At 57.1% G+C, this 55,941-nt stretch carries 59 protein-coding genes and 1 riboswitch (2 of these 60 running past the window's edge); of the genes, 34 read left to right on the plus strand and 25 right to left on the minus strand.

Annotated features, from left to right (window positions below; all coding sequences use genetic code 11):
- On the plus strand, positions 1-875 hold the end of the coding sequence (locus ACFIO0_RS11290) for a trypsin-like peptidase domain-containing protein (protein ID WP_390910498.1). The gene continues 907 nt to the left of window position 1, outside the view; only the last 875 of its 1,782 coding nucleotides appear in the window; its start codon lies off the left edge, out of view; the stop codon is at positions 873-875.
- 31 nt (positions 876-906) lie between these two features.
- On the opposite strand, the gene ACFIO0_RS11295 is transcribed toward ACFIO0_RS11290, so the two are convergent.
- From ACFIO0_RS11295 to ACFIO0_RS11315, 5 genes are all read right to left on the minus strand, one after another.
- Positions 907-2,520: a thiamine pyrophosphate-binding protein gene (locus ACFIO0_RS11295; RefSeq protein ID WP_390910499.1), complete on the minus strand. Its 1,614-nt coding sequence runs from the start codon at positions 2,518-2,520 to the stop codon at positions 907-909.
- The gene (locus ACFIO0_RS11300; protein ID WP_390915325.1) at positions 2,521-3,969 is read right to left on the minus strand and encodes a potassium transporter TrkG; all 1,449 of its coding nucleotides are present in this window, start codon (positions 3,967-3,969) and stop codon (positions 2,521-2,523) included.
- A gap of 73 nt (positions 3,970-4,042) precedes the next feature.
- On the minus strand, positions 4,043-4,288 hold the full coding sequence (locus tag ACFIO0_RS11305) for a hypothetical protein (RefSeq protein WP_390910500.1): 246 nt from the start codon (positions 4,286-4,288) through the stop codon (positions 4,043-4,045).
- Between the two features lie 128 nt (positions 4,289-4,416).
- The gene (locus ACFIO0_RS11310) at positions 4,417-4,749 is read right to left on the minus strand and encodes a hypothetical protein (protein ID WP_390910501.1); all 333 of its coding nucleotides are present in this window, start codon (positions 4,747-4,749) and stop codon (positions 4,417-4,419) included.
- Positions 4,750-4,753: 4 nt separating this feature from the next.
- Positions 4,754-5,944 (minus strand): fatty acid desaturase, encoded by a 1,191-nt coding sequence (locus ACFIO0_RS11315; RefSeq protein ID WP_390910502.1) that lies wholly within the window; start codon positions 5,942-5,944, stop codon positions 4,754-4,756.
- A gap of 222 nt (positions 5,945-6,166) precedes the next feature.
- Between ACFIO0_RS11315 and ACFIO0_RS11320 the strand changes: the two genes are divergently transcribed.
- A complete protein-coding gene (locus ACFIO0_RS11320; RefSeq protein WP_390910503.1) occupies positions 6,167-7,864 on the plus strand; it encodes an NAD(P)H-dependent oxidoreductase subunit E in 1,698 nt (565 codons plus the stop codon).
- A 31-nt stretch (positions 7,865-7,895) separates the two neighbouring features.
- Here the strand turns inward: ACFIO0_RS11320 and ACFIO0_RS11325 are convergent, their stop codons facing one another.
- Positions 7,896-8,714: a transglycosylase SLT domain-containing protein gene (locus ACFIO0_RS11325; RefSeq protein WP_390910504.1), complete on the minus strand. Its 819-nt coding sequence runs from the start codon at positions 8,712-8,714 to the stop codon at positions 7,896-7,898.
- 147 nt (positions 8,715-8,861) lie between these two features.
- Here ACFIO0_RS11325 and ftsY point away from each other — a divergent pair, with 147 nt between their 5' ends.
- From ftsY to folE2, 5 genes are all read left to right on the plus strand, one after another.
- Positions 8,862-10,406 carry a signal recognition particle-docking protein FtsY gene (ftsY, locus tag ACFIO0_RS11330; protein ID WP_390910505.1) on the plus strand — a complete coding sequence of 515 codons (1,545 nt, stop codon included), beginning with the start codon at positions 8,862-8,864 and terminating at the stop codon, positions 10,404-10,406.
- A gap of 6 nt (positions 10,407-10,412) precedes the next feature.
- Positions 10,413-11,318, plus strand: coding sequence for an EamA family transporter (locus ACFIO0_RS11335; RefSeq protein WP_390910506.1), 906 nt, complete (start codon positions 10,413-10,415; stop codon positions 11,316-11,318).
- A gap of 29 nt (positions 11,319-11,347) precedes the next feature.
- A complete protein-coding gene (locus ACFIO0_RS11340; RefSeq protein WP_390910507.1) occupies positions 11,348-11,974 on the plus strand; it encodes a septation protein IspZ in 627 nt (208 codons plus the stop codon).
- A riboswitch (SAM riboswitch) is annotated at positions 11,974-12,051 on the plus strand. Its footprint overlaps the gene before it by 1 nt.
- Before the next feature lie 70 nt (positions 12,052-12,121).
- Positions 12,122-13,306 carry an O-succinylhomoserine sulfhydrylase gene (gene metZ / locus ACFIO0_RS11345; protein ID WP_390910508.1) on the plus strand — a complete coding sequence of 395 codons (1,185 nt, stop codon included), beginning with the start codon at positions 12,122-12,124 and terminating at the stop codon, positions 13,304-13,306.
- Between the two features lie 141 nt (positions 13,307-13,447).
- A complete protein-coding gene (folE2, locus tag ACFIO0_RS11350) occupies positions 13,448-14,551 on the plus strand; it encodes a GTP cyclohydrolase FolE2 (RefSeq protein WP_390910509.1) in 1,104 nt (367 codons plus the stop codon).
- A 46-nt stretch (positions 14,552-14,597) separates the two neighbouring features.
- Here the strand turns inward: folE2 and xseA are convergent, their stop codons facing one another.
- Positions 14,598-16,073: an exodeoxyribonuclease VII large subunit gene (gene xseA / locus ACFIO0_RS11355; RefSeq protein ID WP_390915326.1), complete on the minus strand. Its 1,476-nt coding sequence runs from the start codon at positions 16,071-16,073 to the stop codon at positions 14,598-14,600.
- A 78-nt stretch (positions 16,074-16,151) separates the two neighbouring features.
- On the opposite strand from xseA, the gene purD reads away from it, so the two are divergent.
- Positions 16,152-17,417, plus strand: a complete 1,266-nt coding sequence (gene purD, locus ACFIO0_RS11360) for a phosphoribosylamine--glycine ligase (RefSeq protein WP_390910510.1) — start codon at positions 16,152-16,154, stop codon at positions 17,415-17,417.
- A 25-nt stretch (positions 17,418-17,442) separates the two neighbouring features.
- Here purD and ACFIO0_RS11365 read toward each other — a convergent pair whose 3' ends face one another.
- Genes ACFIO0_RS11365 through ACFIO0_RS11375 form a run of 3 tightly spaced genes read right to left on the minus strand, consistent with a single transcriptional unit; the run spans position 17,443 to position 18,904 of the window.
- Positions 17,443-17,841 (minus strand): hypothetical protein, encoded by a 399-nt coding sequence (locus tag ACFIO0_RS11365; RefSeq protein WP_390910511.1) that lies wholly within the window; start codon positions 17,839-17,841, stop codon positions 17,443-17,445.
- Complete coding sequence (locus ACFIO0_RS11370; protein WP_390910512.1) at positions 17,838-18,581, minus strand: FG-GAP-like repeat-containing protein; 744 nt, start codon at positions 18,579-18,581, stop codon at positions 17,838-17,840. The genes ACFIO0_RS11365 and ACFIO0_RS11370 overlap by 4 nt, the downstream gene beginning before the upstream one ends.
- Positions 18,581-18,904 carry a 2Fe-2S iron-sulfur cluster-binding protein gene (locus tag ACFIO0_RS11375; protein ID WP_390910513.1) on the minus strand — a complete coding sequence of 108 codons (324 nt, stop codon included), beginning with the start codon at positions 18,902-18,904 and terminating at the stop codon, positions 18,581-18,583. The genes ACFIO0_RS11370 and ACFIO0_RS11375 overlap by 1 nt, the downstream gene beginning before the upstream one ends.
- Before the next feature lie 123 nt (positions 18,905-19,027).
- Here ACFIO0_RS11375 and ACFIO0_RS11380 point away from each other — a divergent pair, with 123 nt between their 5' ends.
- Positions 19,028-19,432 (plus strand): OB-fold nucleic acid binding domain-containing protein, encoded by a 405-nt coding sequence (locus tag ACFIO0_RS11380; RefSeq protein WP_390910514.1) that lies wholly within the window; start codon positions 19,028-19,030, stop codon positions 19,430-19,432.
- Positions 19,433-19,477: 45 nt separating this feature from the next.
- Positions 19,478-20,008: a peptidoglycan-binding protein gene (locus ACFIO0_RS11385; RefSeq protein WP_390910515.1), complete on the plus strand. Its 531-nt coding sequence runs from the start codon at positions 19,478-19,480 to the stop codon at positions 20,006-20,008.
- Positions 20,009-20,062: 54 nt separating this feature from the next.
- On the opposite strand, the gene ACFIO0_RS11390 is transcribed toward ACFIO0_RS11385, so the two are convergent.
- From ACFIO0_RS11390 to rpiA, 7 genes are all read right to left on the minus strand, one after another.
- Positions 20,063-21,553 (minus strand): Do family serine endopeptidase, encoded by a 1,491-nt coding sequence (locus ACFIO0_RS11390; RefSeq protein WP_390910516.1) that lies wholly within the window; start codon positions 21,551-21,553, stop codon positions 20,063-20,065.
- 241 nt (positions 21,554-21,794) lie between these two features.
- Positions 21,795-21,995, minus strand: coding sequence for a DUF2065 family protein (locus ACFIO0_RS11395; protein WP_390915327.1), 201 nt, complete (start codon positions 21,993-21,995; stop codon positions 21,795-21,797).
- The gene (gene hflC / locus ACFIO0_RS11400; RefSeq protein ID WP_390910517.1) at positions 21,995-22,876 is read right to left on the minus strand and encodes a protease modulator HflC; all 882 of its coding nucleotides are present in this window, start codon (positions 22,874-22,876) and stop codon (positions 21,995-21,997) included. The genes ACFIO0_RS11395 and hflC overlap by 1 nt, the downstream gene beginning before the upstream one ends.
- Positions 22,876-24,078 (minus strand): FtsH protease activity modulator HflK, encoded by a 1,203-nt coding sequence (gene hflK, locus ACFIO0_RS11405; protein WP_390910518.1) that lies wholly within the window; start codon positions 24,076-24,078, stop codon positions 22,876-22,878. The genes hflC and hflK overlap by 1 nt, the downstream gene beginning before the upstream one ends.
- Positions 24,079-24,196: 118 nt before the next feature.
- Positions 24,197-25,555 (minus strand): glutathione-disulfide reductase, encoded by a 1,359-nt coding sequence (gene gor, locus ACFIO0_RS11410; protein WP_390910519.1) that lies wholly within the window; start codon positions 25,553-25,555, stop codon positions 24,197-24,199.
- Between the two features lie 12 nt (positions 25,556-25,567).
- Positions 25,568-26,026 (minus strand): hypothetical protein, encoded by a 459-nt coding sequence (locus ACFIO0_RS11415; RefSeq protein ID WP_390910520.1) that lies wholly within the window; start codon positions 26,024-26,026, stop codon positions 25,568-25,570.
- 2 nt (positions 26,027-26,028) lie between these two features.
- Complete coding sequence (rpiA, locus tag ACFIO0_RS11420) at positions 26,029-26,817, minus strand: ribose-5-phosphate isomerase RpiA (protein ID WP_390910521.1); 789 nt, start codon at positions 26,815-26,817, stop codon at positions 26,029-26,031.
- A gap of 217 nt (positions 26,818-27,034) precedes the next feature.
- Between rpiA and ACFIO0_RS11425 the strand changes: the two genes are divergently transcribed.
- The 4 genes from ACFIO0_RS11425 (at position 27,035) to ACFIO0_RS11440 (ending at position 31,056) form a co-directional block, all read left to right on the plus strand.
- Positions 27,035-27,736: a glutathione S-transferase N-terminal domain-containing protein gene (locus ACFIO0_RS11425; protein ID WP_390910522.1), complete on the plus strand. Its 702-nt coding sequence runs from the start codon at positions 27,035-27,037 to the stop codon at positions 27,734-27,736.
- On the plus strand, positions 27,737-29,110 hold the full coding sequence (locus tag ACFIO0_RS11430; RefSeq protein ID WP_390910523.1) for an L-serine ammonia-lyase: 1,374 nt from the start codon (positions 27,737-27,739) through the stop codon (positions 29,108-29,110).
- A 15-nt stretch (positions 29,111-29,125) separates the two neighbouring features.
- Positions 29,126-30,034: an EamA family transporter gene (locus ACFIO0_RS11435; protein WP_390910524.1), complete on the plus strand. Its 909-nt coding sequence runs from the start codon at positions 29,126-29,128 to the stop codon at positions 30,032-30,034.
- Between the two features lie 95 nt (positions 30,035-30,129).
- Positions 30,130-31,056: an EamA family transporter gene (locus ACFIO0_RS11440; RefSeq protein ID WP_390910525.1), complete on the plus strand. Its 927-nt coding sequence runs from the start codon at positions 30,130-30,132 to the stop codon at positions 31,054-31,056.
- On the opposite strand, the gene ACFIO0_RS11445 is transcribed toward ACFIO0_RS11440, so the two are convergent.
- A complete protein-coding gene (locus ACFIO0_RS11445; RefSeq protein ID WP_390910526.1) occupies positions 31,028-31,684 on the minus strand; it encodes a thiamine diphosphokinase in 657 nt (218 codons plus the stop codon). The two genes, ACFIO0_RS11440 and ACFIO0_RS11445, sit on opposite strands and share 29 nt — an antisense overlap.
- 147 nt (positions 31,685-31,831) lie before the next feature.
- Between ACFIO0_RS11445 and ACFIO0_RS11450 the strand changes: the two genes are divergently transcribed.
- Together ACFIO0_RS11450 and ACFIO0_RS11455 are read left to right on the plus strand one after the other, a co-directional pair.
- Positions 31,832-33,871, plus strand: a complete 2,040-nt coding sequence (locus tag ACFIO0_RS11450) for a hypothetical protein (RefSeq protein ID WP_390910527.1) — start codon at positions 31,832-31,834, stop codon at positions 33,869-33,871.
- A 247-nt stretch (positions 33,872-34,118) separates the two neighbouring features.
- On the plus strand, positions 34,119-35,381 hold the full coding sequence (locus tag ACFIO0_RS11455; RefSeq protein ID WP_390910528.1) for an MFS transporter: 1,263 nt from the start codon (positions 34,119-34,121) through the stop codon (positions 35,379-35,381).
- Between the two features lie 5 nt (positions 35,382-35,386).
- Here the strand turns inward: ACFIO0_RS11455 and ACFIO0_RS11460 are convergent, their stop codons facing one another.
- Together ACFIO0_RS11460 and ACFIO0_RS11465 are read right to left on the minus strand one after the other, a co-directional pair.
- Positions 35,387-35,608: a DUF2842 domain-containing protein gene (locus ACFIO0_RS11460; protein ID WP_390910529.1), complete on the minus strand. Its 222-nt coding sequence runs from the start codon at positions 35,606-35,608 to the stop codon at positions 35,387-35,389.
- Entirely contained in the window at positions 35,608-36,903 is a 1,296-nt protein-coding gene (locus ACFIO0_RS11465; protein WP_390910530.1) for an adenylosuccinate synthase, read from the minus strand. Before ACFIO0_RS11465 ends, ACFIO0_RS11460 begins: the two co-directional genes overlap by 1 nt.
- Positions 36,904-37,120: 217 nt before the next feature.
- On the opposite strand from ACFIO0_RS11465, the gene ACFIO0_RS11470 reads away from it, so the two are divergent.
- Positions 37,121-37,516, plus strand: a complete 396-nt coding sequence (locus ACFIO0_RS11470; RefSeq protein ID WP_390910531.1) for a DUF6524 family protein — start codon at positions 37,121-37,123, stop codon at positions 37,514-37,516.
- Position 37,517: 1 nt separating this feature from the next.
- Here ACFIO0_RS11470 and ACFIO0_RS11475 read toward each other — a convergent pair whose 3' ends face one another.
- Genes ACFIO0_RS11475 through nthA form a run of 3 tightly spaced genes read right to left on the minus strand, consistent with a single transcriptional unit; the run spans position 37,518 to position 39,108 of the window.
- The gene (locus ACFIO0_RS11475; protein WP_390910532.1) at positions 37,518-37,826 is read right to left on the minus strand and encodes a nitrile hydratase accessory protein; all 309 of its coding nucleotides are present in this window, start codon (positions 37,824-37,826) and stop codon (positions 37,518-37,520) included.
- Entirely contained in the window at positions 37,823-38,503 is a 681-nt protein-coding gene (gene nthB / locus ACFIO0_RS11480; protein ID WP_390910533.1) for a nitrile hydratase subunit beta, read from the minus strand. The genes ACFIO0_RS11475 and nthB overlap by 4 nt, the downstream gene beginning before the upstream one ends.
- Positions 38,500-39,108 (minus strand): nitrile hydratase subunit alpha, encoded by a 609-nt coding sequence (gene nthA / locus ACFIO0_RS11485; protein WP_390910534.1) that lies wholly within the window; start codon positions 39,106-39,108, stop codon positions 38,500-38,502. The genes nthB and nthA overlap by 4 nt, the downstream gene beginning before the upstream one ends.
- Positions 39,109-39,237: 129 nt before the next feature.
- Here nthA and secG point away from each other — a divergent pair, with 129 nt between their 5' ends.
- The 17 genes from secG (at position 39,238) to ACFIO0_RS11570 (ending at position 54,890) form a co-directional block, all read left to right on the plus strand.
- Positions 39,238-39,606 (plus strand): preprotein translocase subunit SecG, encoded by a 369-nt coding sequence (secG, locus tag ACFIO0_RS11490; RefSeq protein WP_390915328.1) that lies wholly within the window; start codon positions 39,238-39,240, stop codon positions 39,604-39,606.
- A gap of 188 nt (positions 39,607-39,794) precedes the next feature.
- A complete protein-coding gene (locus tag ACFIO0_RS11495) occupies positions 39,795-41,441 on the plus strand; it encodes a CTP synthase (protein ID WP_390910535.1) in 1,647 nt (548 codons plus the stop codon).
- An 82-nt stretch (positions 41,442-41,523) separates the two neighbouring features.
- Positions 41,524-42,603, plus strand: a complete 1,080-nt coding sequence (locus tag ACFIO0_RS11500; RefSeq protein WP_390910536.1) for an SMP-30/gluconolactonase/LRE family protein — start codon at positions 41,524-41,526, stop codon at positions 42,601-42,603.
- 42 nt (positions 42,604-42,645) lie between these two features.
- Positions 42,646-43,419 carry a 23S rRNA (adenine(2030)-N(6))-methyltransferase RlmJ gene (gene rlmJ / locus ACFIO0_RS11505; RefSeq protein ID WP_390910537.1) on the plus strand — a complete coding sequence of 258 codons (774 nt, stop codon included), beginning with the start codon at positions 42,646-42,648 and terminating at the stop codon, positions 43,417-43,419.
- An 11-nt stretch (positions 43,420-43,430) separates the two neighbouring features.
- On the plus strand, positions 43,431-43,727 hold the full coding sequence (locus ACFIO0_RS11510) for a DUF1330 domain-containing protein (RefSeq protein WP_390910538.1): 297 nt from the start codon (positions 43,431-43,433) through the stop codon (positions 43,725-43,727).
- Between the two features lie 94 nt (positions 43,728-43,821).
- A complete protein-coding gene (locus ACFIO0_RS11515) occupies positions 43,822-44,397 on the plus strand; it encodes a hypothetical protein (RefSeq protein ID WP_390910539.1) in 576 nt (191 codons plus the stop codon).
- A 58-nt stretch (positions 44,398-44,455) separates the two neighbouring features.
- On the plus strand, positions 44,456-44,890 hold the full coding sequence (locus ACFIO0_RS11520) for a TerB family tellurite resistance protein (protein ID WP_390910540.1): 435 nt from the start codon (positions 44,456-44,458) through the stop codon (positions 44,888-44,890).
- A 40-nt stretch (positions 44,891-44,930) separates the two neighbouring features.
- A complete protein-coding gene (locus ACFIO0_RS11525) occupies positions 44,931-45,365 on the plus strand; it encodes a TerB family tellurite resistance protein (RefSeq protein ID WP_390910541.1) in 435 nt (144 codons plus the stop codon).
- A 122-nt stretch (positions 45,366-45,487) separates the two neighbouring features.
- Positions 45,488-46,279, plus strand: a complete 792-nt coding sequence (locus ACFIO0_RS11530) for an ATP-binding cassette domain-containing protein (protein ID WP_390910542.1) — start codon at positions 45,488-45,490, stop codon at positions 46,277-46,279.
- Between the two features lie 49 nt (positions 46,280-46,328).
- Complete coding sequence (locus ACFIO0_RS11535) at positions 46,329-47,051, plus strand: transporter substrate-binding domain-containing protein (RefSeq protein WP_390910543.1); 723 nt, start codon at positions 46,329-46,331, stop codon at positions 47,049-47,051.
- A 98-nt stretch (positions 47,052-47,149) separates the two neighbouring features.
- Entirely contained in the window at positions 47,150-48,031 is an 882-nt protein-coding gene (locus ACFIO0_RS11540; RefSeq protein ID WP_390915329.1) for an ABC transporter permease subunit, read from the plus strand.
- Entirely contained in the window at positions 48,031-48,837 is an 807-nt protein-coding gene (locus tag ACFIO0_RS11545) for an ABC transporter permease subunit (RefSeq protein WP_390910544.1), read from the plus strand. The genes ACFIO0_RS11540 and ACFIO0_RS11545 overlap by 1 nt, the downstream gene beginning before the upstream one ends.
- A gap of 25 nt (positions 48,838-48,862) precedes the next feature.
- On the plus strand, positions 48,863-50,182 hold the full coding sequence (locus ACFIO0_RS11550; RefSeq protein ID WP_390910545.1) for a glutamine synthetase family protein: 1,320 nt from the start codon (positions 48,863-48,865) through the stop codon (positions 50,180-50,182).
- Positions 50,183-50,231: 49 nt separating this feature from the next.
- Positions 50,232-50,915 carry a type 1 glutamine amidotransferase gene (locus tag ACFIO0_RS11555; RefSeq protein WP_390910546.1) on the plus strand — a complete coding sequence of 228 codons (684 nt, stop codon included), beginning with the start codon at positions 50,232-50,234 and terminating at the stop codon, positions 50,913-50,915.
- Positions 50,912-52,270, plus strand: coding sequence for a glutamine synthetase family protein (locus ACFIO0_RS11560; RefSeq protein ID WP_390910547.1), 1,359 nt, complete (start codon positions 50,912-50,914; stop codon positions 52,268-52,270). The genes ACFIO0_RS11555 and ACFIO0_RS11560 overlap by 4 nt, the downstream gene beginning before the upstream one ends.
- A 10-nt stretch (positions 52,271-52,280) precedes the next feature.
- Positions 52,281-53,582 carry an FAD-dependent oxidoreductase gene (locus ACFIO0_RS11565; protein ID WP_390910548.1) on the plus strand — a complete coding sequence of 434 codons (1,302 nt, stop codon included), beginning with the start codon at positions 52,281-52,283 and terminating at the stop codon, positions 53,580-53,582.
- 123 nt (positions 53,583-53,705) lie between these two features.
- Positions 53,706-54,890 carry a DegT/DnrJ/EryC1/StrS family aminotransferase gene (locus tag ACFIO0_RS11570; RefSeq protein WP_390910549.1) on the plus strand — a complete coding sequence of 395 codons (1,185 nt, stop codon included), beginning with the start codon at positions 53,706-53,708 and terminating at the stop codon, positions 54,888-54,890.
- A gap of 17 nt (positions 54,891-54,907) precedes the next feature.
- Here the strand turns inward: ACFIO0_RS11570 and phaR are convergent, their stop codons facing one another.
- Together phaR and ACFIO0_RS11580 are read right to left on the minus strand one after the other, a co-directional pair.
- On the minus strand, positions 54,908-55,471 hold the full coding sequence (gene phaR, locus ACFIO0_RS11575; RefSeq protein WP_390910550.1) for a polyhydroxyalkanoate synthesis repressor PhaR: 564 nt from the start codon (positions 55,469-55,471) through the stop codon (positions 54,908-54,910).
- A gap of 216 nt (positions 55,472-55,687) precedes the next feature.
- Positions 55,688-55,941: the 3' portion of a phasin, PhaP gene (locus tag ACFIO0_RS11580; protein WP_390910551.1), read on the minus strand. The gene runs 190 nt beyond the window's last position; only the last 254 of its 444 coding nucleotides appear in the window; the start codon falls outside the window, past its right edge; its stop codon occupies positions 55,688-55,690.

Below are 55,941 nucleotides of genomic sequence, written 5' to 3' on the forward strand. Positions count from 1 at the left end.
TCGTGCCGCTGGACGGCCCCCGCGAGCGTAAAAACAACAGCTTTGTGCTAATCGGGGAAAGTGCCGGAATGATCTCTGAAACCCGCGCCAGTCTGCAAAGCGGCGAAATCAAAGGCTTTACGTTGATCTGGCCGTCAGGTGACGAAGAACGCCGCCGCCGCATGCTGGGCGTGATGCAAAACAGCTTTGTCCGCCTTGACGGCACGCTGGATCCGGCAGCAGGGTATAACGACGAGCAAGCGATTGATCTGGTTGCCGGTCTGGAAATTCGCAAGCCTCGCATTTCGCGGTCAGGCTTTTATGTGGATGCGCGCGGCACGGTTGTGACCACGTCGGACGCAGTTCAAAGCTGTGCGCGCATCACGCTGGACGAAGTCTACGAAGCCGAATTGCTGAGCGATGACAGCGAAATCGGCATTGCGGTTCTGAGCCCGAAAGACGCGTTGGCCCCGTTGAATATCGCCGCCTTCAGCGCCCAAAAACCGCGCTTGCAAAGCGAAATCGCTGTGGCTGGTTACAGCTATGAGGGCGTGTTGGGATCGCCGTCAATGACCTTCGGATCCCTGTCAGATGTGCGTGGATTGCGCGGCGAAGACCACCTGAGCCGTCTGAAACTGGCCGCATTAAACGGTGATGCCGGTGGCCCGGTTCTGGATGCCAGCGGCGGCGTGATGGGGATGTTGCTGCCCAAATCTGCGGGTGGACAACAACTGCCCTCGGACGTCAGCTTTGCCCTTGATCGCAAAAGCGTTCAGTCAGCCCTCAGCAACGCAGGCCGCAACGGGTCGATCTCGCGTGCAAAAACGGCGCTGCCTGCAGAAGACATCGCCGTTGCGGCGCGTGGCATGACCGTCTTGGTCAGCTGCTGGGAATAAGCGGGTAAGGTGCGCGTGTCGCGCACCATTCCTAGCCTGTGATGTCGGGCGTGACGTAGATCAACGTAGGTCCATCTGTCTCAAACGCTTGCTTAACCGCATCTTGCATTTGCGATAAGGTTTTAGGGGCCGCACTGTTGGCCCCGAACGCCTCGGCGAGCTTGCAGAAATCAGGATTGTAGGCGATCACGGCGTTGGGTGCGATTTGCGCGCCGATCATGCTGTCTTCGATTTCGCCCAGCTTGCCGTTGTCCCACAAGATGATCGGCAGGCTCAGGCCCAGTTCGACCGCGACGCCCAACTCGGCCATCGTGTAGTGGAACCCATAGTCCCCGATGATCGCCATCGTCGGTTTGCCTTTGCGTGCCACCGCCCCGCCTATCGCCGCAGGCGTTGCGTAGCCCAGCGTGCCGAACCCAGTCGGGTGGTGCCAGTGGCCGGGGCGGTCCATGTCCCAGACTTCTTTTGCTGCATAAGCGATTTGGGTCATGTCGGAATAGATCATCGTGTCTTTTGGCAGGCACGCCTTGAGCGCGTCAGTGACCGGTAAAATGCCCGGGCGTTCAGCCTCAATCTCGGCCCGCCACTGCGCGCGCGTCGCGGCAATGTCTTTGGGGCTCCACAAAGTGTCCGGCGTGTGATCCGCCAACGCGTCGCACACTTCATCCATCACATCGGATGCATGCGCCACAATCTGCATGTCACCCTCCTGACGTTCTCCGGTCATCACGGACGGATCAATGTCGATGCGGATCGTCGGGCTACTGTGACCTAATTCTGGGCGCCACAGATCGACTTCGGCCAGCTCCGAACCGATCACAACAACGAGGTCCGCCTGCTTCAGGATGCGCGTTGAATCCGGACGGGCAAGAGTCGACCCGAAATACAGCGGATGATCACCCGCAATCACGCCGCGTCCCGCATAGGTGCAAAATGTTGCCACCCCTGCCCGTGTCGCGATTTCTTGGTAAACGCTGCTGCCGTGTTTCGCGCCACCACCCAGTATCATGATCGGCCGCTTGGCTGATTTCAGAGCATCAGCAATCCGTTTGACCACATGACCAGAATGCATGGTGCGGCCCAGAACTGGGCTGTCCAACCGTGCCGGAGGTTGCGGCGCGTTCGCCTGCAACTGGGCAATCGGCACTTGGATGTGTTTGGTGCGCGAACGATTGGTCGTAAATTCGGTCAATGCACGGTCGATAAGCGTATAAGCAGCCGCAGCCGTGCGCGCCTCTTCGGACCAATCGCTGACAGTTGCGGCGGCCCCCCGTTGGTCTTTCATCTGGTGCAGCTGGCCCTTGCGGGCTGCTGTTTCGTCCAAGCACGACGACAGCACCAGCATCGGCACACTGTCCGAATAGGCCTGCCCCATTGGCGTCATGATGTTGCACAATCCCGGCCCCGTGATCACATAGGCGACCCCCGGTTTGCCCGTCGCGCGCGCATAGCCGTCGGCCATAAATCCGGCCCCCTGTTCGTGGCGGGCTAGGACGTGTGTGATGCCTGCCTCTTCGATCCCACGGTACATTTCCTGATTGTGAACACCGGGAATGCCGAAAATCGTATCGACCCCGCGCGCCTTAAGCATGTGGGAAATTTGTGCACCCAAAGGACGCATGTGATCAGGGGTGTTTTGCGCCATTTACGCTCTCCAAAATCCGACGGTTAGAATTGCATAGACGGCCATTAATTCAAGCCGACCGATCAACATCGCAGTGGCCAGCAGCCATTTCGCCGTGTCATTGAGCGATGCGAAATTGCCGGCAGGGCCAATTTCTTCGCCCAAACCCGGGCCAATATTCGCGAGTGCTGCGGCCGCCCCCGACACAGAGGTGATAAAATCGAGGCCAGTCATGCCCAACGCCACGGCCAGCAATCCCAAGGTCACGATAAAGAAAACAAAGAACGACATGACAGAATTCAACACGTCCTCGCCCACCGGACGGCCTGCGTAGCGTGGTGTAAAAATCCCGTGCGGGCTGCGGGTTTTGCGCAGTTGCGATTTGATCGAGGCAAAGAGCAACTGGTAGCGGAACACTTTGATCGAACAAGCAGTCGAGCCCGCGCACCCCCCGATCAGGCCGGTGAAAAACAACACCGCGATCGCGAAACTGCCCCACTGCATGTAATCGGCGCTGGCGTAACCCGTACCCGTTAGCAGCGACACTGTGTTGAACAGCGCCTTGCGGATTGCCACCTCGCTCAGTTCTTCGGCCTGCACCACATTCCACAAGGCGATCAGCCCGACGATCACAACGGCAGTGCCAAAAAATGCATGGATTTGCGTGTCTTGCATAAAGGGTTTCGCAGAGCCCGCACTGAGCTGCACAAAGCGCACAAACGGCAAGGCCGCGAGCAACATGAACACCGTGGCGACGTATTCTGTGCCGCCCGTGAACACGCCAAAGGACGCATCATAATTGGCAAAACCGCCCGTCGCGATCGTGGTCATCGCGTGCACAGTGGCATCAAACGGATCCATCCCTGATAAGACATAAGAGAACGCACAGACCAGCGTGAGCGTCAGGTATATCACCGATATCCGCGAGGCAATCTCGGTTGCGCGGGGCAAAATCTTGCCAAAGGTGTCAAAGCCTTCGGATCGGAAAATCTGCATGCCGCCGACCCGCAATTCGGGCAGGAAAACCATCGCCACAACGATAATACCGATGCCCCCCAGCCATTGTAGGATGCCGCGCCACAACAACAAGCCTTTGGGCAGGGTTTCAAGGCCGGAAAACACGGTGGAACCGGTGGTGGTCAGCCCCGACATCGCCTCGAAAAACGCATCGACAAAACGCGCCTCGGTGGCCCCAAACACAAATGGCAGCGCGCCGAACAACGGCAACGCCACCCAAACACTGGTGGTTAACAAAAAGGTCTGCTGGATCGTCAGCCCTTCGCGCACGCCGTTCGCACAGGCCAGCGCCATCAAAACGCCGGACAAAACCGTGATCAGCATCGACTTGGCAAACACCGGCCAATGACCATCGCCCTGGCTGATATCCACCAGCATGGGCAGCAGCATAGCCACGCCCAACACGGTGACCAAAAGGCCAATGACATATCCAACGGGACGCAAATCGAACATGATCGCAGCGTTGGCGCGGGTGGTGCGCACTGTCAAGACGAATAGGCCTTTGGTCGGTTATCGCCCGGTGGATTTAGACATACATGATGTCGCGAAACACATAGGCGGCGATGTCGTCGCGGCGCAGGTGCATTGCGGCCAATTCGGCGTCAGATTTTGCGTTCAATGCGTCGATTTGCAAGCCGCGTGCTTCTGCTGAGCGGGCCATCGCGCTTGATTCAGCAATACGCCCCAAAACGTTGAGGATGGCGGTGCCGACACCGCTAAGGACGGTGAAAAACGAAGAGGAGTGAGTTGCGTTGGTAGAAGTTAGTGCCATTTTTGGAACCCTTTTAAGTGGTGAGGTTCCTCCCTGTCTTTAGGGTATCAAACGGCGCGGCGGACCACCAATGCTGATATTGCATAGCGGCTTTTCCATTGGGGAATGAGTGACTTGGCGTCAGGTGTTTAGACGCCGATTTTAGGGCCGAGGCAGATCATCTCTTGGTCGATGTTTTGCGCCTCGTAGAGATCGACTGCTGCGGGGTCGCTTTCAAAACTCGCAATAAGGCCATCGTTGCCAGTTTCAAATGACCAGCATTGTGGATCGGTGCGATCCTCGTAGACAAAACAGATTTCGCCGGCGTCTTCGTACCAATGCCCGTCTTTGCATTGCCCGTCTAGAAACGACCAGCGCACGCGGCGGTTTGGCAAATAGATCTCGGCCCCGTAGGCGCGCCCATTGCGGCCATAAAACAGGGTTTTTCCGAGGGTGTAGGCGTCAAACTCAGCCGCGCTCATTGACTCAGCTGAGGTTTGCGCGCTTGTCGCTGTCCACAGTGTCGCGCACAAGATCAGTGTCGTCAGTTGCTTTATCATGCGCCCAGATTGGCACGTCGCGCCCACCAAGGCCACCCTGCCGTGCCGCCGCCAAAACAGCGGGCGAAATGTCGCGCGCACCGATCGGTTTGTCTGGTGACATCCATTCGGCAACCCGAGGGTTCATGACCCGTTTCCACAGCGGCGGCACCAAGGCCACGCAGGCCATTACCGGCACAGAATGCGGCAGCATCGGCATCGTATCTGCGCGCAATTCCAGTTCGGAAAATCCACGTGTAGGGTGCATGTGATGGTCCGAATGGCGCGGGGCGTTCAGCATCATTGCGCTGGAAAACCAGTGTGGTGCGTTCCATGAATGGCGCGCCCCGATGGGTTCCGCGCGCCCGTCGGCAAGGATAGCGCGGCGCAGGCCGTAGTGCTGCACGTAGTCGGACAAGAACAGCTGGATCTGGGCGTAGGCGGCAATTGCGATCAGCGCCAGAACACCGCCCGTTTGCGCAAGGGCAAAGGCCGCCAACAGGGTCGCAAAAGCCCCTAAAGTGTACCCAGCATACGGGTGCGTCAGGGCAGATCGTTGCGTTGTTGCCCGTGCCCGAGTCATGTTTTCAGCCCGCAAACCGGCGACAAACCCGCCATGCCAAGCCCGCAATCCGTAGCGATAGAACCCTTCGCCAAGGCGCGCTGAATTGGGGTCTTTGTCGGTTGCAGCATGCACATGATGCACTTTGGGGTGCGCGCTGGCGTGATGCCCGAACAACAGCGACGCGTAAATCGCGACCCCAATGCGGCGCGGCGTGTGTGCTGCGCGGTGGATCAATTCATGGGCGTTGGAATTGGACACCTGCCCCATCCAAAGCCCCGCCGCGGTAAAGATCAGAATTTTGTCGACGCCCGATAGATGATCCCCACCCCCAAGCGCCCAAACACAGACGCCCAGCACGCCAAAATGCGCCAAACCGATCAGCATCGACAACGCGTGGCCGTTAAAATCGCTGGGCGCGGCCCAATCATCGCCTGTCAATTTATCCAGTGCAAAAACCATTACAGTGATGCTGAAAACGGCCAGAATCGGCCATGCACCACCCGAAAGGCAGGCCACAACCAGACACACCGCAGGCGTCAGGCTGGCAATCGCAAAAGTAAACAAACTGCGCATCGTTACAAAGAATCGCTCCAAAGTCGGCTGAGCCTATCAGCATCTTAATTCAGAGTCCCTTAACGGGGAAATTTGCCCATTTCGCGGCGCCTATCGGAAATCTCTGAGGCGTAGTTTGACGTCAGTGATCCGAAAATCGCCCTAACCTGTCGCTTTTGGCGTCAGCAGCCAAAGCTGGCTTTGGTAGTTTGTGCAAAATTGCGACTATAGCGGAGACGACAGATGGCCCTTGATAACGATAAAAAGCACGGTGACGGTGTCTGGAAATCCGGCAAAGGCAAAGGGCGTCGCCACACCAAAGGTCGTCAGCTGACGGATCAAGCCTGGGATGACGTGCGTGATTTGCTGGGGGATGCGCCGCGTCGTTCTGATCTGCTGATCGAATATTTGCATAAAATTCAGGATACATTTGGGCATCTGTCTGCGGCCCACCTTCGGGCTCTCTCCGAAGAAATGCGCATGTCGATGGCCGAGGTTTACGAGGTCGCAACCTTTTACGCCCACTTTGATGTGGTCAAAGAAGACGACGCGCCGCCCCCTGCCCTGACGATCCGCGTGTGCGATTCATTGTCGTGCGAACTGGCCGGTGCGCAGGCGTTGAAATCCGCCCTTGAGGACGGTTTGGACCCCGAAGAGGTCCGCGTTTTGCGCGCGCCGTGCATGGGCCGTTGCGACACTGCACCGGTTCTGGAAATCGGGCACAACCACATCGACAACGCGACCGTCGCCAAAGTCGAGGCCGCGATTGCAGCCGACGACACACACGTGCATGTGCCGGCCTATGAAACCTACGCCGATTACGTCGCAACAGGCGGCTATGACGCGCTGGCAAAACTGCGCGACAGCGGCAATTGGGAAGACGTCCAAGCGACAATCAAGGAGAGCGGATTGCGCGGCCTTGGTGGCGCGGGCTTTCCGTCTGGCACCAAATGGGGCTTTGTGCGCGCCAACGCTGGCCCACGCTACATCGCCGTAAACGGTGACGAAGGTGAACCCGGCACATTCAAAGACCGCTACTATCTGGAACGCACGCCACACCTGTTCCTAGAGGGCATGTTGATCGCCGCATGGGCCGTCGAGGCCGACCGCGCCTACATCTACATGCGCGACGAATACCCAGCGGTTCTGGAAATCTTAGCGCGTGAAATCAAAGCCCTAGAAGACGCAGGGATCGTCGAGGCAGGCTACATCGATCTGCGTCGCGGTGCCGGTGCCTACATCTGCGGCGAAGAATCCGCGATGATCGAAAGCATTGAGGGCAAGCGCGGCATGCCGCGGCACCGCCCGCCATTCGTGGCCCAAGTCGGCATTTTCGGGCAGCCAACGCTGGTGCACAACGTTGAAACTTTGCACTGGATCGCGCGCATTTGCCGCGAAGGGTCGACCTGTTTGAATTCAACCGAATTGAATGGTCGCAAAGGTTTGCGCAGCTATTCCGTGTCGGGTCGCGTCGCCAATCCCGGTGTCTATTTGCTGGCCGCGGGATCGACGATCACCGACATCATCGCCGCTTGCGGTGGCATGGCGGATGGCCATGAATTCAAGGCCTATCAACCCGGTGGTCCGTCCTCTGGCCTGCTGCCTGCAACCATGAACGACATCCCGCTGGATTTTGACACGTTGCAACCGCATGGCACGTTCATCGGCTCTGCTGCCGTGGTGGTTTTGTCGCAAAATGACCGTGCGCGGGATGCCGCCCTGAACATGCTGCGGTTCTTTGAGGACGAAAGCTGTGGGCAATGCACGCCGTGTCGTGTGGGCTGTGGCAAAGCCGTGCAACTGATGCAGGAAGACACCTGGGATCAGGGTCTGCTGACTGAGCTTTGCACCGCAATGTCGGATGCCAGCATTTGCGGTCTGGGCCAAGCGGCCCCGAACCCGATCAAGCTGACGATGCAGCATTTTGCGGACGAAATCTAAGATCAGCAGGCGCTCCGGTTACTCGGAGCGCCTAGTCCTTGTTGGCATAAACCCGGCAAATACAGCCGCTGTTTTTCAGCGAACGGCACAGTTTGTCGGCCCCGTCCCGCGTATTTCGCCCGATCCGGCCCATAAAATAGTTCGGCTGCGTGCGGACACGTGATTTCACGGAAATATAGTCGATCTTTTCTTTCTTTACCAAGCCTGAACACCGCTGCGTCAGCCGCGCAACATTGGCCCGTGCGACTTTTTTAGTGCGCCCAAATCCGATCTGCACACCCCACGGTTTAAAGCGCGATGGTGGCGGCCCCAGCTTGGTCAATTTGCGTTTCTGGGCCATGCGCAGGCAGGCCGCGACAAACGGTTGGTTCCCGTTCAGGCGAAAATCATGGGTCTTTGGCGGATCATCACGCCAGCGTTCCGCCGTTAGTCCTGTGATGATTTGCACGTAGTTGACGGTTTCGCGCGCAAGGCCCTTGCCCTCTTTGGTGAACCCGTCTGCGCGTCTCTCGCCGCCGTTATACGCAATCGCCGCCAGCCCTGCATTGCCATAGGTGCGCTGCATGACGCCTAAATATTGCGCTGACCTTTCAATGGCTTGTGCGGGGTTGTAGCTGTCGGGTAGGTTTCGCAGCTTGGCAGTTGCGGGCATAAATTGCGCGATCCCTTGCGCCCCTGCGGGTGACAGCGCGTTGGGGTCAAACCTGCTTTCTTGCCACAACAACCGTGCGAAAAACCCTGCATCCAGCCCATAGCGGCGCGATGTGTTTTCGATCTGCTGGCAGGTGTCGAACGCAAAGTGTTCAGGCCGGATGCAATCAACGGCCCCTGCTGCACGCAGCGAACACATTGTGCCCGGCGAATGCGGGTTTGATTGTGCAAATGCGGGTTGCGCAAACCCACTCAGTAGCGCCAATAGCACTGCTGATATCAACTGCTCTCTTTTCATAGCCGCGCGCCCGTATTAGGTGATGGGTATCGTAAGTATTGAGGCATCATGGCATTTTTCAAGAAACTCAAGGACCGTTTGTTCAAATCTTCGTCGAAAATCGATGAGGGGCTGGAGGCGATCGTTGATGATGGCGGTGTTGAAGAGATCGCGGTCGAGCAAGACCCTGCGCAATCCGAAGCTGAAGACAACGCACGACTGCAAGCCGAACAAGCCCGTGCTGAAGCAGACGCGGCACAAATAGCTGAAGAGGCCCAAGCGCAAGCCGATCTTGCGCAGGCTCAGGCAGATGCGCGCGCAGCTGCTGAAGCCGCGCAACTGGCGATAAAAGCGCAAGAAGAAAAAGACATTGAGCTAAAGGCGGAACAGGCCCGTGTCGCGGCAAAAATGCGCCTTGATGCCGAACGCGCCCGCGCTGAGCAGGAGGCGGATGCCGAGCGTAAGGCGGCGCAATTGGCGGTGGCAGAGGCTGAAGCGGCCAGAGCAGCGCAAGAAACCGCACGACAGCAAGCCGAAGCCAAAGCAGACCTTGAAAAAAGGGAGGCCGCGCACCGATCCGAGATCGCAGCACAAGAAGCCGCAGAACGCGCTGCAGCGGAGCGTGCCGCCAATGAAAAGGTCCAAGCTGAACACGCCGCCGCGCAGGCTGCACAAGACGCCGCTGAACGCGTAGCGGCAGAGGCTGCACAAGCCGCCGAGGCCGCAACCAAACCCGGCCTTATCGGTCGAATTCTGGGGCGAAAGCCTGCAAAAACTGTTGTCCGTCGCATCCTTGACGACGACATGCTGGAACAGCTTGAAGAGTTGCTGATTTCGACCGACATGGGCGTCGATACTGCCCTGCGTGTCACTGCGAACATGGCCGAAGGGCGCATGGGCAAAAAGCTGTCTGTGGATGAGATCAAGACGCTGCTTTCAAACGAAATTGCACGGATTATGGAACCTGTGGCGCGGCCTTTGCCGCTGTATCCGAACACCCCGCAAGTGGTTCTGGTGGTCGGCGTCAACGGGTCCGGCAAAACGACAACCATCGGCAAGCTCGCCAGCCAGTTTCGCGCGGCGGGCAAGCAGGTGGTGATTGCAGCGGGTGACACATTCCGCGCGGCCGCGGTCGAGCAATTGCAGGTCTGGGGCGAGCGCGCCGGTGTGCCGGTATTGACCGCGCCCGAAGGGTCCGATCCAGCCAGCCTTGCCTATGACGCGATGACCAAAGCCCAAGAAGACGGCGCAGACTTGCTGCTAATCGACACCGCTGGCCGTTTGCAAAACCGGTCCGATTTGATGGAAGAGCTCGCTAAAATCGTTCGAGTCATCCGCAAAAAAGACGAAACTGCGCCGCACAACACGTTGTTGGTTCTGGACGCCACTACAGGGCAAAACGCGATCAATCAGGTCAAGATTTTCCAAGAGGTGTCGGACGTGTCCGGCCTGGTCATGACCAAACTGGACGGCACTGCAAAGGGCGGTGTTTTGGTCGCACTTGCGGATAAATTCGGGCTTCCGATCCATGCGATTGGTGTGGGCGAGCAGATTGATGATCTGGACGCGTTTGATCCCGAAGACTTTGCCAAAGCGCTGACCGGTGCCGAATAAATTAACATGACCGAATGGTTAATCAGCATCGAGGGCACCGAGACCGGGCACCAAGTTGCGCTGGTTTTGGCGATCATGGCGGCGATCCTGCACGCGGTGTTCGGGGCCTTGCAAAAAGGGCGCCACGATCCGTGGTTAACGCGCGGTGCAATCGATGTCAGCTACGGCGTGATGGCCGCGCCATTTGCGCTGTTTGTTGTGCCTTGGCCGGAACCGCACATGTGGCCGATCTTTGCAGGGGCGTGGGCAATTCACTTTGTTTACAAGCTGTTGCAGGCGTGGGCCTACACCAAAGGGGCCTATACGGTTGTCTATCCGGTTGTGCGCGGCACCGGCCCGCTGTTCGCCGTGATCGGTGCCTACTGGCTGTTTTCAGAGACGTTCACCCCGATGCAATGGTTCGGCGTTGCGGTGTTATTGTCCGGTATTTTTGGGCTCGCGCTGTACAATCTGATGTACCTTGAGGCCGAACGTGACACGCTGACCCTTGCGCTTTTCCTTGCCGTTTGCACCGGATTGTTTGTGGCACTTTACACGACCTACGATGCTTATGGCATCCGCGCGACGGCCAATCCGTTTACCTTTTTGGCGTGGTTTTTCTTGATCGACGGCATTTCGATGCCACCTATCGCCTATTGGAAATGGCGCAACATGGCCGACCGCCCCGCAATTGCCCCGCTGATGAAGCGCGGCGTGATTGGCGGGTTGGTTGCATTCGCCAGTTTCGGTGCCATCATGATGGCCACGCGGCTGGACAAGGTCGGCGAAGCGGCGGTGTTGCGTGAAACCTCGACCGTATTTGCCGCATTGATTGGCTGGTTGGTGCTGAAAGAAACCGTGGGCCCACGGCGCATTGCGCTGATGGCCTTGATCGCGATAGGTGCGGTCATCGTCGAGATGGCTGGACAATAACCAAGGGGCGCCCCCACGGGGTACAAAACATGGCACAAAAAGAAGTAAATCCGTTTCTGAAAATGGGACTCGAGCTGGGGCCTATCCTGATCTTTTTCGTCGCTTATCTGCGTCTTAAGGATCGCCTGTTCACGATTGGCGGCAATGAATACGAAGGTTTCATTGTGGTCACGGCGGCGTTCATTCCACTGCTGATTGCCAGCACTGGCGCGCTGTGGTGGCTGACGGGGAAACTGTCGAAAATGCAAATCGCGACGCTGGTTTTGGTGGTCGTTTTTGGTGGGCTGTCGGTCTGGCTGAATGATGACCGGTTTTTCAAAATGAAGCCGACGATGATCTATGTGCTGTTCGGCGGGATCCTCGGGTTTGGCCTGCTGCGCGGCACCTCGTATTTGCAAAGCCTGATGGAAGAAATGATGCCGCTGAAAGACGCCGGTTGGATCATTCTGACTCGTCGCGCGATGATGTTTTTCTTTGGTCTTGCGATTTTGAACGAGATCGTATGGCGCTCGACTTCGACTGAAACCTGGGTCTATTTCAAAACCTTTGGTCTAAGTGCCGCGCTGTTCGGGTTCTTCATGACTCAAGGAAAGTTGTTCCAAGAGTACGCAATTGAAGAAGATGATCCTGTTGACGCAGACACGCCAGAGGCGTAAATCAACTTTGTGGCGATTTGTTACCGGATTGCGGGCCACGTTAAATAATTCCGCTAAAAGGTCAGGATGAAGCCCCCCTTCGCTTGACCCAGCGTTCGGGGGTTTTTTCGTGGCTGGCCCCATTTACAGCCCGTGGAGAGAGACGGCATGAGCGACATTTGGAACCCACGCACCAAAGCGGTGCATTCTGGCACACGACGCAGTCAATACGGCGAAGTCTCAGAGGCGATTTTCCTGACCCAGGGATTTGTCTACGACACCGCCGAAGACGCCGCCGCACGGTTTGAGAACTCAGGCCCCGATGAATTCATCTATGCCCGCTACGGCAACCCGACGGTCAAGATGTTCGAGGACCGGATCGCCGCCCTAGAAGGCGCCGAAGACGGGTTCGCCACCGCGTCAGGCATGGCCGCCGTTTCAGGCGCATTAACCTCGATGCTGCGTGCCGGCGATCACGTGGTGTCGTCCAAGGCGCTGTTTGGATCGTGCCTGTATGTGCTTGAGGAAATCCTAAGCCGCTACGGGGTCGAGGTGACGTTCGTGGATGGCACCGATCTGGATCAATGGCGCGCGGCCGTGCGCGCGGACACCAAGGTTGTGTTCTTTGAATCCATGTCCAACCCGACACTCGAAGTCATTGATATCAAATCCGTTTGCGAGATCGCGCATGTGCACGGGGCCAAGGTCGTGATCGACAATGTGTTCGCCACGCCGGTCTATTCCAACGCTTTTGAACAGGGCGCTGACGTCATCGTTTATTCCACGACCAAGCACATCGACGGCCAAGGGCGTGCCTTGGGTGGGATCATTTTGGGCAGCACCGACTACATCCGCAAAACCGTTGAACCCTACATGAAACACACCGGTGGTTCCATGTCACCGTTCACCGCATGGACGCATCTGAAGGGGCTCGAAACCCTTGATCTGCGGGTGCGTGCGCAGACGGCAACGGCCCACGCATTGGCGCAAAGCTTGCAGGGCCATGCTGGTTTGAAACGGGTGATTTATCCTGGTCTTTCCGATCATCCGCAACACGCGTTGGTGCAGGCGCAAATGGGCAAAGGTGGCACGATGTTGGCGATCGACGTCAAAGGCGGGCGCGCGGCTGCGTTCCAGTTTTTGAACGCGATCAAGATCGGCATCATTTCCAACAATCTGGGTGACGCAAAAACCATTATGACCCATCCTGCGACGACCACCCATCAACGGCTCAGCCAGGATCAGAAGGATTATTTGGGAATCACCGATGGATTGGTGCGCATTTCGGTCGGAATCGAGGATACCGATGACGTGATCGCCGACATTTTGCAGGCTTTGGATGCGGTAGGTTAGGCCAGAGATGGGAAATATTTCCATTTTTGCACATCTGCGTGATCTGACAGGCCGTTTACCGCGTAATTATTGTCGAGATTGGCAAAACGGCGTCACGCGCCCTATGTAGAATGCAGGAAAGCCGAAAAGGGGGGCCACTATATGAATATTCATTCGCCCGATTTACGACCAATACCCGAACGTGACGATGCTCAGGAAGCGCTCAATGTGCTGCGCCAGTGGGCAAAATCTGCAAGCCAAGCCGAGATTCTCGAGCTTGATCCGTCCATCGCCAAACTGATCCCCGGGTCAGATGGCGTGGACTATCCTGCCCTGTCACGCGAATTCCCTGCGGAATTTGCTGTGGACGGTGCCTACAAGGCGTCCCTGCCCGACTTGCAAAACGGGCCATCCAGCCTGATCCGCGGGTCAAAGCAGCAGATCCAGCACGTCGGCATTTCGAATTTCCGCCTGCCTGTGCGGTTTCAATCGCGCGATGGCGGCGAAATGATGCTTGAGACTTCTGTCACCGGTTCTGTCAGCCTTGAGGCCGACAAAAAAGGCATCAACATGTCGCGCATCATGCGCTCGTTTTACAAACACGCCGAGGCGACTTTCAGCTTTGAAGTGATCGAGGCCGCGCTGGATGACTACATCACCGACCTCGAAAGTTTTGATGCCCGTATCCAGATGCGGTTCAGCTTTCCGATGAAGGTGCAAAGCCTGCGTTCTGGCCTGTCGGGCTATCAATATTACGACATCGCGCTAGAGCTGGTGGAAAAAGACGGTCTGCGCAAAAAGATGATGCATCTGGATTACGTTTACTCGTCCACATGCCCGTGTTCATTGGAGCTGTCAGAGCATGCGCGTGTGACCCGTGGGCAGCTGGCGACGCCGCATTCGCAACGATCTGTGGCGCGGATTTCAGTCGAGATTGATACAGACACGGACGTGCTGTGGTTCGAAGATTTGGTCGAAACCTGTCGCCGCGCAGTGCCAACGGAAACGCAGGTCATGGTCAAACGCGAGGACGAACAAGCCTTCGCAGAGCTGAACGCGGCCAACCCGATCTTTGTCGAGGATGCGGCGCGTTTGTTCTGTGAACAACTGCTGGCAGATGTGCGGATCGGTGATTTCCGGGTGGTGGCAAGCCATCAGGAAAGCCTGCACAGCCACGATGCGGTTTCGATCCTGACCGAAGGCGACACGTTTGCTGCCGACAGCATCGATCCACGGATGTTCGACACGCTGTTTCACGTCGGTTAATCAAAGCGAGGTGCGCGACACGCGCACCTTACCCCACCACAGATTGCTAGAATAACGACCCTTGGTCTGACGGCTTTACAGCCGCCTTACGGGCTGATGGTTTGCCATTCAAGGACAAGCGGCCATCGCTGAATTCGATCTCAAGTGTGCCTGCCTTGCCTGCCGCACCTTTGGTCGTCACCACGTTGCCATCGCCGCGCACAATCGCGAATCCGCGCTTCAAAACGGATTCTGGACCGAGGGTTTCGTACAATCGTTCTACCGCGTCCAAGTCTTGGCGCGTCCTGGTCACGCACCGCGTGAATGCGGCGTCAACCCGGTGCATCAGTTTGCTAACCGCCTCTCGACGCTTGGAAATATCGGCTTGAAGATACTCAGGACCCAGCCGCACTGAACGCTCGTTTAGCCGGCGTCGTTCGTTTGCGATCATCCTGGACAGAGATGCTGGGCGCAGGCCACCTGCCGCCTCGGACAGTCGAATTTTGCGACGCTGCACGCCGACCATTAAGGCGGGGCCAAGCCGTGCGGCGCTGGTATCAAGACGTTGACGCGGTCCGTCCAGCAAGGTTTCGGGACGCGGCAAAGCGCGCGACAAATCACGCAGCCGCTGATCGCGCCGTTGCAATCCGCCGCTCAGCGCTGTGGTCATCCGCGCGCCTTGTTGATCGATCCACGCGAGCAATTCGTGGCGCACTGGCACGGCCAATTCCGCAGCTGCGGTGGGCGTCGGTGCGCGTTTGTCGGACACAAAGTCGATCAATGTCGTGTCGGTTTCATGCCCCACCGCTGAAATCAGCGGGATGTTCGAGGCCGCAGCGGCGCGTGCGACGATTTCTTCGTTAAAACCCCAGAGGTCCTCGACCGAGCCACCACCACGGGCCACGATCAACAGATCAGGGCGTGGCATCGCGCCACCGGGCAGCATTTTGTTGAAACCTTCGATGGCGCCGGCCACTTCGGGGGCGCATTTAGCCCCTTGCACAGCGACGGGCCAGATCAAAACCTTGCGCGGGAAACGGTCGCGCAGGCGGTGCAGAATATCGCGGATCACAGCCCCCGAGGGCGAGGTCACAACACCAATCACGTCGGGCAAATACGGTAGCGCGCGTTTGCGCGAGGCATCAAACAGCCCCTCGCCGCTGAGCATCGTTTTGCGTTTTTCCAGCAGCGCCATCAACGCGCCCATGCCCGCCGGTTTGATGTCTTCGATCACGATCTGATATTTGGATTGCCCGCCAAACGTGGTGATGCGACCTGTGGCGACGACCTCCATCCCTTCTTCGGGCTGGGTTTGCAGACGGGCTGCCACGCCTTTCCAAATCACGCCATTGATCACAGATTTGTCGTCTTTGAGGTCCAGATAAATATGGCCCGAACGGGGCTTTGACACGCGCCCGACCTCGCCTTTGATCCGCACATTGCCGAATTCGCCCTCGATCACGCGTTTGATCGCACCAGACAATTCGGTGACGCTGAATTCCGGCGCATTTTGGCCCTCGGAGGGGTCGTCAATCAAGTCCATCATCTGTGATCTTTACCTCGTGTTGCGCACAGCTTAGAACGCGCTAACGGCGAGGCCAAGCAAATCAGGAGTACTTCGATGAACATTCTTATCCTTGGCAGCGGCGGGCGTGAACATTCCCTGGCTTGGGCGACGCTGCAAAACCCGAAATGTGACCGGCTGATCGTCGCACCGGGCAACGCCGGCATCGCGGCCATCGCGGAATGCGCCGATTTCGACATCATGGACGGCGCAGTTGTCGCTGGGTTTGCCGAAGAAAACGCCATCGATTTTGTGATCATCGGACCAGAAGCACCGCTGGCCGCCGGTGTCGCAGATCATTTGCGCGCCTCTGGTTTTTTGGTGTTTGGCCCCTCGCAAGCGGCAGCAGCCCTTGAAGCGTCAAAAGCGTTCACCAAAGAAATTTGCGTGGCCTGTGATGCCCCAACCGCCGCCTACGGGCACTTTACCGATGCAGTTGCGGCCAAAGAATACGTGCGCGCCCAAGGTGCCCCGATCGTGGTTAAAGCGGACGGTTTGGCGGCGGGCAAAGGCGTGATTATCGCCGAAACCGTGACTGAGGCTGAGGCCGCAATTGACGACATGTTTGACGGGTCATTCGGCGAGGCCGGGGCCGAAGTGGTGATCGAAGAATTCATGACCGGCGAAGAGGCATCGTTCTTTGTGTTGTGCGACGGCGACAACGTTTTACCCATCGGAACAGCCCAAGATCACAAGCGCGTCGGCGACGGCGACACCGGCCCGAACACCGGCGGCATGGGTGCGTATTCCCCTGCCCCTGTTCTGTCAGACGAAATCGCAGAGCTGGCTTTGGCGCAAATTGTGCGTCCCACAATGGCGGAAATGACCAAGCGCGGAATGCCGTACCAAGGCGTGCTGTACGTCGGTTTGATGATCGAAAACGGGCAGCCGCGTCTGGTGGAATACAACGCCCGTTTTGGCGATCCCGAGTGTCAGGTTTTGATGATGCGCCTGGGTGGGCAGGCGTTTGATCTGCTGCATGCCGCAGCCGAGGGGCGTCTGGCTGACACAGCGGTCAATTGGGCTGATGACCATGCAATCACGGTTGTTCTGGCCGCAAACGGATACCCTGGACCTTACGAAAAGGGTTCGAAAATCAATGGCTTGGGCGCAATGCCCGAGGACAGCATGAATATGGTCTTTCATGCCGGCACAGCGGAAAAAGATGGCGCAATTGTCGCCATTGGTGGACGTGTTTTGAACGTTACAGCGCGCGGCAGCAGTCTCGCACAAGCGCGCGCGCGGGCCTATGACATGGTGGATCGTATCGATTGGCCCGAAGGGTTTTGCCGCCGTGATATCGGTTGGCGGGCCTTGGACTGATCCTGTAAAAATCTGGCGGATTTGATCAGGACAGCGGAACATCTTGGCAGGACAGCGGCGTATCATTGATGTCGCTGATCCGCTGAATTTCTAGCCCGGGGTGCGACATCACCAACAGCGTTCCGTTTTCATTATAGGTCGTCCAGCAGTTTTCGGGGTCAAATTCATCCTCATAGATGAAACACAGATAGGGGCCGCGCACCTCGATCCTCCCGTAAGTGCAGCGCCCGGTTTTATCCGCCCAAACCGAACGATCACGGCGCAGGAAATGCTCTTCGCCAATCACGCGCCCGCTGATGTATCCGCTGAACGTCAATGTGCGACCTTCGGCAATGTCCAAAAACGCATCCGGCGGTATCTGATCTTGGGCCACCGCTAACGTACCGCTTGTCATCAAACACAACATCGCGATCAGTGCCTTCATTTGCAGACCATGGCCGCCGCAAAAGCCGCGCGTGATGTGTCTGCCCCAAGGCGTTTGACTGCGAAATCCGTGCCGTCAAAACGGATTGCAACAAGATCGCGCCAATCAGCCGTCGCAACAATCATTTCGGGCATGCCATTACAGGTGCGTATGCCCCCTGCAATGTCGCGTTCGCCAATCCGGTGATTGGTGTAGCCGTTCAGGTCCGCTGTGTGGATCAGCGCCCCCGCCTCAAACCGCCAAATGCGCAAGATTTTAGCCAAATGCGGGCGGTCAATATAGGCGATGTCCACGGTGCCGTTTTGGTCCAAATCCGCCGCCCCAAGTGGCGCAAGCCAGCGATTGGATCGCCCGATGTTCGGCGTCTGCGCAACCAAGCCCGCAGCATCGTACACCGCCAGTTTTGCCCCAAGCCGCTCGTTGCTTTGCACCACGATGACTTCGTTTTCGCCGTCACCGTCCAGATCAGCTAACCTGGGTTCTGTGTCTTCAAAGACGTCCGTTTGCGGTAATGTGATGTTCAGCACCCGCCCGTCACCGGTTTGCAAGCGCAGCGTTTCATGCTCGATTGCGTCACCAAGCACACCGTGCGCATAGCGTGTCGTGGGGTCCGTGTAACGCGCAGCGGTGATGTCTTGGGCAGCCGCCAATGACGGTTGCAGCACACACACGGCCAGAGCTGCGCGGCGCGTGACACGCCCCAGCGCGCGCGACAGCAAACGCCGCGCTATTGGGATCATCAGATTTGTTTCTCTGGCATTTGAACGATCAAACCGTCCAGCGCATCCGTCACCTTAAGCTGGCAGGTCAGGCGCGAGCGTGTCTCGTCAGGCTCATATGCGAAATCCAGCATGTCGGTTTCCATGTCGTCCTTGGCCGGTACTTTTTCGACCCAAGCTGCGTCCACATAGACGTGGCAGGTCGAGCAGGCACAGGCTCCGCCGCAGTCTGCTTCGATCCCTGGAATGTTGTTGTCACGCGCGCCTTCCATGACGGTCATGCCGTTTGCAACATCCACAACATGCTCTTTGCCGCCGTGCTCGATATATGTGATTTTGGCCATCTGAAACCCTCTGAGAATAACTGTTAATCCTGTCTAGCGAGGCCATTTAGGCAACGCCACCCCCTTTTGCGACACATCAATTTTCTGTTTGCTGCGCCCACGTAATGTTCTACCTATGTTCTCATGAAAGTATTTACACCCCCACCCAAATCAAAACATATCACATGGCCGCGCCCACCATCCTGCCTGATGGCAAGCCAACTGCATGTTCCGCCCATCAATGCGCGGGTTGCTGTGGCGGGTTTGGTGATTTTGCGTCAACGTCCCGGCACCGCCAAAGGCGTGATTTTTATTACGCTTGAGGACGAAACCGGCGTTGTGAACGTCATCGTTTGGCGCAACATGTACGAACGTTTTCGTCGTGCCGTGATTTCGGGGCGAATGCTGCGGGTCACGGGGCAATTGCAGCGCGCCCATGATGTCACCCATGTGTTGGCCCAGCAGATCGAAGACATCTCGTATCTTTTGGATCAATTGGTTAATTCCGATGCGGCGCAACCTGTCCAGCCCCTGTTGGCAGACGGCTAAAAACGGCGTAGTTTGCCACAAAACCGAGCGAACAGGCCGACCTTCATGCGTAAAAATTCCTTTGCCCTTTTGGGTCTTATCAGTTTTGCTTTGACGGCATGCGACATGCCGCCTTTGGGTACAGGCGGAACGACGAAACAGGGTAAATTCCAGATCGCACAGGACGCCCCCGAGGGGGCTGCAACTGGCACCTGCTGGGGCAAAACTGAAACCGCTGCGATCATCGAAACCGTCACCCGCGAAGTGTTGGTGCAGCCGGCCCAAGTGTCATCGGACGGGCGCATCCAACAGCCTGCGATCTACAAAAAGCAAGCCCGCCAGGAAATTGTGCAAGAGCGCGAGGTCAACTGGACGCAAATCGTTTGCATCACGCAGCTGACCGAAGATTTCACCGCCAGCCTGCAGCGTGCGCTGGACGCGCGCGGGTTCTACCGTGGCCCCGTGACCGGGTTGATGGACAACCGCACACGAAATGGCATTCGCAAATTTCAAGCGGTGGATGGGTTTGACAACGGGATCCTGACCGTGACGGCCGCACGCAAACTGGGTTTGGTCGCAGTGCCGCGCACCCCCTAAAAACGCAAAAGACGCACCCGAAGGCACGCCTTTTGATCGTTGATTTAGCTCGTTTTATTTTAGGCTCAGCGCCACAAAACGTGGATCACCGGCACGGCGCACCAGCAGCAAGAACGACTTGCGCCCTGCGTCTTTGCGCTCTTGCAGGCGTGTTTCCAGCTCTGCGATGTTGGTGATTTTTTGCTGGCCTGCTTCGGTGATCACATCCCCTGCCCGCAGTCCTTTTTCGAACGCTTCCGAGGTCTCATCGACTTCAGTGATTGCCAGCCCTTCGAGATCATCCGCCACGCCCAACTGCTCGCGCAGCTCTTCGTTCAGCGCGCTCAGGGTCAGGCCCAGAACCGATTTGGTTTCTGGTGCAGCCTCGTCTTCGCTCGGGGCTTGGGCCGCGGTTTGAACCGCACCTTCCGCATCTTCGCGCCGGCCCAGTTTGACCTTAAGCGTGACAGTTTTGCCTTCGCGCATGACCAGTACACGGACGGTTTCACCCACGGGGCTGTTGGCCACACGACGCACCAAAGACCGGGTGTCGGTCACCGGTTTGCCTGCAAAAGACACGATCACATCGCCGTCCAGCATACCGCCCTCTTTGGCGGGGCCCTCTTGGACAGAATTCACCAACGCGCCTTTTGTGTCATTGAGACCAATGGCTTCGGCGATGTCAGGCGTGACGTCCTGGATTTTCACACCCAACCAGCCGCGGCGGGTTTCGCCGAATTCGCGCAATTGGCCCACGACCCGTGTCACCACGTTGGACGCCATGGAAAATCCGATACCGATTGAGCCGCCATTGGGTGACAAAATCGCTGTGTTCACGCCGATGACCTCGCCATCCATGTTGAACAACGGACCACCAGAGTTGCCGCGGTTGATCGCTGCATCGGTCTGGATGTAGTCGTCATAACTGCCGGACAGCGCGCGGTTGCGGGCGGACACGATGCCCGCTGAAACCGAAAATCCCTGGCCCAGCGGGTTGCCCATTGCGATGACCCAATCGCCAACGCGGCTTTGATCAGAGTTGCCGAAGGGAACAAATTTCAGCGGACGGTCGACTTCGACCTTGAGCAAAGCAATGTCGGTTTTCGGATCTGTGCCGATGACTTTGGCTGGCAATTCCGTTGACGGTTGCCCTTCGCCCGGGAAAAACTCGATCAGAATTTCGTCCGCACCCTCGATGACGTGGTTGTTGGTGACGACGTAACCGTCCTCTGAAATCACAAAACCGGAGCCCAATGCCGAAGACCGGCGCGGGCGTTGTCCGTTTTCGCCATCCTCATTGCGACGCTCGCTAAAGAAATCCTCGAACGGGGATCCTTCGGGCACAATGCCTTGGGGGCTGGTCGGGCGTTCAACCACTGTTGATGTGGTGATGTTAACCACGGCCGGGCTGATTTTTTCGGCCAGCGGTGCAAGGCTTTCGGGGCGCGCAAATGCGGCCATCGTCTGCGCCAGCACCAGCGCGGTTGCAAGCAGCGTTAACCATAAGGCACGGCTTTGCGTTAAGGGTTGGATTTGTTTCGAGAGGGCTACCGCTTGGGGCTGCATTCATCGTCTCCAGTCGTTTATTATGGGGCCAAAAGGACCATTTCGCACATAGTATTAAAGTAGGCATGCGCGTTACCGCACAGCCTGCATGTAGGTATGCAAGACTGCAACATCAAAGATGGAATGCCCGCACAGGCTTTCAATTGGATGTTACTAAACCGTGAACGCAGCGTGCAAATTAACCAATTTCTGTAACATTTAATGCGATTTCCGCCGATTTTGGCCAGCGGGCCCGCCGATGTTACAGCGCCAGGCCAAGCTGAAACGCGCCCCAGATGCAGATCAAACCAGTCACCGCGACCAGTGCGCCCATTTGACGACGTGAGGCGATTGGCAGCGCGCGCAGCGCCTCTAGCACCCGCTCAATAAGCAGAGGGGCCAGCACATAGGCCAGCCCCTCGATGATCATGACCAGCCCGAGGGCCAGAAGGATCAGTGCGATCAATTGTTAGCACCTGTGTCGCTTTTCAGGTAGTTAAAGAACTCGCTGTCCGGTGACATCACCATCGTTGAATTCTTGCCCTGAAGTGCTTTTTCGTAGGCTGTCAAAGAACGGTAGAATTCAAAGAATTCAGCGTCTTGGCCATAAGCTTGAGCAAAGATGCCGTTTCGTGCGGCGTCTGCTTCACCTTCAATGATACGTGCATCACGACGGGCTTCGGACAGGATTTCTTCGTAGGTACGATCCGCTTGGGCCGTCACACGTTGCGCCGCTTCGCGACCACGCGCACGTTCATCTGTTGCCTCACGATCCCGTTCCGCGATCATCCGCTGCAAGGTTGCATCGAAGTTTTGCGTTGGCAGGTTCGTTTGACGCAAACGTACATCAACAATCGACAGACCCAAGGCCGAGGCACGGGAGTCGGCTTGCGCACGAATGCGCTGCATCAAGGCGGCACGTTCAGGTGACAAAATCGTGTTCGATGTCACGCCACGTTCACCCAAAACAGCACGGATTTGGCTGTTCATGATGCCCTTAAGCTGCGACGTCGCCTCGGCTTCGCCGCCCACACCTGTGGCTTGGCGGAACTGCTTGATGTCCGCGATGCGGTACAAAACGAACGCATCCACGTCCAAACGACGTTGGTCATCCGGGGTAACCTGGATCAAGTCGGTTTCCAGCGTCAGGATACGGTCCTCGTAGCGGACAACTTCGTCCAGCAACGGCAGTTTAAAGGCCAGTCCAGGATCCGTAACTTCTTGTTTGATTTGCCCAAAACGCAGAACCAGCGCTTTTTCACGCTCGTCCACAATAAAGATCGAGGACAACAGGCCAGCAATGATGATGACAACGACGGGGATCAGATAATTAATGGATCGCATTAGTTTGACCCTCCGTTTTTACGTAGCTCGTTGAGCGGCAGATAAGGCACGACGCCTTGACCGCCTTCGCCGCCGTTTTCAAGAATGATCTTGTCGACATCGCTCAGCACGTTTTCCATCGTTTCCAGATACAAACGTTTGCGCGTCACTTCTGGTGCGGCTTTGTATTCGGTCAAAACGGCGAGGAAACGGCTGGCTTCACCAACAGCATCGTTGACCACACGGGCGCGATAACCTTCGGCAGCTTCTAGCAATTGCGCGGATTCACCACGTGCTTCGGCGGCTTTTCGGTTGGCGTAAGCGTCCGCTTGACGTTCAAGGCGGTCACGCTCTTGTTCGGCGGCTTGCACGTCAAGGAATGCGTCCACAACGGACACACGACGGGCCGTACCGTTGGTTGTCAAAACGTCGACTTCCTGGCTGGGTGGCTCAACCTTTTTGACGTTCACACGCAAGATGTTGATACCGGTTTCGCGGTTGTCCAACGTCAGCTGGATCAGTTCCTGAACTGTTTGTTCAACAACACCACGGTCACGCGACAGGATCGGCGCAAGTTCGGATTGCGAGATAATTTCGCGCATCGCCGCCTCGGAAATCGCAACAACAGCCGCTTGTGGTTCCTTCAGGCTGAATTTGTAGTCTTTGGCGTTCTTGATGTTCCAAACAACCTCAAAGTCGATGTCGACGATGTTTTCGTCTGTTGTCAGCATCAGGCCTTCGTTGCCGGATGCGCCACGACCTTCGCCAATCGTTTCGGTTTGGTTGGTTGTCACGGCGAACACTTCGGCTTTGACAAATGGCCAAGGCGCAAAGTTCAGGCCCTCGGTGCCGATGCCCGAGAATTCGCCAAGGAACAGCTCGACCGATTGTTCTTCGGGTTTGACGGTGTAAAAGCTGGCGAGCCCCCACAAAACGACTGCTGCAACAAGACCAAGGCCCACGGTGCCACGGGTGAATGCCGGTCCGGCACTGCCGCCTGGGCCACCAGACCCGCCTTTGCTACCACGACCGCCCATCAGGACGCGCAGTTGCTCTTGGCCTTTTTTGACCAGCTCGTCGATCTCTGGAATTTGCGAACCTTCGTCGTCGGGACGTCGCCCGCCGCCGTTGTTGCCGCGATTACCGCCAGAGCCATTGGAGCCGCCGTCGTTGCCTCCGGAATTGCCACCGCCCCCCCAGGGGCCGCCTGTATTGCCAGCCATATGTGTGTTCTTCCCTTAAATTATCGCCCGAATCCACGTCGAATTGGAGTCACGGAATCTCCGTTACCGTGTTGCTATCATACCTGTGCCCTAAGCCACAAATATCAAGCCGTAAGTCTTACGAAGTTCGGACGGGTGTTTTCATTGTTACCATTTCTTCGGACATGGTCGGGTGTACCGCCACGGTCCGGTCGAAATCCTCTTTTGTTGCGCCCATTTTGACGGCGATGCCTGCCAATTGGATCATCTCGCCGGCCGCCGGTGCGACGATATGGCACCCGAGAACCTTGCGCGTTGCTTGGGACACAACCAGTTTCATCATCACCCGATCCGGTTGTCCGGCAAAGGACGATTGCATCGGTTTGAAGGTGGTTGAATAGACCTCGATCGCCTCGATTTCGCGCGCCGCCTCTTCTGACAGACCAACAGTTCCCATTTCCGGCTGCGTAAAGATCGCGGACGGGATCAGGTCGTGATCCACAGGCGTCGGGTTGGCCTTGAACACGGTTTCCACAAACGCCATGCCTTCGCGGATCGCCACGGGGGTCAGGTTCACGCGGTTGGTCACATCGCCGATGGCGTAGATCGAGGGCACGGCTGTGTGGCTGTATTCGTTCACCTGAACGGCCCCTGCGCGGTCCAGTTTCACGCCTGTCGCCTCTAGCCCCAAATCATCGGTGTTCGGTTTGCGCCCCGTTGCGAACAGCACCTGATCAAACAGGGCCTCGTCGCCAGAGGTCGATTTCACCCAAACACCACCGTCACGTTTTTCCATTTCCGCGATGTTGGTGCCAAGCTGTAGATCGATGCCTTTTTCGACCATCTGTTCTGCGACCAGCGTGCGCGCCTCGTTGTCAAAGCCGCGCAGGATTTGTTCGCCGCGATAGAATTGCGTGACCTTGACGCCAAGGCCGTTCATGACCCCGGCAAATTCCGACGCGATGTAGCCACCGCCGACGATCAGCATGGATTTTGGCAATTCCGGCAGATCGAACAAATCGTCTGACACGATGCCTGCATCCGCATTCGCGATGTCGGGGCGCGTCGGGCGACCGCCTGTGGCCACCAAAATGTGTTTCGCGGTCTTTTCTACGCCTGTGGACAGGACAACCGTGTGCGCGTCTTTGACTGTGGCGCGGGCGTCGAATGTCTCGACCCCTGCGTTGGCCAGCAAGCGACGATAGATCGCCTCTAGTCGGTCAAGTTCCGCGTGCAGCGTGCCTTTGAAACGGTTCCAGTCGAAATCGCCAAGCGTGACGTCCCACCCGTATGCGCCCGCCTCGGCCTCGATATTTGCATAGCCGGATGCAAAAACCATCAGCTTTTTCGGCACGCAGCCACGGATGACGCAGGTGCCGCCATAGCGGCTTTCTTCGGCAAGGCCGACTTTGGCACCGTTTTCACCTGCGGCCACACGTGCCGCCCGAACGCCGCCAGAGCCGCCGCCAATTACGAAAAGATCATAGTCAAATGCCATGGTGAGGCTCCGTTATTCAGGTGTCGCCGTATCGTGGGGCGAACGTGTGGGAAGATCAGGGCGGGCGTTTTGAATGGCCGCCAATAATGCGGCTTTGCCGTCCTCGCCGGTCAGGCGACTGGACATGCCGGTGTAGGATTCTTTGCTAGCGCCGTTGCGGCGATACGCAATCAGGCTGATGCGGCTGTCAGGCACAATGTTGGCCCACTGCATTTGCGCCCACGGCACATAGACCGAGGTCAAAACACGGTGGACTGTGATGCCGCCCTCTTCGATTTCGGCATAAACCGAGCGGCGCAGCAGGTTCAACATGATGAACGTGGCCCAAATCGACAGCAAAATCGCCGCGGCCCAGTTGAACAAGCCGCCCGCATCCAAGGCGTCCGTGACGTACAACGCAGCCACAGCACTGACCAACACCAGGTTGACAACCACAAGCAGGGTCTGTTTGCCGGATCGTTTAAGCTTCATTTTTATTCCGCTAGATCGGTGAACAGATTGTCCGTCTCTACAAAATCGAGACGGTCCTGTTCTACCGTGCCTTCATTGATGTCGCGCACTTCGACACGGCCATCGCCGTAACCGATGACCACGGCGTCACAGATATCAATGAACAATCCGTTTTCAACCACCCCAGGCATTTGATTGATGATCAACGCCAACTGACGGGGGTTGCCGATCCGCTTGAGATGCAGGTCCAGAATGTGGTTGCCTTCGTCGGTGATAAACGGGCGGTCACCGTTCATGCGCAGGGTCGCTTGGCGCCCTAGAACGTCCATGGAAATAAGGGTTTCCTCAACCAGCGCTTGGGTGGTTTGCCAGCCAAAGGGAATGACCTCGATCGGCAACGGGAATGCCCCCAGCGTTTCGACCTCTTTGCCGATGTCCGCGATCACCACCATTTGATCAGAGGCCGTCGCCACGATCTTTTCTTGCAGCAGCGCGCCGCCGCCGCCTTTGATCAGGTTCAAATCACCGTCAAATTCGTCAGCGCCGTCGATTGTAACGTCCAGCCACTTGGCCTCGTCCAGAGAAATCACTTCGATCCCGACTTCGCGCGCCAATTGTGCGGTGCGGGTCGACGTCGGAACGCCTTTGATGCGCAGCCCGTCATTGCGAACCTGTTCACCCAAGCATCGCACCAACCACGCAGCCGTCGATCCGGTCCCCAGCCCGACGCGCATGCCGTCCTCGACAAAGTCAGCCGCACGCTTTGCAGCTACAAATTTTGCCTTGTCGATAGGTGACAATTCTCCGGTCATGGCAGCGACTCCCCAAGTGTCTTTGCAGTAAGATTGCGCCCTTATAGGAAAGAGTGCGCACGGGTGCGAGAGTAAAGGTCGTTTTGGGCCCCAAACCTTGTTCACATTGCGTCTGGTCCCGAAACCATCCGCATTGTCAGTACCGACGTCTGAAAAACCGCGCAGGCTGTCGTTTTAAGATGCCTGAACGGGGCGCAATCGCCCTATCAAAGCCGCTATGAGTTATGTGCTGCACTACGCCCCTGACAATGCCTCGTTGATCATTCGATTGGCGCTGGAACAGTTGGGCGTGCCTTATGAAACGGTGCTGGTGGACCGCAGTGCGCAGGAGCAATCCGGCGCTGCATATCGGGCGCTGAACCCCAACGGATTGATCCCGACGCTGGAAACGCCGCAAGGGCCGATTTTTGAAACCGGCGCGATCCTGTTGTGGTTGGCGGACAGGCACGGGGGAATGGGGCCGTCTGTTGATAACCCCGAGCGGGCCGATTTCCTGAAATGGTTGTTCTTTTTGGCCAACACCGTGCATCCGGCCCTGCGCATGATTTTCTACCCTGACAAATACATCGGGGCGGATGCGGCACACCAAGCCGCTTTGCGCCTTGGGCTGCAAAAGGCGCTGCATGGCCATTTTGGCGTGTTGAATGATCTGGTCAGCCAGCGTCCGACGTGGGCTGCCAACCAGCGCCCTTCTGTGTTTGATTTCTACCTGTGTGGCGTGCTGCGGTGGCCTGCGATTTATCCGGCAGATCAGGATCGCAGCTGGTTCAAGCTGGCGACCTACCCTGCCCTGCATGATCTTTGCGCCCACATCCAAACTCTGCCCGCCTGCGCCTGCTTGCAAAGTGAGGACGGCTTGGGCACACATCCCTTTACCGATCCTGTCCCCGCCAATCCTAAAATCGGAAGTGCCACATAAATGTTCCTGTCAGTTTTTGAAATGTTCAAGGTCGGTATTGGTCCGTCGTCGTCCCACACGATGGGGCCAATGGTGGCGGCCGCGCGGTTCCTGGACATGATGCGCGCCTCGCCGTTTGAATTTGCCGGCGTGCGGGCGTCATTGCACGGATCATTGGCGTTTACAGGTGTCGGGCATGCGACGGATCGCGCTACGATTTTAGGCTTGGCCGGGTTTTCGCCCGACACGTATGATGCGGACAAGGCTGAGGTGGCATTGGCGGCGCTGGCGCAAACGCAGACCCTGACGCCCCCCGGTTTGGGCCGCTTGAAATTTGACCCAAAGGCCGATCTGATCTTTGACTACGACACCAAACTGGACGGCCACGCCAACGGCATGATCCTGATGGCGACAGACGCCCAAGGCGACGTCACCCTGCGCGAGGTGTTCTATTCTATCGGCGGTGGATTCGTGATGACCGAAGCGGAACTGGCGGCAGGCAAAGCCACAGATGAAGGCGCGCCAATCCCGTTTCCATTCAAATCCGCGGCTGAAATGTTGGAAATGTCCGTCGCATCGGGCAAAAACATCGCCCAGATGAAACGCGCCAACGAAGTGTCACGCGGCTGCGACGAGAGCCTGAAAAAGGGCACCGCGCGTCTGTGGCAAGTGATGAACGATTGCATCGATCGCGGCTTGGAAACCGACGGGATTTTGCCCGGCGGCTTGTCCGTGCGCCGCCGTGCCAAGGGTATCCACGATGCCTTGCAGGCCGAACGCGGGATGAACCTGAACGCGCCGCACACCATCAACGACTGGATGAGCATGTACGCGATGGCCGTGAACGAGGAAAACGCGGCTGGTGGGCAGGTCGTGACGGCCCCGACAAATGGCGCTGCGGGCGTGTTGCCTGCGACCCTGCGTTATTATCTGGACCACGTTCCCGGGGCGTCCGAGGCACACATCGAAGATTTTCTGCTAACTGCCGCCGCGATTGGCGGGCTGGTGAAATACAACGCGTCGATTTCGGGGGCCGAAGCGGGCTGTCAGGCCGAAGTCGGATCAGCCGCGGCAATGTCTGCCGCAGGCTTGTGCGCCGTGATGGGTGGTACGCCGCAGCAGGTCGAAAACGCGGCCGAAATCGCGCTGGAACATCACCTCGGTATGACCTGCGATCCGGTCAAAGGGCTGGTCCAAGTCCCTTGCATCGAACGCAACGGGCTGGGCGCGATCAAGGCGGTGTCTGCCGCATCCCTCGCCCTGCGCGGTGACGGCACGCATCTGGTGCCTCTGGATGCCTGCATCGAAACCATGCGCCAGACCGGCGTCGACATGTCGGAAAAATACAAAGAAACCAGCCTTGGTGGATTGGCCGTAAATGTCCCGAACTGCTGATGGCATGAGCACAAAATGAACAAACCGCCCTCAGTGATCAGTGGCGTGCTGTTGATGGCATTGGGCGCGACCCTTGCCCCGGGCATCGATGTGTTCGCGAAATTGGTGCCAAACAACATTCCCGTTGGCCAAGTCACAGCCGCACGGTTCATCCTGCAATCCACACTTTTGTTACCCATCGCGGTGCTGTTGGGCGTCTTGCACCGGCCTGACATGCGCGAAATCGGCCTGCATCTGGCGCGCGCCGCCTTGATCATGATTGCGACCGGTCTGTTTTTCACCGCCCTGCGCGCCATGCCCATCGCCGACGCCATCGCGATCTTTTTTGTTGAACCGTTCTTTTTGACGCTGTTGGGCGCGTGGATCCTGAAGGAACAGATCGGAATTCGACGGATCATTGCCTGCTTTGTCGGCTTTGGCGGGGCGCTGCTGGTGATCCAGCCCAGCTTTTCCCAAATCGGGCCGGTCGCGTTTTTGCCGTTGGGCACGGCTGCGTGTTTTGCGATCTACATGGTGCTGACCCGTCAAATGGCCCAGCGCATGCATCCGGTGACCATGCAGGCCTACACGGCGATTGCCGCCGTGGTGATCGCACTGCCGATTCTTGCACTGGCGAATGGCACCAGCATCCCCAGCCTTGATCCGGTCTGGCCCTCGCAATTCGGTGTTTTGATGATGTTGGGCGTCGGGGTCATGGCAACCATTGCGCATTTGCTGATCAGTTTCGCCTTGGCCCAAGCGCCCGCCAGTACCCTTGCCCCCTTGCAATATCTCGAGATCGTCGCAGCCACGATCCTGGGTTATTTGATCTTTGCGGACATTCCCGGTCAGCTGACGTTGCTGGGCGTGGCGATCATTGTGGGGGCGGGACTATACGTGCTTGCCCGCGAACGGCAGGCACATTTGGGTATGACCAACAACTGACGCCAATGCGCATCACTCCTGTCGCCAACCAGCATAGCACGTGCCCGTAAACCACGGATTGCAATTGCGAAATCTCCGAAATAGTTTCTTGGTTAATGACACAAGACAAGCCCCTGCTCGGCGTCTTTTTGATGCTCGGATTTTGCGTTGTCGCCCCTATGGGTGACGCGATTGCAAAGATTCTCGGGCAGTCTGTGCCGTTGGGTGAATTGTTGTTGGTGCGTTTCGCCGTCCAAGCAATCATTTTGATACCTGTCGTGTGGTTTACCAAACGGGCGTGGCGGTCATCAGGACGAATCTTGCATCTGGTCATTGCGCGCACGGTTTTGCACATCATTGGCATCGGCATGATGTTCACCGCCTTGCAGTACCTGCCGTTGGCGGATGCGGTTGCCATCGCCTTTGTCATGCCGTTCTTGATGTTGCTGCTGGGCAAATACGTGTTGAACGAAGTCATTGGACCGCGTCGTCTGATCGCCTGTCTGGTGGGGTTCGCCGGGACATTGCTGGTGGTTCAACCCAGCTTTGCCGAAGTCGGCTGGCCTGCCCTGTTGCCGCTGGGTGTTGCGGTGAATTTCTCGGTCTTTATGTTGATCACCCGCCAGATTGCCAAAGAAACCGACCCCATCGGCCTACAAGCCGTCAGCGGCGTCATCGCTGTGGCGATTATGATTCCATTGTTCATGTTTGCGCATGGTCGCGATTTGCCGATGCTGCACCTGATCGCCCCCACCGCGTTTGAATGGCAGTTGTTGCTGAGCATTGGTGTGTTGGGCAGCCTGTCTCATCTGTTGATGACATGGTCGCTGCGCTATGCGCCCTCGGCGACGCTGGCGCCCATGCAATATCTGGAAATCCCGATTGCCACGATCATCGGGTTTCTGGTGTTCCAAGATTTACCAAACGGCTTGGCCGCCGTCGGCATTGTCATCACCATCGCCGCAGGTCTTTACGTGATTTTGCGCGAACGCAACGTGGCGCGGGCTGAACGTCTTAACCCTGCGACACCAGAGCACGCGTAACCGCGCGCAGATACTGGCGTGGTAAAATGCACAGCATGCCCGGCCCGTCCATCCACAATTCAATCGGACCCGTGCTGTGATTTGACGTGCCAACAAAGGTGTCGGGCGCAAAGTCCAACCCGTCGATCGGCCATTGCAAACCCGTTGAACGCCCGGTCACTGGCGTCATCGGAAACAAGGACACGATCTGATCCGGATCAATCGGCAAGGCGATGTGGGACGGGCAGTGAAACACGATCTCTTGCGCGCCGACTATGATACAGGGGCGATCCGGGTAGCGCAGCAAAGTGTGAAACGCGGCCAGCTGATGATCCACGCGCCCGCCAGCAAAACCGACTGCAATCACCACAGGCGCTGTGATGTAGCGCATGGCTTTGTCAAAGTCGGTGCTGTTTTGCTCTGATATTTTATGCAAGCGCGCAGGCGGGATTTGTGCCAGTATATCTGGTGTGATGGAATCAAAATCGCCGATCACTGCGTCTGGCACAATCCCGTACTTGAGCGCCGCTTTTGCGCCCCCATCGGCAGCCACGCATGTTTGTGCTATGGTTAATGCCTCTGCCAAATCCGCCGTCGGCAAAGGTCCGCCGCCAATCAGCGTTATTGGTTCCAAACTGTCAACAATCACTTTCAACACCGCCTTTTAATGCCAAATTAGGGAACTGGCCACATTCTCGCCCCAAAATGATACCGTTATTGGCACAGATTCGGGCCGCTTTTGCCCGTCCTAACAAGGTAAACGAATGACTGCACCACCGCAGAGGACGAGCATCCTATGAAGAGTAACAGTAAAATTTTGACAGTATCCTACGGCACGTTCTCGTGCACGTTGGAAGGATTCGATAATTCATTCGGCGCGATGAAGGCAATTGCAGAGTATTTCCGCAACCTGTCCGCCGAAGATCGCTATTTCGGGGCAGAACCCCCGCAACCAGATACAGAAATGCTGCAACGCATTGCAGAGCGCGAGATTTCGCGCCGCGTAGAAGCACGCCATCACGAAGGTCAGATATTTCTGAGCGCAACCGACACCAACGGCGCAGCATCCAGCGACACAAAGGCTGAAGATACAGCCAAAGATGCCGCAGACGTTGCCGCCGCCGGGCGCGCAGAAGCCAAACGCCAAGCTGATGCCGAACGTGAAGCGCAGGCCGAAATGGACCGTGTTCAAGCCAAAGCCGCAGCAAAAGCAGAGGCTGATGCAAAAGCAACGGCCAAAGCCGAAGCCGAAGCTGCAGCCCAAGCCGAGGCTGACGCCGACGCCGCGCGCATCATTCAAGCCGCTCAAGCTGCGGAAGATGAAGCTGCCGAGGCATCAGAGCCCGTCGAGATCGCAGATCCGGACCTTTCCGCCTTGATCGCGCACGCCGAAGCCACAGACACCACGCGCACTCCGCGTGATCTGGCCGCTGAATTGCCGCAAGCCGAGGCATTCTTTGCCGGTGAGCCGCAAGCCGACGCCGCCGAAGTTGAGGACGCACCCGCAGCTGCAAATGACAGCATCGCGGCAAAACTTGACCGTATCCGTGCCGTCGTATCCCAAGCCGAAGGCGTTGCAGACGACGACGACGGTTACAGCGAAGACGAACACGCTGAAGATCATGTCGTTCAGGTCGCAGAAACCGCGCAACCCGATGACGCCCAAGACGACGATAATGTTGCAGAGACCGCATTGGCCGACATCCAAGCCGCCCTCGCGGCGGACGACGAAACCCAAGACGATGCACCAGTTGTTGCCGTTGAAGACGACGATGATGACGTCGCATCAATCCTCGCGTCTTTGGAAGACGACGATGACGATGCAGACCAAAGTGATGTGTCCCCCGCCGCGAACTTGTTCGAGGACGCGGAAGATGCGGATGTTGAAATCGCCAAGCTGGACATCCCTGAGGTGCCGCAAGACGCGCCGCGCCGCATGGCCCGTGTTATCAAAGTCAAACGCGCAGACCTTGAAGCCGCAATTGCGCAAGGCGATCTAGAAGAAGTCGACGATGAAGATGGTGATATTGCCAGTTCACTGTCCGACGATGACGAAGCAGAATTGATCCGCGAATTGGCCGAAGTAAGTGCTGAAATCAAACCCGAAATCGACCTTGGCGATCTATCCGCCCACGCCTTGCCGGGGATCGAAGCGTTGCAATCGATTGACGAAAACACTGGCGATGACGTGTCGCGTTTGATGGCCCAGGCTGACGAACACATGGACGAAGAAGAAGGCGCACAGCGTCGTGACGCTTTCGCCCATCTGCGCGCTGCAGTTGCGGCCAAAAAGGCTGACACAGGCTTGGGTGAAGTCGATGCAGAAAAGGAAGAAGTTGCCTATCGTGACGACTTGGCGACTGCTGTAAAACCACGCCGCCCGTCGGCCGAAGCAAGTCGCGTCGCACGCCCTGATGCACCTGCCCGCCCAGCGCCGTTGAAACTGGTTGCAGAGCAGCGGGTTGATTCCTCAAACGCCGCCACAAGTGGTCCAGTACGACCGCGCCGTGTGGCCGCCACCCAAGAGGCAGAACAGTCCGTCGATGATGCAGGCAGCTTTGCCGAATTCGCGGACGACATGGGGGCCAGCAACCTGTCCGATCTGCTTGAGGCCGCTGCCGCATACATGTCGTTTGTTGAAGGCCGCGAACAATTCTCGCGCCCGCAACTGATGACCAAAGTGCGGCAGGTTGAAAAGGACGATTTCAGCCGCGAAGACGGGCTACGCTCGTTCGGTAAATTGCTGCGCGCTGGCAAAATCGAAAAGCTGAAAGGTGGCCGCTTTGCTGTCACAGGCGACATCGGTTTTCGCCCTGATGCGCGCGCTGCCGGCTAACGTATCTTAAGCACAAAAACAATGGGCGACGTCTGCAAGGGCGTCGCCTTTTTCGTTTTCTGGTCAGCAATAATTTCCGCGAGAACCCGACCCAAGCCATTGATTGATTAACCAAATGGCACGTCACAGCGTCTCAGCCGTGTTTCGTCCAAAATGGCACCGCCCCCGTATCAACATCCGAATTTTCGCCTTGACCTCAACCATGCTTGAGGCCCCATCTGTGGTTCCAACCCAAAGGAGCACACCGATGTCCAATCCTGCTTTTACCAGATTTGTTGCTGCGTCTGGCCTGACGAACCTTGCGGACGGCATCGCGACGGTGGCTTGGGCGTGGATGGCATCGTTGTTAACACGCGATCCGTTGCTGATTGCGCTTATGCCGGTTGCATTGCGCCTGCCGTGGTTCGTGTTCGCTTTGCCTGCCGGAATTGTGACCGACCGCATGGATCGACGGCGGTTGATTTTGGCGATGGATGTTGCGCGCGCGTTGGCGTTCGGGGCAGCAGCCTTGGCGATCGCGCTGTCGTTGCCGCTTGCACCACCATCTGATGCGGGTCTTGCGCAGCCGTGGTTGTTTTACGCGCTGATGTTCACCGCCCTTGGCGCAGGCACGGCCGAAGTGTTCCGCGACAATGCCGCCCAAACGATGCTGCCAAGTTTGGTCGATCGCAGCCAACTGGAGGGGGCAAATGGGCGCCTTTGGAGCGTCGAACTGATCGGTAATTCCCTTGTCGGGCCCGCCTTGGGTGCGTTTTTGATCGCCAGCTTTGCCCCCGCACCGTTTGGCCTAAATGCGCTTAGTTATGCCATCGCGATTGTGCTGGTATATCGTCTGAGCGGGTCATTCAAACCGGAGCAAGCGGCGGTATCAAATTGGCGCGTAGAGTTAAAAGAAGGCTTTGATTTCCTGCGATCAGAGCCATTGTTACGCGCGCTTGCTTGGATCACCGGCGCGTGGAATCTGCTGTTTCAGATGAGCGCAATTGCGTTGATTTTGCACGTGCAGGAAAACCTTGGCCTTGGGGCCACGGCCTACGGTGCATTGCTGGCAGCCGGTGCGTTCGGCGGGATCGCAGCCGGGCTGGTCAGCGAAAAAATCATCGCCGCTATCGGGCCAAAACGTACCGCCCAGCTGGCGTTGTCTGTGTCCGCCCCGTGTTTTTTAGCGATGGCTTATGCGCCAAATTGGTGGGCGCTCGCTTCTACAGTTTTGATCTTTGAGTTTGCAGGGCTGATCTGGAACACGGTTTCGGTATCCTATCGGCAACGGACTATTCCGGACGCGTTGTTGGGACGGGTCAACAGCCTGTACCGGATGCTGGCGTGGGGTTTGATCCCCGTCGGGCTTGTGCTGTCAGGATTGGTCGTGCGGTTCGCGGAACCGATTATCGGACGCGCGGATGCGCTAAGTTTGCCGTTTTTGGTCGCCTCGGCCGGGGCTGTGGTGCTCGGCGTGTTGGGCTGGCGCGCGATTGGGCGCGGTTTCAACACGACAGGTTCATCGCGCTGATCCCATCAGTCGCGCTGATCAGGGTCCGCTTGGCCAATGCCCTTAAAGATGAACTTGAACGGAATAGCCCAAACGATGCCCAAGCCCACATAAATCAGGATTTCCACCCAGAACGCAGGACGGTCAAACAGGGTAACCACCCAGACGGCGACACCGATGTAGAGCGGCAAACCGATGAGCAAAATCACCAGTGACCAGCGACGCCGCGCTTTGTACGACAGGGCCATCAGTCGGCAAACGGGTCGGTGACAAGGATCGTGTCTTCGCGCTCTGGCGAGGTGGAAACCATGGCGACGGGGCAGTCGATCAGTTCTTCGATGCGGCGCACATACTTGATTGCGCCTGCAGGCAAGTCGGCCCAAGACCGCGCGCCTTCGGTGCTTTCGGACCAGCCGGGCATTTCCTCATAAACTGGTGTGCAACGCGCCTGCTGATCTGCCGCGGTTGGCAAATAATCCAGTGGTTCGCCGTCCAGCATGTAGCCTGTGCAGATTTTTAGCGTCTCGAAACCATCCAAAACATCCAGCTTTGTCAACGAGATACCAGTCACACCCGATGTCGCGCAGGTTTGACGTACGAGGCAGGCGTCGAACCAACCGCAGCGACGCTTGCGCCCTGTTGTGGTTCCGAATTCATGACCGCGTTCGCCCATCATTTGGCCATCTGCGTCTTCTAGCTCTGTTGGAAACGGGCCTTCGCCGACGCGGGTTGTGTAGGCTTTGACGATGCCCAGAACGTAGTCGATTGAGGTCGGGCCAAGGCCAACGCCGGTTGCCGCCTGCCCCGCGATCACGTTGGACGAGGTCACAAACGGGTAGGTTCCAAAGTCGATATCGAGCAATGCGCCTTGCGCGCCTTCAAACAAAATGCGTTTGCCAGCTTTGCGTTTCTCGGACAGAACTTTCCAAACCGGTGCGGCGTATTCAAGGATCGCCGGTGCGATTTCACGCAGTTTGGCGACCAAAGCATCGCGGTCGATGGCCTCGATTCCCAAGCCTTTGCGCAACGGATCGTGGTGTTGCAAAGCGCGATCAACGCGGGATTCCAGCGTCGCCAAGTCTGCCAGATCAGCTACGCGAATAGCGCGACGTCCGACTTTGTCTTCGTAGCACGGGCCGATGCCGCGACCCGTCGTGCCGATTTTTGTACCCTTGGAAGATGCCTCTTCGCGGGCGCGATCCAGCTCGCCGTGGATCGGCAGGATCAGCGGCGTGTTTTCCGCAATCATCAGCGTTTCAGGGCTGATCGTCACGTCTTGGGCACGCAGAATTTCGATTTCGTTCAACAAGTGCCACGGGTCCAGCACCACGCCGTTGCCGATAACCGACAGTTTGCCACCGCGCACAACGCCGGACGGCAGCGCGTGCAATTTGTAAACTTTGCCATCAATGACCAGCGTGTGCCCGGCATTATGACCGCCTTGGAAACGCGCAATCACATCCGCGCGCTCAGAGAGCCAGTCGACAATTTTGCCTTTTCCTTCGTCACCCCATTGAGCGCCGACAACAACAACATTGGCCATGAACTGGTCCTCTTCTCATTTCAAAGTTTAGGTCACCTTTTCAGGCAAACCCGTATCCCTATAGCCAGCGACCCGCGCGGGCGAAACCCGATTCGTGCGTTGAGGCCACAAACATTGCGTGCGTATCGTCGCAGGTGGCGGATATGCCCTGTTGTGCTGGACATTTTAGGGCGCTGTTAGGATGTTGCGTGCAACATTGATTTGCCGGAGATCGTTCATGAGTTTCATTTTACGCTGGGTGGCCGCATTTATTTTGCTCGCCGCGACGTACAACCCGACGCCGTACAACTACGTCAAATGGGTGCTGGGGCCACAGGGCGACTCGCTTTCTTTGATGGTTTTGGCCGGATTGTTGCTGCTGATCGGATACATCATCTATCTGCGCGCCACATTACGGTCGATCGGCGGCATTGGCGTCATTTTGGTGTTGGCGCTGGTCGGCGCACTGTTGTGGGTGCTGTATGACATGGGCCTGCTGGATTTGCAGAACTCTAGCCTGAACACGTGGCTGGGCCTTTTGGCGCTGTCTGTGGTCTTGGGTATCGGCCTAAGCTGGAGCCATGTGCGCCGCGCCCTGTCTGGTCAAGCAGACATGGATGACGTCGATCAATAGATCAGAGTGAAACGGGGGCTCCATGCGGCGTGCTTAGGTACGCCTGCGCCCACGCATCGCGCGTTTTGTTGACGTCATCCGTAGGTGCGCTGCCGGTTTCGGCCAGATAAGTTTCCAACGTGTCCAACCACGCAGTGAAATAATCATCGCCGCCGTTCAGATCTTTGCTTAGCCCGTGGCGCTTTAACGTGGCACCAAATCGTGTCGCCCAATCGGACCATGCGAAATGCCCCGCTTCGTTCAAATGCACTGTCAAAGCAAAAACTTGCGCGTGCCACGGGGCCTCGAATACCGGTTCTGGCGCGTTCATGTCACGGCGTCCAGATAGCTTTGCCAAAGATCAAGGATCACCTCGTCTTTGGGGTGCTCGGGCTGGGCCCACAGTTCACTTGCGGGGATCGCAACGGCGTACAGCGGCTCGCTGCCTTCGCCCAAACGATGCGCACTGCTGTCGGGCAAAACATGCATGCCATGGATCATCACGATCCGCCCTTTGGCACCTGCGGCGTAGGTCGGCAACCGTGTGTGCCCGCCGTCAACCATTTGGTTTGCCGCAATTTTTCGGGTTTGAACGGCTTGTCCAACCTCAAATTTGACTGCCACGTCGCTTGGCCGGTCAGCAGGGCCACCGGCGGCCAACATGGATGCCACGTTTTCAGGTTTCAGCGCCTTGGGGGCCAAATCGCTGGTCCCGTCGCCTTGAACAGATGCCAGTTCATCGCGCGTCACAATCCCATTGTCGACGCAAAGGGCTGCGGCCCCGGCCAGCCATTTTTCGTAATACGACATGGCCGCATAATCCTGTGGCGCAAGGCATTCACGCGCATGGCGGCTGATGTCGATGTTCCATTGCCCCCACGCACCGGTGGACAGAACCAAGGCCAGCGCACGCGCGTGCCAGTCTTCGTGAAAAACCGGATCACTTTCGGGCTCAGGAACAACTGCACCGTCGCCAAAGCGCCCGCCCATGTCGTGCACGCGGCTCATGGCGCGATCGCCAATCCGGTGCCAATCATGCTGTCGCGGGTGATCAGGGCCATCAATCCGGCCTCGTCCATTCCGTCTGTGCCAGCAGGGCGTTGCGGGATCACCAGATAGCGGACTTCGGCGGTCGAATCCCAAACACGCACGGCTGTACCCGCTGGCAGTTCAACCCCGAAGTCGGCCAAAACCTTGCGCGGCTCACGCACAGATCGCGCACGATACGCATCAGATTTGTACCATGTTGGCGGGATGCCCAGCAGCGGCCACGGGTAGCAACTGCACAACGTACACACGATCATGTTGTGCACGTCGTCCGTGTTTTCCACTGCAACCATGTGCTCGCCTTGGCGCCCGTAATACCCAAGTTCGGACACAACAGCCGTCGCATCCGCCAGCAATGCGGCCTTAAAATCAGGGTCCATCCACGCCTTTGCAACCACATGCGCACCATTGCGCGGGCCGATCTTGGTCTCGTAGATGTCGATAATTTCATCCAGCGCCGCCGGATCAACCAACCCTTTTTGCGTCAAAATTGTCTCTAGGGCTTTGACGCGCAAGGCGGGCTCGGGCGGCAAAAGGGAGTGCGGATGTTCATGATCATGGGGCATGGCGCGATCATGACAAAGGCTGCGCGAATGTCTAGATCGATTTCGCACATCCGCGCTCTTGCCCCGCGCACCAAACTTGCATAGATACCCCGCGAAGCGCTCATGCCCGCCCCAAGCCTGCAGGTCCCAATGGAACAAGTCGTAATTACCGTCCACCTTCTCCTCGCTCTGGGGCTGATCGCAGTTGTGCTGATGCAGCGCTCCGAAGGGGGCGGCCTTGGTATTGGCGGCGGCGGTGGCGGCGCCAACAGCGGACGCCCACCGGCAACCGCCCTAGGCAAAGTCACGTGGGTGCTGGCGACAGCGTTCATCATCACCTCGATCTGGCTGACAATTATTGCCGCACAAAAATCCGCCGGAACGTCCGTTCTGGACCGTGTTGGCGGCGGATCATCCAGTGCGTCGCAGCCTGCGGATCCAGCATTGCCTGGCCCGGCGGACAGCCTGTTGCCACCGACGGCGGACGAAAACGCGCCTTTGGTGCCATCTGCCGACTAGACTTCTCTCTTGAGGCCCAGAACTTGAGGTAAGCCAGAATTTCGCAACATCATGTTGCGTCTGGCTTGCCAAACCCACCCGAATCCCAGTAGACTTAAATCCCGTGATGCTGCGAGTTTCGTGTGAAATTCGGCTGGCAAAACTGGTGGTCTGTTGACCCCATTTTTATCGACGGGAGACTCCATTCTATGGCGCGCTATATCTTTATCACCGGTGGCGTTGTGTCGTCTTTGGGCAAGGGCCTTGCCTCGGCGGCGTTGGGTGCATTGCTGCAAGCGCGTGGGTTTTCGGTGCGTCTGCGCAAACTTGATCCCTACCTGAATGTCGATCCCGGAACGATGTCCCCGTTTGAACATGGCGAAGTGTTCGTGACCGATGACGGGGCCGAAACCGACCTTGATCTGGGCCACTACGAACGGTTCACTGGCGTGCCTGCGCGCAACACGGATTCTGTCAGCTCGGGGCGCATTTATTCCAACGTTTTGGAAAAAGAACGCCGTGGCGATTATCTGGGCAAGACCATTCAGGTCGTCCCGCATGTCACCAACGAAATCAAAGATTTCTTGCACGTCGGCGAAGACGAAGTTGACTTTATGCTGTGCGAAATCGGCGGCACGGTTGGCGACATCGAAGGCTTGCCGTTCTTTGAGGCGATCCGCCAGTTCAACCACGATTTGCCCCGCGGTCAGTCGATTTTCATGCACCTGACGTTGCTGCCGTATCTGGCCGCCTCGGGCGAGCTGAAAACCAAACCGACCCAACACTCGGTCAAAGAATTGCAATCGATCGGCATCGCGCCTGACATTCTGGTGTGCCGCTCTGAACATCCAATTCCCGAAAAAGAGCGCGAGAAAATCGCCCTGTTTTGCAACGTGCGCAAGGAGGCGGTTGTGGCGGCCTACGATCTGGAAACGATCTATGATGCGCCGTTGGCCTATCACGCGCAGGGTCTGGATCAAGCGGTCTTGGACGCCTTCCAAATTTCGCCCGCGCCCAAGCCTGATCTGACCGTCTGGAACGACGTGTCTGACCGCGTGAACAACCCCGAAGGTGCAGTGAATGTTGCCATCGTCGGCAAATACACCCAGCTCGAAGACGCTTACAAATCCATCAAAGAGGCGCTGACCCACGGCGGCATGGCCAACCGGGTCAAGGTCAACGTAAAGTGGGTCGATGCCGAAGTTTTTGACAGCGCCGATGATGTCGCCCCTGCCCTCGAAGGGTTCCATGCAATCCTCGTGCCCGGCGGATTTGGCGAACGCGGCACCGAAGGTAAAATCAAGGCCGCGCAATTTGCCCGCGAACGCGGTGTTCCCTACCTTGGCATCTGTTTGGGCATGCAAATGGCCGTCATCGAGGCGGCGCGCAATGTCGCTGGTATCACCGCTGCCGGTTCTGAAGAATTTGACCACGAGGCGGGCAAGAAGCGTTTTGAACCCGTCGTTTACCACCTGAAAGAATGGGTGCAGGGCAACGCCAAAGTCAGCCGCAAAGTTGGCGATGACAAAGGCGGCACTATGCGGTTGGGTGCCTATGACGCGACGCTGACCAAGGGCACCAAAGTCGCCGAAGTCTATGGCACAACGTCAATCGACGAACGCCACCGCCACCGCTACGAGGTCGACATCAAGTACCGCAAACAGCTTGAGGATGCGGGCCTGTGTTTCTCGGGCATGTCGCCTGACGGATCATTGCCCGAAATCGTCGAGTGGCCGGATCATCCGTGGTTTATCGGCGTGCAGTTCCACCCCGAATTAAAATCGAAACCATTTGATCCGCACCCGTTGTTCAAGGATTTCGTACGCGCGGCCAAGGAAAACTCGCGTCTCGTGTAATCGAGGCATTCAAACAACGTGCAATTGCAGACAAACTGGCTAAGCTGACCTTATTCAACGCGACTATTGAGTGAGGTCACAAATGCTACGAAAAACCTTTAAACTGCTCCGCTTGGGTGTGGTTCTGCTGGTCGCTTACCTTATTTTTTGGCCGGTCCAGATTGCGCCCGTGGCATGGGAGGCACCGCCCAGCAAAGGCTACACCGGTGACTATTTCCCGAACACCGCGTTAAAATCCATCGAACGGATTGATCTGAACGGTGAAACGGGTCCCGAGGACGCCGCCGAAGGCCCTGATGGCCGTATCTTTATGGCGTCGCACGGCGGCAAAATTCTGGCCTATGATCCCGTCAAGGGCACCACCTCTGAATTTGCGGATACCGGCGGGCTGCCCTTGGGGATTTCTGCCCTGACTGATGGCACAATTGTCGTGGCCGATGCGGCCAAGGGGCTGTTGTCGATCACCCCGAGCGGCGTTGTGTCCGTCCTGACCGACACCGCACCTGACGGCACCGCGATTAATTACGCCGATGATCTAGACATCGCGCCGGACGGGTCGATCTACTTCACCGATGCTTCAACCAAATTTGGCGCTGTGGCATTTGGCGGCACGTTCCCTGCGTCATTCCTCGATTTGATGGAACATGGCGGTCATGGTCGCGTGCTGAAATTTGATCCGGCAACGGGGCAAACCAGCCTTGTGATGGACGGGCTGAACTTTGCAAACGGGCTGGCGATAAATGCTGCGGGCACACATTTTCTGCTGGTGGAAACCGGTGAATATTCGATCACACGGGTGGCGCTGGATGGCTCTGATCCGACTACAATCGTTGAAAACACCCCCTGCTTTCCAGACAATATCGCACGCGCCCAAGACGGGACATTCTGGTTTGGCTGCGTAAGCCCGCGTTCCGAGGATGCCGACAACATGTCGACAAAGCCGTTCCTGCGCAAATTGGTGATGCGCCTGCCCGCGTCCATGCGCCCAGAGGCCACGCGTTACGGGTTGGTTGTGCACATCGATGAAATCGGCAAGGTATTGGAAACATTACAAGATCCCACTGGCGGCTTTGCATATACCACAGGCCTAATCGAGGCACGCGACGGGACACGCTACATCACCAGCCTGCGCGAGCCGAACCTTGGGAAACTGGCGCCGTAATTACACATTGCGCGCAGGTGCGATTTGCCGCCATATCGAACAATGCTGAGTTATCAACACATTTATCACGCCGGAAATCTGGCTGACGTTCACAAACACGCCCTGCTTGCGTGGATGCTGCGCTATCTGACGGCCAAGGACAAACCGCTGACCTACATCGAAACCCATGCCGGGCGCGCGGTCTATGATTTGCAGGACGAATATGCGTTAAAAACTGGCGAAGCGGCCCAAGGTATTGCCCGTTTGGAAGGTAAGTTTGCAGATCATCCTTACGGCGAAACGTTGCAGCAAACCAAAGCCGAGAACGGTGAAACCGCTTATCCCGGATCGCCTATGATTGCCGCGCAATTGTTGCGTGCCACGGACAAAATCCATCTGGCAGAACTGCATCCAGCCGAACATGCGGCCCTTGATTTCGCCATGTCGCCCTACCCTGTGACCTGCCATTTGACGGACGGGTTTGGCATGGCCCATTCGCTAATTCCGCCGACACCGCGACGTGGCATGATGCTGATTGACCCCAGCTATGAGATCAAAACCGACTACGAAACCATCCCGCGGGACATCCGAAAATATGCGCGCGCGTGGAACGTCGGGATCATCGCGCTGTGGTATCCGATTTTGACCAATTTCGCGCATTCGGACATGATCAAAACGCTGTCAGACGATCACCCTGATGCCCTGCGCCACGAGGTCAGATTTGATCCAGCCCGCCCCGGTCACGGCATGGTTGGGTCAGGGATGTTTATTCTGAACCCGCCCTACGGCGCTGATGCCGAAGCCAAAAGAATTACCAACATTTACAAAGACCTGTGAAAGGAATTGCCATGACTGCCAAAGGATATTGGATCGCCCATAACGTCGTACATGACGCCGAGGCTTATGATAAATACCGCGCTGCCAATGCAGCAACTTTGGCCGAATACGGTGCCAAATTTCTAGTGCGTGGCGGAACGCAGGAATTGCGCGAAGGCGCGTGGAACAACCGCACCGTCGTGATCGAATTCGCCAGCTACGCAGACGCGCTCGCGTGTTACGAAAGCAAAGGATATCAAGCGGCCAAAGCCTTGCGCGACGCGGTGGCAGACGGCAATTTGATAATTGTTGAAGGCTACGAGGGCTAAATGTGCTAGCTTCGTCGTTATGAAGCGATTTTTATTGGTAATTTTAGCATTTTCCCCGCAAATTTTATGGGCCTGTGACACACCCGTTTGTCAGGTGGATCCCAACAGTTTGGCGCTGACCCAGATCATCACATTTGAGGATCAGCAAGCGAATATGGGTCCTGGCCGGTTGTTGAACGATTTGCTGGTGTTGCCGGGGGCGGTTTTTGCCGAACGGTTTCATGGTCAAACGCTGGCATTCAGCGGCAATCATGATCTGGTTCACGGACCGGCCAACGCCCCCCTGACCCCGTTGGCGGGGCAACCGGGACAGACGATGTCACTGGTGATGATGGGTCAAAACCGCATGCTAAACGGCTACGGCCCGGCTGCATTTCCACGTCGGGAAGGACAAGGCGAAGGCGCTATTTCTGTGCTGTTTGACGCAGATCAGCCAGCCCTCGCTTTTGATCTGCGCGGCGGCGAAGGTGGGTTGGCTCAGGTGCAGTTTTTGCGGCGTGACGGCAGCATTATTGTTCAGCTTTCGGTGCAAAAGGTCAGCGAGTATGCCGTTGGTTTCGAACGCAAAGATGGTGTGCCGGACATTGCGGGTTTTGTGCTGATGAATGTTGATCCTCAGGGCCTTGCCATCGACAATCTCCGTTTTGGACCGCCTGCACAGCTGAGTTGACGCAAGGGGCGTGCATTTTCGCTTTGGCGCATGCGTTAACTTGGGTTAAGACTGCTGGATGTTTGAACGTTTATTCCCCCGCCGCGCGCCCGAATCTCCGAAATTGCCCGAACCCGACGCCCAGTTGGCTTTGGGTGCATTGCTTGTACGTGTTGCCTTGGCTGACCGCGAATACAAAGCCGAAGAAGTCGCGCAAATCGACCGTATTCTGACTGCGATGTTTGGTCTAAAACCGATCGAGGCTGCCAAATTGCGCGCCACCTGCGAGGCGTTGGAACGCGACGCGCCCGGCACGCCGGAATTCGCTGACATCCTGCGCGTGGAACTGAATTATCAGCACCGCCATGATCTGGCCGAGGCCATGTGGAAAGTCGTGCTAGCAGATGGCAAACGCCGCGATATCGAGGAAAGCATGCTGCACCAAATCGAAGGTGCACTTGGGATCACACCAGATGACAGCGCCGAAATGCAGGCGGATGCCACGGGGATGTGATCGCTCTGGTCTTTTCCAAAAGCGCCCATATATTCCCCCCATGTTTGCTGAATTCCTCATGCGCCTCACGGCCCCCGCCCCTGCCCCGTTGCCTGACACGGATGCGCGTCTTGCGCTGACCGCATTGTTGGTGCGTGTCGCCAAAACCGACGGTTCGTATGACGCCGATGAAAAGGCGCGCATTGATGCGATTACCGCCCATCGTTACGGGCTGGATCCCGGCAATGTTGCGGCCCTGCGCGCAGATGCAGAACAGTTGGAAACCGAAGCGCCAGACACCGTCCGTTTCACCCGCGCGATCAAAGATGCGGTGGATTACGACAACCGTCTTGGCGTGATCGAAGCTCTGTGGCAGGTCGCCCTAGCCGATGGTGTGCGCAGCGACGAAGAAGACGCAGTGCTGCGCCTCGTTGCGAATCTGTTGGGGGTTTCTGACCGCGACAGCGCCTTGGCCCGCCAGCGCATGGGTGGCTAAAGCGCCTTCCCTGAGGGCAACTGACCCGTAAAACCCACCTCAGATCACTTTGCACATTGCAAACACACCCGATTTGCCACCTAATCATCAGCGATGTCCAAAAAACTGCGCCCAAGGCGCAAGTGAGAGCCCATTTGACCGCCAACACCACACCCGTCATCGAAATCAAAAACCTGCACAAAGCCTACGGCGCTTTGGAGGTGTTGAAAGGCGTCGATATTTCGGCACAACGCGGCGATGTGGTGTCACTGATCGGCTCGTCCGGGTCCGGGAAATCAACACTGCTGCGGTGCTGTAATCTGCTAGAAGACAGCCAACAGGGCGAGGTCTTGTTCAAAGGCGAACCGGTGACATGGCGCGGCAATGGTCACAATCGCCGCCCCGCTGACAGCAAACAGGTGCTGCGCATTCGCACAAACCTGTCGATGGTGTTCCAGCAGTTTAACCTTTGGGCCCACATGAGCATCCTGCAAAACGTGATGGAAGCGCCGCTAACGGTGCTGAAACGCGACCGCGCCGAAGTCGAAGCATCGGCCCGCGCGTATCTCGAAAAAGTCGGCATTGGCGACAAATGCGACGTGTTTCCAGCGCAGCTGTCAGGTGGCCAACAACAACGCGCCGCCATTGCACGCGCACTGTGCATGGAACCCGAAGCGCTGCTGTTTGATGAACCCACCAGCGCGCTTGACCCTGAACTGGAACAAGAAGTTATTCGCGTGATCAAAGACTTGGCCGCCGAAGGGCGCACCATGCTGATCGTGACGCACGACATGAAATTGGCCGCTGATGTATCGGATCACGTTGTGTTCCTGCACCAGGGGCTGATCGAAGAACAAGGGCCGCCCGATACGCTATTCGGCGCGCCCAAATCCGAACGACTGCGCGGGTTTTTGTCAGCAACACAGCCGCAATGACCCCCTAATCGTAAATAACCACCTAAAAAAACCAACCGGGAGACGACCTATGAAAAAGATCCTACTTAGCACCGCCGCATTGGCGTTTGTATCCTCAATGGCATTCGCCGACGGCCACTCTGTTGTGCGCATGGGCACCGAGGGTGCGTACCCTCCGTACAACTTTATCAATGACGCAGGCGAAATTGACGGCTTTGAGCGCGAGCTTGGCGACGAGTTGTGCAAACGCGCAGAACTGACCTGCGAATGGGTCACAAACGAATGGGACAGCATCATCCCGAACCTCGTGTCCTCTAACTACGACACCATCATCGCCGGCATGTCCATCACCGACGAACGCGATGAAGTCATTGATTTCACACAAAACTACACGCAACCTGACCCATCCGCATACTTGTCCATGTCCGCAGATGCAGACATCACAGGCGGTATTGTCGCAGCGCAAGCCAACACAATCCAAGCGTCTTTCATCGCAGCCTCAGGTGCCACGCTGGTTGAATTCGCAACACCAGAAGAAACAGTCGCAGCCGTCAAAAATGGCGAAGCAGACGCGGTTCTGGCCGACAAAGCGTTCCTGACACCCATCGCGTCCGAAGACGCTGATCTGATGTTGCTGGAGCAAGAAGAAATGATCGGCGGCGGCGTTGGCATGGGTCTGCGCGAAAGCGACGGCGAACTGAAAGCCAAATTTGACGCAGCAATCGCCTCAATGAAAGCTGACGGTTCCTTGAACGCGTTGCTGACCAAATGGGAAATCGGCGGCTCTTTCTAAGCCTCTGACACTTCAGGGGGGGGCTGCCTACCATACCAGCCCCCCAATTTGTTCTGATCAAAAATACTCAAATTTTCATTAGCCAATAGAGAACCGCCATTTTCAGTTTTTGCACAGACCCCAGCATCCTGCCCGATTGGCAATGGATGGCCTGTTATCTGACCACCGGCAAACACATGTCGATCTATTGGTCCGTGCTGACGGTGCTGCTGCTTTTGGCGATCACGGCGCCTACGGCCCTCGCCTTCGGGTTTGCAGGTGCCTCTGCCGCACGCAGCCGTATCGCGCCCTTGTCGTGGCTGGGTCGCGGCTATGTCGCCGTTGTGCGCGGCGTGCCGGATATTGCGTTTTTTCTGTTTTTTGTCATCGCCTTGGATCAAATGATCGAATGGGGCCGTCACAAAGTGCTGTGCCCCGAATGGACGGATCCAATTCGTCAGGGCAATGATTTCATCGTCTGCCAAGCCGCCAAGATGCCGCTCGGAAATGCACCGCAGTGGATGCATGAAACTTACGGCTTTGCCATTGCGGTGTTTACTTTTGCGATCGTGTTCGGCGCGTTTGCCGCCAATGTTTTGTTCGGTGCGATGCGCGCTGTGCCACGTGCCCAACTTGAAACCGCAGAAAGCTATGGCATGTCGCCGCGCCAGACATTCTGGCGGGTTTTGGTGCCTCAAATGTGGGTTTTTGCCCTGCCCGGTCTGTCGAACTTGTGGATGGTTTTGATCAAGGCCACACCGCTGTTATTCCTGCTCGGCGTCGAAGACATCGTCTATTGGGCCCGCGAATTGGGCGGCACAAAAACCGCGCGTTTCACCGACTACCCGCACGGCGACTGGCGGATGTGGTACTTCCTCGCGCTCCTCGTGTTCTATCTGATCTTCACCCGTATTTCTGAAATCGTGCTGGGCCGGCTCATGACCCGCCTCACGCGCGGTCAGGCGACCACGGGCGGCGAACAGCAAAGGAAAGCCGCCTGATGTCGTGCACCCAGACCATCATGGATTACGGCCTGCGCTCGATTGGCATTGGCGAACGGCTGCTGCCACGCGGAGATTTCACGCTGTGTCAGCAGTTCACGCTGATCGGGTCCGGCATGATCTGGAACGTTTATTTCGGGATTTTGGCCTTGATTGCAGGCTTTCTATTCGCCACGCTTTTGGCCGTCGGCAAAGCATCTCATAGCCCGTGGGCCCGCAAACCAGCGGAATGGTTCATCTTTTTGTTCCGTGGCTCGCCGCTGTTTATCCAGTTTTTCTTTGGCTACTTCCTGTTCTTGCAGCTTAAACAAGTGCTGCCGATCTTTGCCCCATTCACCGCCGCATGGTTGGGCGCGCTGGTCGTGTTGTTCTTGAACACCGCGGCCTATTCCGCCGAGATTTTTTACGGCGCGCTGCAATCCATTCCCAAAGGTGACGTCGAAGCCGCAGACGCTTACGGCCTGTCCGGCTGGCCGCGTTTCAAACAGGTGATCTGGCCCACGATGCTGCGCCTTGCCTGGCCCGCCTACACCAACGAGGCGATCTTTCTGTTTCACGCCACGACGCTGGTTTTTTTCAGCGGCTTTCCCGCATGGCAGCAACGCGGTGATGCGCTGTATTACGCCAGTTATTTTGCCGATAAAACCTTCAACCCGTTCATCCCCTATCCAATTTTGGCAGGCTACTTTATTCTGCTGACATTGGTGGTCATTGGCTTTTTTGGCTTGATTAACCGTCGCTTGAACCGTCATCTACCAAGTAACACGCGTCAAAAGATCAGGGTGCGCCCAAATCTGATACGCTAATTCTTTGGCAAAAGGTGGCCCCCTCATGGACTTGAATGCACTGCAAACGTTCCGTGTGGTCGCCTGCGATTTGAACGGACAGATGCGCGGCAAAGTCGTGCCGGGGTCGTACGCCGACAAACTGGCAACAGGCGCTGTGCGCATGCCGTTGTCTGTCCTTAACGTCGATCTTTGGGGGGCTGACATCGAAAACAGCCCGCTGGTGTTTGACACTGGTGACGCCGACGGAATGCTGTTTCCGACAGAACGCGCGCCGATGCCCGTGCCGTGGTTGACGGGGCCTTCTGCCTTGGTCCCGATGACGTTGCACACCGATGATGGTGCCCCGTTTGCGGCTGATCCACGCCATGCACTGGCCCGTGTTTTAGCGAAATACGACGCCCGTGGCTGGCAAGTGGTGGCCGCAACAGAGATGGAATTCACGCTGGTCGATGATAGCGATCAGCAGGTCCAAGCGCCTGTTAATCCACGCAATGGGCGTCCTTTGGACAGCTCTTCGATTTTGTCGATGGCGCAGATGGATGCCTTTGCCCCGTTCTTTGATGACCTCTATGCGGGCGCTGCTGCGATGGGTATTCCTGCGGAAACCGCGATCAGCGAGGCAGGCGTTGGCCAATTCGAGGTCACGATGCGCCACGGCCCCGCCCTGCAAGCCGCTGACAACGCGTGGCTGTTCAAAAGCCTAGTGCGCGGGCTGGCCCGTCAACACGGCATGGCCGCGACATTTATGGCGAAACCCTACGCAAACGACAGCGGCAACGGGATGCACGTGCATTTTTCAGTGCTCGACGCTGACGGCAACAACGTCTTTGACAACGGCTGCGACGACGGCACAGATGTGTTGCGCAACGCAGTCGCAGGATGCCTCGCCGCAATGCCCGCCAGCAGTTTGATCTTTGCGCCCCACGGCAATTCCTATGACCGGTTGGTGGACGGTGCCCACGCCCCAACGGCCGCCGCGTGGGGCTATGAAAATCGCACGGTCGCCATTCGCATTCCCGGCGGGCCAACGGCCGCCCGCCGCATCGAACACCGCACCGCTGGCGGCGACATCAACCCGTATTTGTTACTAAGTGCTGTGTTGGGTGCCGCCATGATCGGGGTTGAAGATCAGATGCAGCCATCCGTGCCAATTGCAGGTAACGCCTATGCCCAAGACGACCTGCCATCGCTGGCCGGCGATTGGACCAGCGCCGTGGACGCGTTCGAAGCGGATCCGCTTATGGCGCGCATATTTGACCCGCTGCTGATCGATTGTATGTGCCGTACCAAACGCCAAGAGATCGCAAAATTCGCAACCATTCCAGAACATCTGCATTGGCAGGCGTGGCTTGAACGAGTCTGACTTGCTTGCCCCTGACCGCTTGGCTAGGGTGCTGTAAAACAGGTGATTTATGAAAATCGGTATTCTGCAAACGGGGCATGCGCCAGAGGCGCTCATTGACCAATCTGGCGACTACGACGCTATGTTTCAAAAACTGCTGGGCGGGCACGGGTTTGAATTTGAAACATTTGATGTGGTCGACATGGAATTCCCTGACAGCATTGATCTGGCCGATGGCTGGTTGATCACCGGGTCCAAACACGGGGCCTATGAGGATCACGCGTTTATCCCCCCGCTTGAGGGGTTGATCCGCGACGTCAAAGCATCAGGAAAGCCGATGATTGGCGTGTGTTTCGGGCACCAAATTATCGCGCAAGCGTTGGGCGGCAAGGTCGAAAAATTCGACGGTGGTTGGTCCATCGGGCACACCGAATACCGGATGGGCGATGACACGGTCGCGGTTAACGCGTGGCATCAGGATCAGGTGGTTGGCCTGCCAAGCGGGGCAAAAGTCACCGGATCTTCGGATTTTTGCGCAAATGCCGCACTGGTGTACGATGACCAGATCTGGACCCTGCAGCCGCATCCCGAATTTGAAGCCCCCTTTGTCCACGGATTGATCAACACGCGCGGCCCCGGTGTTGTGCCCGACGATCAACTCTCGGCGGCCACCGAACGTTTAGATAGACCAATCGACAGCCCGGATATTGGCCAGCAAATGGCCGCATTTTTCAAGCAGGAGCGGAACGCATGACTGACTGGACAGAAAATCTGCCCCAAACAGCGCGCGACTACCTTGAGGGGCGCAGGCTGGACGAAGTCGAATGCATCATTTCCGACCTGCCCGGCATTGCCCGTGGCAAGGCGGTTCCTGCCAAAAAATTCATCGGCCAAGATTACTTTCATCTGCCGGACAGTATCTTTTATCAAACGATTACAGGCGATTGGGGTGAGGCCGCTGGCGACGAAGGGTTCACCGAAAAGGACATGATCCTGCGCCCTGATATGACGACCGCAACCGCCGCCCCTTGGACCGGGGACTGGACGCTGCAAGTGATCCACGACGCCTTTGATCGCAAGGGCGAACCGGTGCCGTTTTCACCGCGCAACGTGCTAAAACGCGTTGTTCAACTGTACCGCGACAAAGGTTGGGAACCGATCGTAGCCCCGGAAATGGAATTTTTCCTTGTGGCGCGCAACATCGATCCGGCACAGGAAATCAAACCGATGATGGGGCGATCCGGTCGTCCTGCCGCCGCACGCCAAGCCTATTCGATGACGGCCGTGGACGAATTTGGCCCCGTGATCGACGACATCTATGATTTCGCCGAAGCCCAAGGGTTCGAGATCGACGGCATCACCCAAGAAGGCGGCGCAGGCCAGTTGGAAATCAATTTGCTGCACGGCGATCCGGTCAAATTGGCCGACGAAGTGTTCTATTTCAAACGCTTGATCCGCGAAGCCGCTTTGCGTCACGATTGCTTTGCCACCTTCATGGCGAAACCCATCGCGGCCGAACCTGGCTCTGCGATGCACATCCACCATTCGATTTTGGACAGTGAAACCGGTCAGAATATCTTTTCCGGTCCACAGGGTGGCGAAACCGATGCGTTTTTCCACTTTATTGCGGGCCTGCAAAACCACTTGCCGAACGCGATGGCCGTCATGGCCCCATACGTCAACAGCTACCGTCGCTACGTCAAAGATCACGCAGCCCCGATCAATCTGGAATGGGGGCGTGACAATCGCACAACCGGCATTCGCATTCCGCTGTCTGATCCTGCAGCCCGTCGGGTCGAAAACCGCATCGCCGGCATGGATTGCAACCCGTATTTGGGCATCGCGGCCTCACTTGCATGCGGCTATCTGGGCCTGACCCAAGAAGAGCGCCCCGACAAACAATTCAAGGGCGACGCTTATGAAGGCGAAGGCGATATCCCCCGAACCTTGGGCGAGGCGCTGGATATTTTTGACGGCGCGGACGCTTTGCAACAGGTCTTGGGCACTGAATTCGGGCGGGTCTATTCCATCGTCAAACGGGCGGAATATGATGAATTCTTACAAGTAATTTCCCCTTGGGAACGCGAACATTTGCTGATGAACGTATAGGCGCTGTCCAATGAATTTGCTGGATGCCAATGACATTGCCGGGACGTATCCTGCCAGCTGGTATGCAGCGACGACGCAGGCCTTGCCGCCTTTTGCAGCGCTAGATCGTGATGCGCGGGCTGATGTTTGCGTTATTGGTGCCGGATTTACCGGCCTGTCAGCAGCATTGCATTTGGCCCAAGCAGGGCGCGACGTTATTTTGATTGACGCACAACGCGTTGGTTTTGGCGCATCAGGGCGCAATGGCGGGCAGTTGGGATCAGGCCAACGGGTCGAACAACCGTATTTGGAAAAGATGGTTGGGCGCGATGATGCCCACAAGCTTTGGGCGCTCGGGGAAGATGCCAAAAACCTCGTGAAAGGGCTGATCGTACAGCACAACATCGACTGCTATTTGCGCCCCGGTGTGGCATGGTCTGCATCCACCAAAAGCGATGTGGATGAATTGCACGAATACGCAGACCACATGCACCAACACTATGATTACGCTATAGAAAAGATGGACGGCGCAGCGTTTGAAACGATCTGTCCTTCGCCCGATTACAAGGGCGGCCTGTTGGATATGGGGGCCGCACATTTGCATCCTTTGCGGCTGGCGTTGGGGTTGGCACAGGCCGCAACGGCCGCTGGCGTCCGCATATTCGAAAAGACGCGGGTGCTGCGTATTGAACACGGGACGCGCCCGATTGTGCACACGCAGAACGGTAAAATCACCGCAGATCACGTGGTAATTGCAGCCAATGGATACCTTGGTGCGCTCGACAAACGGGTCGCAGCAAGGGTCATGCCAATCAACAATTTCATTGCCGCAACAGAACCGCTGGGCGACGACGCTGCCCGCGTTTTGGCACGCGATGTGGCCGTCGCAGACAGTCGGTTTGTTGTGAATTACTTTCGCCTCAGCCACGATGGACGGCTGTTGTTCGGCGGCGGCGAAAGCTACGGCTACCGGTTCCCGACCGACATTGCCGCCAAAGTGCGCAAGCCCATGAGCCAAATTTTCCCGCACCTTAAGGACGTGAAAATCGACTATGCGTGGGGCGGGACGTTGGCGATCACGATGAAACGGCTGCCCTATCTTAGCCGCCTTGCCCCCAATGTTTTAAGTGCGTCGGGATATTCCGGTCACGGCGTCGGGACAGCGACCCACGCGGGGCAACTGATGGCGCATGCGATCACGGGACAATCAGACGGTTTTGACACGATGGCGCGCATTCCGAACACTCCGTTTCCCGGCGGTGCCTCAATGCGCACGCCGCTGCTAAGCCTTGCGATGACGTGGTATGCGATGCGCGACCGGCTGGGGCTGTAAACCCGCGCGATCCCTAAAAATCTGGCAAAAATCTGCGACGTGACGTCCATCCCTCACAAATCATTTGGGTTTTCTACATATTTGTTTTAGTAAAATGAAATCTAATAATAAGGAAAGCGAAATATGTCCTTGCCAAATATGCACGACGCAGAGCCTATCCCAAAGGCCGCCCGCGCCGAGATTGATCGTTTGATGCAGTCGGGTGATTTGTTTCGCTACACTGCCGCCGAAAATTCGCCTGTTGCCCTGCTTGAGGCCGAATTTGCCGGCATGTTGGGCGCGAAATATGCGCTGGCCGTATCCTCTTGCTCGGCGGCGTTGTTCCTGTCGCTCAAAGCGTTGCGCCTGCCGCGTGATGCGCGGGTTTTGATCCCCGGATTCACCTTTGCAGCTGTCCCATCGGCAGTCATCCACGCAGATTGCCTGCCAGTCCTGTGCGAAGTTGGCGACAACTACCGCGTTGATCTCAAAGACTTTGCTGCCAAGTTGCCAACCGTTCAGGCCGTTATCATCAGCCACATGCGCGGGCACACGTCCGACATGGATGCGATTGCGCAAATGTGCGGCGACGCAGGCATTCCGATGATCGAAGACGCGGCCCATTCGCTGGGCACCACATGGCACGGGCGCAACATCGGAACCATCGGGGCGATGGGGTGTTTCTCGTTTCAATCCTACAAGATGATCAACGCCGGTGAAGGCGGGATTTTGATCACAGATGACCCCGATTTGGTGGCCCAAGCGATCATTATGTCCGGCGCGTACGAGCACAATTGGAAAAAACATCCGGTCTTGCAAGGCGCATTTTCCAAATGGCAGAACCAACTGCCGCTGTATAATTTGCGGATGTCGAACCTGTCGGCCGCTGTCATCCGACCGCAATTGCCGCACTTGGCCAAACGGGTCAGTGACGGTCGTACCAATCATGATTACGTGGCCGCACGTCTGAACGCGTCGATGTACATGGCCGTGCCAGAACCGTTGAGCGGCGAAGATCGCGCACCGGATTCCATCCAATTCAACCTGCAAGGCTTGTCCGACGAACAGGTCCGCAACTTTGCCGCCGCGGCGGACGCGGCTGGCGTCAAAGTTCAGGTGTTCGGGATGAACGCAGACAATGCCCGCGCCTTTTGGAATTGGCAGTTCATTCCCAACCTGCCCGAACTGCCGCAAACCCGCGCGATGTTAATGCGGGCCTGTGATGTGCGTTTGCCTGTGCGGTTAAAGCAGCCGGAATTGGACGCAATTGTCGACGTTTTGTTAACTGCGATTGACGCCATTGCCCCGAACCCGCGCTACGGGACCTAAGGCTTCGCGCCGATATCTTAGCTTAGTTTCGACAGCTTTTCCTGAAGATCGGCCAACTGCTGTTTGATCGCATCCAGATCTTCGTTGGTTTCAGCCGTCGGTGCCGCAGCTGGCGCGTCTTTTTCAGGGGCAGTCCAGCCTGCGCCCATACCGCCGGTCATTGCTTTCATGAACGCTTCTTGCTGCGCTTGCATTGCCTCAAAGCCCGGCATCTTTGACATCGGGTTCATCGTGCTCAGATTGCCGATCACTTTGCTTTGACCATCGCGCAGCATATCAAACGACGCCTTCAGGAATTCTGGCACCACAGAAACGCCCGGCGACATGTAGCTGCGCACAAGATCATTCAGCACGTCCACAGGCAAAACGCTTTCGCCTCGGCTTTCGTGTTCTGCAATGATTTGAAGGAGATACTGGCGGGTCAGGTCATCGCCAGACTTCAGATCAATGATCTGAACCTCGCGGCCATCGCGGATGAAACCGGCAATATCTTCGAGCGTCACGTAGTCGCTGGTCTCTGTGTTATAGAGCCTGCGGCTGGCGTACCGTTTGATCAACAATGGTGATGCTGTGTTGGCCACGTGAATTCTCCCCCATGCTGCGATAATTACACGCAGTGCTGCGTTGCAGCTTAGGCAAAAACGGGCCGGAAAGAAAGGATATTGCGCAGATGCCCTGCGATTCCTCACTTTACGTTGTTGGCTGGTGATCTTAACGGCAAAAAGGCGGGCCCCGTTAGGAACCCGCCTGAGTTGGCGCGCCAAAAAGCGCACGCACTGATTACTTAACTTAAGGGCTTACTTTGCAGCAGCTTTTTTCGCAGCAGCAGTTACGTCTTTTGTCGCTTTGTTCACGGCTGTTTGGGCTTCTTCTGACATGTCTTTGCCAGCGGCCATGAACAATTCAACTGTGTCCATTTGAACTTTTTTCGCGATTTCAGCGAATGTCGCCATGTTTTCTGCAGCAACTTCGGCAGAGGCGGATGCGAAATCTGTCATTGCTTTTGCGTAGTCTGCTGGCTCAGCTTTGGCTTTGGACATGTCGGCCAATT

This window comes from Pseudosulfitobacter sp. SM2401 (genome assembly GCF_042932805.1).
Lineage (GTDB): Bacteria > Pseudomonadota > Alphaproteobacteria > Rhodobacterales > Rhodobacteraceae > Ascidiaceihabitans.

Bases quoted from the DNA above. Each gene is read 5' to 3' on its own strand.
- ACFIO0_RS11295 (WP_390910499.1), bottom strand. From the start codon at position 2,520: ATGGCGCAAAACACCCCTGATCACATGCGTCCTTTGGGTGCACAAATT.
- ACFIO0_RS11300 (WP_390915325.1), bottom strand. From the start codon at position 3,969: ATGTTCGATTTGCGTCCCGTTGGATATGTCATTGGCCTTTTGGTCACC.
- ACFIO0_RS11305 (WP_390910500.1), bottom strand. From the start codon at position 4,288: ATGGCACTAACTTCTACCAACGCAACTCACTCCTCTTCGTTTTTCACC.
- ACFIO0_RS11310 (WP_390910501.1), bottom strand. From the start codon at position 4,749: ATGAGCGCGGCTGAGTTTGACGCCTACACCCTCGGAAAAACCCTGTTT.
- ACFIO0_RS11315 (WP_390910502.1), bottom strand. From the start codon at position 5,944: ATGCGCAGTTTGTTTACTTTTGCGATTGCCAGCCTGACGCCTGCGGTG.
- ACFIO0_RS11320 (WP_390910503.1), top strand. From the start codon at position 6,167: ATGGCCCTTGATAACGATAAAAAGCACGGTGACGGTGTCTGGAAATCC.
- ACFIO0_RS11325 (WP_390910504.1), bottom strand. From the start codon at position 8,714: ATGTGTTCGCTGCGTGCAGCAGGGGCCGTTGATTGCATCCGGCCTGAA.
- ftsY (WP_390910505.1), top strand. From the start codon at position 8,862: ATGGCATTTTTCAAGAAACTCAAGGACCGTTTGTTCAAATCTTCGTCG.
- ACFIO0_RS11335 (WP_390910506.1), top strand. From the start codon at position 10,413: ATGACCGAATGGTTAATCAGCATCGAGGGCACCGAGACCGGGCACCAA.
- ACFIO0_RS11340 (WP_390910507.1), top strand. From the start codon at position 11,348: ATGGCACAAAAAGAAGTAAATCCGTTTCTGAAAATGGGACTCGAGCTG.
- metZ (WP_390910508.1), top strand. From the start codon at position 12,122: ATGAGCGACATTTGGAACCCACGCACCAAAGCGGTGCATTCTGGCACA.
- folE2 (WP_390910509.1), top strand. From the start codon at position 13,448: ATGAATATTCATTCGCCCGATTTACGACCAATACCCGAACGTGACGAT.
- xseA (WP_390915326.1), bottom strand. From the start codon at position 16,073: ATGGACTTGATTGACGACCCCTCCGAGGGCCAAAATGCGCCGGAATTC.
- purD (WP_390910510.1), top strand. From the start codon at position 16,152: ATGAACATTCTTATCCTTGGCAGCGGCGGGCGTGAACATTCCCTGGCT.
- ACFIO0_RS11365 (WP_390910511.1), bottom strand. From the start codon at position 17,841: ATGAAGGCACTGATCGCGATGTTGTGTTTGATGACAAGCGGTACGTTA.
- ACFIO0_RS11370 (WP_390910512.1), bottom strand. From the start codon at position 18,581: ATGATCCCAATAGCGCGGCGTTTGCTGTCGCGCGCGCTGGGGCGTGTC.
- ACFIO0_RS11375 (WP_390910513.1), bottom strand. From the start codon at position 18,904: ATGGCCAAAATCACATATATCGAGCACGGCGGCAAAGAGCATGTTGTG.
- ACFIO0_RS11380 (WP_390910514.1), top strand. From the start codon at position 19,028: ATGAAAGTATTTACACCCCCACCCAAATCAAAACATATCACATGGCCG.
- ACFIO0_RS11385 (WP_390910515.1), top strand. From the start codon at position 19,478: ATGCGTAAAAATTCCTTTGCCCTTTTGGGTCTTATCAGTTTTGCTTTG.
- ACFIO0_RS11390 (WP_390910516.1), bottom strand. From the start codon at position 21,553: ATGCAGCCCCAAGCGGTAGCCCTCTCGAAACAAATCCAACCCTTAACG.
- hflC (WP_390910517.1), bottom strand. From the start codon at position 22,876: ATGCGATCCATTAATTATCTGATCCCCGTCGTTGTCATCATCATTGCT.
- hflK (WP_390910518.1), bottom strand. From the start codon at position 24,078: ATGGCTGGCAATACAGGCGGCCCCTGGGGGGGCGGTGGCAATTCCGGA.
- gor (WP_390910519.1), bottom strand. From the start codon at position 25,555: ATGGCATTTGACTATGATCTTTTCGTAATTGGCGGCGGCTCTGGCGGC.
- ACFIO0_RS11415 (WP_390910520.1), bottom strand. From the start codon at position 26,026: ATGAAGCTTAAACGATCCGGCAAACAGACCCTGCTTGTGGTTGTCAAC.
- rpiA (WP_390910521.1), bottom strand. From the start codon at position 26,817: ATGACCGGAGAATTGTCACCTATCGACAAGGCAAAATTTGTAGCTGCA.
- ACFIO0_RS11425 (WP_390910522.1), top strand. From the start codon at position 27,035: ATGAGTTATGTGCTGCACTACGCCCCTGACAATGCCTCGTTGATCATT.
- ACFIO0_RS11430 (WP_390910523.1), top strand. From the start codon at position 27,737: ATGTTCCTGTCAGTTTTTGAAATGTTCAAGGTCGGTATTGGTCCGTCG.
- ACFIO0_RS11435 (WP_390910524.1), top strand. From the start codon at position 29,126: ATGAACAAACCGCCCTCAGTGATCAGTGGCGTGCTGTTGATGGCATTG.
- ACFIO0_RS11440 (WP_390910525.1), top strand. From the start codon at position 30,130: ATGACACAAGACAAGCCCCTGCTCGGCGTCTTTTTGATGCTCGGATTT.
- ACFIO0_RS11450 (WP_390910527.1), top strand. From the start codon at position 31,832: ATGAAGAGTAACAGTAAAATTTTGACAGTATCCTACGGCACGTTCTCG.
- ACFIO0_RS11455 (WP_390910528.1), top strand. From the start codon at position 34,119: ATGTCCAATCCTGCTTTTACCAGATTTGTTGCTGCGTCTGGCCTGACG.
- ACFIO0_RS11460 (WP_390910529.1), bottom strand. From the start codon at position 35,608: ATGGCCCTGTCGTACAAAGCGCGGCGTCGCTGGTCACTGGTGATTTTG.
- ACFIO0_RS11465 (WP_390910530.1), bottom strand. From the start codon at position 36,903: ATGGCCAATGTTGTTGTTGTCGGCGCTCAATGGGGTGACGAAGGAAAA.
- ACFIO0_RS11470 (WP_390910531.1), top strand. From the start codon at position 37,121: ATGAGTTTCATTTTACGCTGGGTGGCCGCATTTATTTTGCTCGCCGCG.
- ACFIO0_RS11475 (WP_390910532.1), bottom strand. From the start codon at position 37,826: ATGAACGCGCCAGAACCGGTATTCGAGGCCCCGTGGCACGCGCAAGTT.
- nthB (WP_390910533.1), bottom strand. From the start codon at position 38,503: ATGAGCCGCGTGCACGACATGGGCGGGCGCTTTGGCGACGGTGCAGTT.
- nthA (WP_390910534.1), bottom strand. From the start codon at position 39,108: ATGCCCCATGATCATGAACATCCGCACTCCCTTTTGCCGCCCGAGCCC.
- secG (WP_390915328.1), top strand. From the start codon at position 39,238: ATGGAACAAGTCGTAATTACCGTCCACCTTCTCCTCGCTCTGGGGCTG.
- ACFIO0_RS11495 (WP_390910535.1), top strand. From the start codon at position 39,795: ATGGCGCGCTATATCTTTATCACCGGTGGCGTTGTGTCGTCTTTGGGC.
- ACFIO0_RS11500 (WP_390910536.1), top strand. From the start codon at position 41,524: ATGCTACGAAAAACCTTTAAACTGCTCCGCTTGGGTGTGGTTCTGCTG.
- rlmJ (WP_390910537.1), top strand. From the start codon at position 42,646: ATGCTGAGTTATCAACACATTTATCACGCCGGAAATCTGGCTGACGTT.
- ACFIO0_RS11510 (WP_390910538.1), top strand. From the start codon at position 43,431: ATGACTGCCAAAGGATATTGGATCGCCCATAACGTCGTACATGACGCC.
- ACFIO0_RS11520 (WP_390910540.1), top strand. From the start codon at position 44,456: ATGTTTGAACGTTTATTCCCCCGCCGCGCGCCCGAATCTCCGAAATTG.
- ACFIO0_RS11525 (WP_390910541.1), top strand. From the start codon at position 44,931: ATGTTTGCTGAATTCCTCATGCGCCTCACGGCCCCCGCCCCTGCCCCG.
- ACFIO0_RS11535 (WP_390910543.1), top strand. From the start codon at position 46,329: ATGAAAAAGATCCTACTTAGCACCGCCGCATTGGCGTTTGTATCCTCA.
- ACFIO0_RS11545 (WP_390910544.1), top strand. From the start codon at position 48,031: ATGTCGTGCACCCAGACCATCATGGATTACGGCCTGCGCTCGATTGGC.
- ACFIO0_RS11550 (WP_390910545.1), top strand. From the start codon at position 48,863: ATGGACTTGAATGCACTGCAAACGTTCCGTGTGGTCGCCTGCGATTTG.
- ACFIO0_RS11555 (WP_390910546.1), top strand. From the start codon at position 50,232: ATGAAAATCGGTATTCTGCAAACGGGGCATGCGCCAGAGGCGCTCATT.
- ACFIO0_RS11560 (WP_390910547.1), top strand. From the start codon at position 50,912: ATGACTGACTGGACAGAAAATCTGCCCCAAACAGCGCGCGACTACCTT.
- ACFIO0_RS11565 (WP_390910548.1), top strand. From the start codon at position 52,281: ATGAATTTGCTGGATGCCAATGACATTGCCGGGACGTATCCTGCCAGC.
- ACFIO0_RS11570 (WP_390910549.1), top strand. From the start codon at position 53,706: ATGTCCTTGCCAAATATGCACGACGCAGAGCCTATCCCAAAGGCCGCC.